The organism is Microtetraspora sp. AC03309 (assembly GCF_020826795.1).
Taxonomy (GTDB): domain Bacteria; phylum Actinomycetota; class Actinomycetes; order Streptosporangiales; family Streptosporangiaceae; genus Microtetraspora; species Microtetraspora glauca.
Window position 1 is genome coordinate 1 of the sequence record NZ_JADDIL010000063.1, and the last position, 56,271, is coordinate 56,271.

At 69.8% G+C, this 56,271-nt stretch carries 52 protein-coding genes and 1 tRNA gene; 34 read left to right on the forward strand and 19 right to left on the reverse strand.

From position 1 onward, the window contains the following. Window positions 1–302 precede the first annotated feature (302 nt). From IMZ11_RS30570 to IMZ11_RS30590, 5 genes are read left to right on the forward strand one after another with little or no spacing between them, the layout of a single operon-like run. The gene (locus tag IMZ11_RS30570) at window positions 303–452 is read left to right on the forward strand and encodes a hypothetical protein (RefSeq protein ID WP_228645898.1); all 150 of its coding nucleotides are present in this window, start codon (window positions 303–305) and stop codon (window positions 450–452) included. A 49-nt stretch (window positions 453–501) separates the two neighbouring features. Next, window positions 502–1,464: an MvdC/MvdD family ATP grasp protein gene (locus IMZ11_RS30575; protein ID WP_228645899.1), complete on the forward strand. Its 963-nt coding sequence runs from the start codon at window positions 502–504 to the stop codon at window positions 1,462–1,464. After that, complete coding sequence (locus IMZ11_RS30580) at window positions 1,464–2,513, forward strand: TIGR04500 family putative peptide maturation system protein (RefSeq protein WP_228645900.1); 1,050 nt, start codon at window positions 1,464–1,466, stop codon at window positions 2,511–2,513. The genes IMZ11_RS30575 and IMZ11_RS30580 overlap by 1 nt, the downstream gene beginning before the upstream one ends. After that, the gene (locus IMZ11_RS30585) at window positions 2,510–2,698 is read left to right on the forward strand and encodes a hypothetical protein (protein WP_061254000.1); all 189 of its coding nucleotides are present in this window, start codon (window positions 2,510–2,512) and stop codon (window positions 2,696–2,698) included. The genes IMZ11_RS30580 and IMZ11_RS30585 overlap by 4 nt, the downstream gene beginning before the upstream one ends. Continuing rightward, window positions 2,695–4,827 (forward strand): peptidase domain-containing ABC transporter, encoded by a 2,133-nt coding sequence (locus tag IMZ11_RS30590; RefSeq protein WP_228645901.1) that lies wholly within the window; start codon window positions 2,695–2,697, stop codon window positions 4,825–4,827. Before IMZ11_RS30585 ends, IMZ11_RS30590 begins: the two co-directional genes overlap by 4 nt. Window positions 4,828–4,915: 88 nt before the next feature. On the opposite strand, the gene IMZ11_RS46395 is transcribed toward IMZ11_RS30590, so the two are convergent. Then, window positions 4,916–5,830 (reverse strand): N-acetyltransferase, encoded by a 915-nt coding sequence (locus IMZ11_RS46395; RefSeq protein WP_228645902.1) that lies wholly within the window; start codon window positions 5,828–5,830, stop codon window positions 4,916–4,918. A gap of 181 nt (window positions 5,831–6,011) precedes the next feature. After that, on the reverse strand, window positions 6,012–6,767 hold the full coding sequence (locus IMZ11_RS30600) for a class I SAM-dependent methyltransferase (protein WP_228645903.1): 756 nt from the start codon (window positions 6,765–6,767) through the stop codon (window positions 6,012–6,014). 186 nt (window positions 6,768–6,953) lie between these two features. Between IMZ11_RS30600 and IMZ11_RS30605 the strand changes: the two genes are divergently transcribed. From IMZ11_RS30605 to IMZ11_RS30630, 6 genes are all read left to right on the forward strand, one after another. Continuing rightward, on the forward strand, window positions 6,954–7,685 hold the full coding sequence (locus IMZ11_RS30605) for a maleylpyruvate isomerase family mycothiol-dependent enzyme (RefSeq protein WP_228645904.1): 732 nt from the start codon (window positions 6,954–6,956) through the stop codon (window positions 7,683–7,685). A gap of 16 nt (window positions 7,686–7,701) precedes the next feature. Continuing rightward, a complete protein-coding gene (locus tag IMZ11_RS30610; RefSeq protein ID WP_228645905.1) occupies window positions 7,702–8,355 on the forward strand; it encodes a TetR/AcrR family transcriptional regulator in 654 nt (217 codons plus the stop codon). Window positions 8,356–8,773: 418 nt separating this feature from the next. Continuing rightward, window positions 8,774–9,406, forward strand: a complete 633-nt coding sequence (locus IMZ11_RS30615; protein WP_228645906.1) for a hypothetical protein — start codon at window positions 8,774–8,776, stop codon at window positions 9,404–9,406. A 160-nt stretch (window positions 9,407–9,566) separates the two neighbouring features. Then, on the forward strand, window positions 9,567–11,309 hold the full coding sequence (locus IMZ11_RS30620) for a pyruvate dehydrogenase (RefSeq protein WP_228645907.1): 1,743 nt from the start codon (window positions 9,567–9,569) through the stop codon (window positions 11,307–11,309). Between the two features lie 70 nt (window positions 11,310–11,379). Continuing rightward, a complete protein-coding gene (locus IMZ11_RS30625; RefSeq protein WP_228645908.1) occupies window positions 11,380–11,994 on the forward strand; it encodes a helix-turn-helix domain-containing protein in 615 nt (204 codons plus the stop codon). 1 nt (window position 11,995) lies between these two features. Beyond that, a complete protein-coding gene (locus IMZ11_RS30630) occupies window positions 11,996–12,748 on the forward strand; it encodes an SRPBCC domain-containing protein (protein WP_228645909.1) in 753 nt (250 codons plus the stop codon). A gap of 61 nt (window positions 12,749–12,809) precedes the next feature. Here IMZ11_RS30630 and IMZ11_RS30635 read toward each other — a convergent pair whose 3' ends face one another. The 4 genes from IMZ11_RS30635 to IMZ11_RS30650 form a co-directional block, all read right to left on the reverse strand. Continuing rightward, window positions 12,810–13,139, reverse strand: a complete 330-nt coding sequence (locus IMZ11_RS30635) for a DUF427 domain-containing protein (protein ID WP_228645910.1) — start codon at window positions 13,137–13,139, stop codon at window positions 12,810–12,812. 214 nt (window positions 13,140–13,353) lie between these two features. Next, on the reverse strand, window positions 13,354–14,067 hold the full coding sequence (locus IMZ11_RS30640; RefSeq protein WP_228645911.1) for a hypothetical protein: 714 nt from the start codon (window positions 14,065–14,067) through the stop codon (window positions 13,354–13,356). Window positions 14,068–14,105: 38 nt separating this feature from the next. Beyond that, entirely contained in the window at window positions 14,106–14,645 is a 540-nt protein-coding gene (locus tag IMZ11_RS30645; protein WP_228645912.1) for a hypothetical protein, read from the reverse strand. Continuing rightward, window positions 14,645–15,256, reverse strand: coding sequence for a TetR/AcrR family transcriptional regulator (locus IMZ11_RS30650; protein ID WP_228645913.1), 612 nt, complete (start codon window positions 15,254–15,256; stop codon window positions 14,645–14,647). Before IMZ11_RS30650 ends, IMZ11_RS30645 begins: the two co-directional genes overlap by 1 nt. Window positions 15,257–15,439: 183 nt before the next feature. Here IMZ11_RS30650 and IMZ11_RS30655 point away from each other — a divergent pair, with 183 nt between their 5' ends. The 12 genes from IMZ11_RS30655 to IMZ11_RS30705 all read left to right on the forward strand — a co-directional run bounded on the left by IMZ11_RS30655 (window position 15,440) and on the right by IMZ11_RS30705 (window position 28,824). Next, a complete protein-coding gene (locus IMZ11_RS30655; protein WP_228645914.1) occupies window positions 15,440–16,822 on the forward strand; it encodes a 4-hydroxyphenylacetate 3-hydroxylase N-terminal domain-containing protein in 1,383 nt (460 codons plus the stop codon). 12 nt (window positions 16,823–16,834) lie between these two features. Next, window positions 16,835–18,214 carry an acyl-CoA dehydrogenase family protein gene (locus IMZ11_RS30660; RefSeq protein ID WP_228645915.1) on the forward strand — a complete coding sequence of 460 codons (1,380 nt, stop codon included), beginning with the start codon at window positions 16,835–16,837 and terminating at the stop codon, window positions 18,212–18,214. Between the two features lie 10 nt (window positions 18,215–18,224). Next, window positions 18,225–19,334 (forward strand): homogentisate 1,2-dioxygenase, encoded by a 1,110-nt coding sequence (locus tag IMZ11_RS30665; protein WP_228645916.1) that lies wholly within the window; start codon window positions 18,225–18,227, stop codon window positions 19,332–19,334. Then, window positions 19,331–20,518 carry an alpha/beta hydrolase gene (locus tag IMZ11_RS30670; protein WP_228645917.1) on the forward strand — a complete coding sequence of 396 codons (1,188 nt, stop codon included), beginning with the start codon at window positions 19,331–19,333 and terminating at the stop codon, window positions 20,516–20,518. Before IMZ11_RS30665 ends, IMZ11_RS30670 begins: the two co-directional genes overlap by 4 nt. Further along, window positions 20,515–22,062, forward strand: coding sequence for a class I adenylate-forming enzyme family protein (locus IMZ11_RS30675; protein ID WP_228645918.1), 1,548 nt, complete (start codon window positions 20,515–20,517; stop codon window positions 22,060–22,062). The genes IMZ11_RS30670 and IMZ11_RS30675 overlap by 4 nt, the downstream gene beginning before the upstream one ends. After that, a complete protein-coding gene (locus tag IMZ11_RS30680; protein WP_228645919.1) occupies window positions 22,059–23,198 on the forward strand; it encodes an acyl-CoA dehydrogenase family protein in 1,140 nt (379 codons plus the stop codon). Before IMZ11_RS30675 ends, IMZ11_RS30680 begins: the two co-directional genes overlap by 4 nt. A gap of 124 nt (window positions 23,199–23,322) precedes the next feature. Then, complete coding sequence (locus IMZ11_RS45600; RefSeq protein WP_255707352.1) at window positions 23,323–23,448, forward strand: hypothetical protein; 126 nt, start codon at window positions 23,323–23,325, stop codon at window positions 23,446–23,448. A gap of 137 nt (window positions 23,449–23,585) precedes the next feature. Beyond that, complete coding sequence (locus IMZ11_RS30685; RefSeq protein ID WP_228645920.1) at window positions 23,586–25,112, forward strand: ABC transporter substrate-binding protein; 1,527 nt, start codon at window positions 23,586–23,588, stop codon at window positions 25,110–25,112. 81 nt (window positions 25,113–25,193) lie between these two features. Next, on the forward strand, window positions 25,194–26,153 hold the full coding sequence (locus tag IMZ11_RS30690) for an ABC transporter permease (RefSeq protein ID WP_061253977.1): 960 nt from the start codon (window positions 25,194–25,196) through the stop codon (window positions 26,151–26,153). Beyond that, entirely contained in the window at window positions 26,150–27,025 is an 876-nt protein-coding gene (locus tag IMZ11_RS30695) for an ABC transporter permease (RefSeq protein ID WP_228645921.1), read from the forward strand. Before IMZ11_RS30690 ends, IMZ11_RS30695 begins: the two co-directional genes overlap by 4 nt. Beyond that, window positions 27,018–28,037 (forward strand): ABC transporter ATP-binding protein, encoded by a 1,020-nt coding sequence (locus IMZ11_RS30700; protein ID WP_228645922.1) that lies wholly within the window; start codon window positions 27,018–27,020, stop codon window positions 28,035–28,037. Before IMZ11_RS30695 ends, IMZ11_RS30700 begins: the two co-directional genes overlap by 8 nt. Further along, window positions 28,009–28,824, forward strand: a complete 816-nt coding sequence (locus IMZ11_RS30705; protein WP_228645923.1) for an ABC transporter ATP-binding protein — start codon at window positions 28,009–28,011, stop codon at window positions 28,822–28,824. The genes IMZ11_RS30700 and IMZ11_RS30705 overlap by 29 nt, the downstream gene beginning before the upstream one ends. A gap of 91 nt (window positions 28,825–28,915) precedes the next feature. Here the strand turns inward: IMZ11_RS30705 and IMZ11_RS30710 are convergent, their stop codons facing one another. The 4 genes from IMZ11_RS30710 to thrS form a co-directional block, all read right to left on the reverse strand. After that, window positions 28,916–30,487, reverse strand: a complete 1,572-nt coding sequence (locus IMZ11_RS30710; protein WP_228645924.1) for a sulfatase — start codon at window positions 30,485–30,487, stop codon at window positions 28,916–28,918. A 160-nt stretch (window positions 30,488–30,647) separates the two neighbouring features. Next, window positions 30,648–31,265 carry a hypothetical protein gene (locus tag IMZ11_RS30715; RefSeq protein ID WP_228645925.1) on the reverse strand — a complete coding sequence of 206 codons (618 nt, stop codon included), beginning with the start codon at window positions 31,263–31,265 and terminating at the stop codon, window positions 30,648–30,650. Window positions 31,266–31,282: 17 nt separating this feature from the next. After that, window positions 31,283–32,050, reverse strand: a complete 768-nt coding sequence (locus IMZ11_RS30720) for a DUF4239 domain-containing protein (RefSeq protein ID WP_228645926.1) — start codon at window positions 32,048–32,050, stop codon at window positions 31,283–31,285. Between the two features lie 330 nt (window positions 32,051–32,380). Next, the gene (gene thrS, locus IMZ11_RS30725) at window positions 32,381–33,709 is read right to left on the reverse strand and encodes a threonine--tRNA ligase (RefSeq protein ID WP_308066874.1); all 1,329 of its coding nucleotides are present in this window, start codon (window positions 33,707–33,709) and stop codon (window positions 32,381–32,383) included. Window positions 33,710–33,985: 276 nt separating this feature from the next. On the opposite strand from thrS, the gene IMZ11_RS30730 reads away from it, so the two are divergent. After that, window positions 33,986–34,768, forward strand: a complete 783-nt coding sequence (locus IMZ11_RS30730) for a class II aldolase/adducin family protein (protein WP_228645928.1) — start codon at window positions 33,986–33,988, stop codon at window positions 34,766–34,768. Between the two features lie 296 nt (window positions 34,769–35,064). Here the strand turns inward: IMZ11_RS30730 and IMZ11_RS30735 are convergent, their stop codons facing one another. Both IMZ11_RS30735 and IMZ11_RS30740 read right to left on the reverse strand, forming a co-directional pair. Then, on the reverse strand, window positions 35,065–37,332 hold the full coding sequence (locus tag IMZ11_RS30735) for an HAD-IC family P-type ATPase (RefSeq protein WP_228645929.1): 2,268 nt from the start codon (window positions 37,330–37,332) through the stop codon (window positions 35,065–35,067). A 367-nt stretch (window positions 37,333–37,699) separates the two neighbouring features. Then, the gene (locus tag IMZ11_RS30740; protein WP_228645930.1) at window positions 37,700–38,107 is read right to left on the reverse strand and encodes a RidA family protein; all 408 of its coding nucleotides are present in this window, start codon (window positions 38,105–38,107) and stop codon (window positions 37,700–37,702) included. A gap of 142 nt (window positions 38,108–38,249) precedes the next feature. On the opposite strand from IMZ11_RS30740, the gene IMZ11_RS30745 reads away from it, so the two are divergent. Continuing rightward, window positions 38,250–38,630, forward strand: coding sequence for a helix-turn-helix domain-containing protein (locus tag IMZ11_RS30745; RefSeq protein WP_228645931.1), 381 nt, complete (start codon window positions 38,250–38,252; stop codon window positions 38,628–38,630). Between the two features lie 264 nt (window positions 38,631–38,894). Here the strand turns inward: IMZ11_RS30745 and IMZ11_RS30750 are convergent, their stop codons facing one another. After that, window positions 38,895–39,581, reverse strand: coding sequence for a helix-turn-helix domain-containing protein (locus tag IMZ11_RS30750; protein WP_228645932.1), 687 nt, complete (start codon window positions 39,579–39,581; stop codon window positions 38,895–38,897). Window positions 39,582–39,668: 87 nt separating this feature from the next. Between IMZ11_RS30750 and IMZ11_RS30755 the strand changes: the two genes are divergently transcribed. The 5 genes from IMZ11_RS30755 to IMZ11_RS30775 all read left to right on the forward strand — a co-directional run bounded on the left by IMZ11_RS30755 (window position 39,669) and on the right by IMZ11_RS30775 (window position 45,684). Further along, window positions 39,669–40,820: an acyl-CoA dehydrogenase family protein gene (locus tag IMZ11_RS30755; RefSeq protein WP_228645933.1), complete on the forward strand. Its 1,152-nt coding sequence runs from the start codon at window positions 39,669–39,671 to the stop codon at window positions 40,818–40,820. Between the two features lie 454 nt (window positions 40,821–41,274). Further along, the gene (locus IMZ11_RS30760; protein WP_228645934.1) at window positions 41,275–41,916 is read left to right on the forward strand and encodes a hypothetical protein; all 642 of its coding nucleotides are present in this window, start codon (window positions 41,275–41,277) and stop codon (window positions 41,914–41,916) included. 441 nt (window positions 41,917–42,357) lie between these two features. Further along, complete coding sequence (rox, locus tag IMZ11_RS30765; protein WP_228645947.1) at window positions 42,358–43,782, forward strand: rifampin monooxygenase; 1,425 nt, start codon at window positions 42,358–42,360, stop codon at window positions 43,780–43,782. 277 nt (window positions 43,783–44,059) lie between these two features. Continuing rightward, window positions 44,060–44,515, forward strand: coding sequence for a GbsR/MarR family transcriptional regulator (locus tag IMZ11_RS30770; RefSeq protein WP_228645935.1), 456 nt, complete (start codon window positions 44,060–44,062; stop codon window positions 44,513–44,515). Further along, complete coding sequence (locus IMZ11_RS30775) at window positions 44,512–45,684, forward strand: FAD-dependent monooxygenase (RefSeq protein ID WP_228645936.1); 1,173 nt, start codon at window positions 44,512–44,514, stop codon at window positions 45,682–45,684. Before IMZ11_RS30770 ends, IMZ11_RS30775 begins: the two co-directional genes overlap by 4 nt. Before the next feature lie 482 nt (window positions 45,685–46,166). On the opposite strand, the gene IMZ11_RS30780 is transcribed toward IMZ11_RS30775, so the two are convergent. Next, the gene (locus IMZ11_RS30780; protein ID WP_374463018.1) at window positions 46,167–46,916 is read right to left on the reverse strand and encodes a class I SAM-dependent methyltransferase; all 750 of its coding nucleotides are present in this window, start codon (window positions 46,914–46,916) and stop codon (window positions 46,167–46,169) included. A gap of 474 nt (window positions 46,917–47,390) precedes the next feature. Here IMZ11_RS30780 and IMZ11_RS30785 point away from each other — a divergent pair, with 474 nt between their 5' ends. Then, on the forward strand, window positions 47,391–48,074 hold the full coding sequence (locus IMZ11_RS30785; protein ID WP_228645937.1) for a DUF2125 domain-containing protein: 684 nt from the start codon (window positions 47,391–47,393) through the stop codon (window positions 48,072–48,074). 222 nt (window positions 48,075–48,296) lie between these two features. Here IMZ11_RS30785 and IMZ11_RS30790 read toward each other — a convergent pair. Both IMZ11_RS30790 and IMZ11_RS30795 read right to left on the reverse strand, forming a co-directional pair. After that, window positions 48,297–48,370, reverse strand: a tRNA-Pro gene (locus IMZ11_RS30790). 80 nt (window positions 48,371–48,450) lie between these two features. After that, the gene (locus IMZ11_RS30795; protein WP_228645938.1) at window positions 48,451–49,353 is read right to left on the reverse strand and encodes a metallophosphoesterase; all 903 of its coding nucleotides are present in this window, start codon (window positions 49,351–49,353) and stop codon (window positions 48,451–48,453) included. 81 nt (window positions 49,354–49,434) lie between these two features. Between IMZ11_RS30795 and IMZ11_RS30800 the strand changes: the two genes are divergently transcribed. Then, on the forward strand, window positions 49,435–49,890 hold the full coding sequence (locus tag IMZ11_RS30800) for a GatB/YqeY domain-containing protein (protein WP_061253936.1): 456 nt from the start codon (window positions 49,435–49,437) through the stop codon (window positions 49,888–49,890). Window positions 49,891–50,018: 128 nt separating this feature from the next. Here the strand turns inward: IMZ11_RS30800 and IMZ11_RS30805 are convergent, their stop codons facing one another. Continuing rightward, window positions 50,019–52,235 (reverse strand): transglycosylase domain-containing protein, encoded by a 2,217-nt coding sequence (locus tag IMZ11_RS30805; RefSeq protein WP_228645939.1) that lies wholly within the window; start codon window positions 52,233–52,235, stop codon window positions 50,019–50,021. A gap of 258 nt (window positions 52,236–52,493) precedes the next feature. Between IMZ11_RS30805 and IMZ11_RS30810 the strand changes: the two genes are divergently transcribed. Further along, window positions 52,494–52,790 (forward strand): WhiB family transcriptional regulator, encoded by a 297-nt coding sequence (locus IMZ11_RS30810; RefSeq protein ID WP_061253934.1) that lies wholly within the window; start codon window positions 52,494–52,496, stop codon window positions 52,788–52,790. Between the two features lie 32 nt (window positions 52,791–52,822). On the opposite strand, the gene IMZ11_RS30815 is transcribed toward IMZ11_RS30810, so the two are convergent. Continuing rightward, window positions 52,823–53,950 (reverse strand): ArsA family ATPase, encoded by a 1,128-nt coding sequence (locus IMZ11_RS30815; RefSeq protein WP_228645940.1) that lies wholly within the window; start codon window positions 53,948–53,950, stop codon window positions 52,823–52,825. Between the two features lie 67 nt (window positions 53,951–54,017). Next, window positions 54,018–55,034 carry an ArsA-related P-loop ATPase gene (locus IMZ11_RS30820; RefSeq protein WP_228645941.1) on the reverse strand — a complete coding sequence of 339 codons (1,017 nt, stop codon included), beginning with the start codon at window positions 55,032–55,034 and terminating at the stop codon, window positions 54,018–54,020. Between the two features lie 230 nt (window positions 55,035–55,264). On the opposite strand from IMZ11_RS30820, the gene IMZ11_RS30825 reads away from it, so the two are divergent. Further along, a complete protein-coding gene (locus tag IMZ11_RS30825) occupies window positions 55,265–56,209 on the forward strand; it encodes a slipin family protein (protein WP_228645942.1) in 945 nt (314 codons plus the stop codon). The last annotated feature ends 62 nt before the right edge of the window (window positions 56,210–56,271 follow it).

Sequence of the window (56,271 nt, forward strand, 5' to 3'; positions counted from 1 at the left end):
CATAAGGAGTCTGGCCCCGCGTCATCCGAGGCGAGGCCAGAACGCAAGATCTTCAGTGATCTTCTAGGCGGAGCCGTACGTGCATCCTGTGTCCGGCGAACCCGCATGAGCTGCGCTCATATATGTCGGGGTCGGACCGGAAACCAGGGAAGGAAACACCCGGAACCCCGATCCGCGTCCCCTGCCGGGATGACACAAGATCACCCGCGTGACGGATGCCCGGGCATCTGACGCTCGCCTAGCTTGCTCGGTGCAACGGGGCGCATGAGGTGTCCCGTACGGGAAGAAAGGCGGGGATACGTATGAGCAAGACGCGTACCACCCTCGACGACATCGCGGCCTTCGGTCCGGAGCTCGACGAGGGTCAGCTTCTTCAGGTGAGCGGCGGCGCCAAGAGCCAGGTCATCGAGATCCACGGCGGCCACTCGCACACCTCCGGCGACAGCAACTAGTTCGCCGCGGGGGCGCGACCGCGTCGCGCCCCCGCCCGGAGCCCCACCGATGATCCTCGTCCTGACCTCCGACGGAGACGAGCACGCCGACCGGGTCGTGAAGCCGCTCATGGCCGCGGGCGCGGACGTCGTCGTCTTCGATCCCGCCTCCTTCCCGACCGCCGCCACCCTCGAGATCGGCCACTCCGGCGACGGTTCGACCAGCCGCGTGTTCGGCCGCGCGGGTCGCCGCCTCGTCCTCGACGAGCTGACCGCGCTCTGGTACCGCCGGCCCCTCGACCCGGTCGCGCATCCGCGGGTCGCCGCCCGCGACTACGTGGAGGAGGAGTGCCGCGTCATGGCCGAGAGCCTGTGGGACAGCCTCGACTGCCTCACGGTTCCCGCCTCCCGGCCGGTCATCGACCGCGCGGCGCGCAAGCCGTACCAGCTCGAACTGGCCAGGCGGCTGGGCTTCGAGCTTCCCGCGACGCTGATCACGACCGACCCCGAGAGCTTCCTCGACTTCTACGACCGGCACGAGGGCCGTGTGATCACCAAGCCCGTGCACGGCAACCAGCTCGAAGCGGAGGGAGAGCGGTTCGGCCGGTTCGCGGCCCCCGTCACCCCTGCGGACGTCGCGTACGCGGACGCCCTGCGCTTCTGCCCGGTCATCGTCCAGGCGTACGTGCCCAAGCGGGTCGAGATACGCGTGACCGTGGTGGGCAGGAAGGTCTTCGCCGCGGAGATCCATTCCCAGGTGAGCAACCACACCCGGTACGACTGGCGGCACTACGACCCCGGCGCGACGCCCATCCGGGCGCACGACCTGCCGCCGGAGATCTCCCAGCGGTGCCTGGACCTGGTCGAGCGGCTCGGGCTGGCCTACGGCGCGATCGACCTGATCCTCACGCCGGACGGCCGCCACGTCTTCCTGGAGATCAACCCGAACGGCCAGTTCCTCTGGATCGAGGACGCGACCGGGCTGCCCATCGGCGCGGCGATCGGCGAGCTGCTCATGAGCGGAGTGACGTGATGACGGACGGGCGGATGCTCGCCGAGGCGATCGACATGCTCGGCGCCGGTACGGCCGAGCGTGACCTTGACGGGTTCAGGGCGCGGCACCCGGAGGCGCGGGTGCGGCTGGTCGCCCAGCGTGAGGAATATGACGGATCACTTCATCACGCCCTGCTCATCAAGGAACGCGACGGCGCCACGATCTCCCTCTCGTGGTGTCCCGACCGGGCGCTGCCCTGGCCGCTGCGCGGTGTGCACCGGGCCGGTGAGCATCTGCTGCTCCGGGTCAACGGGGTCGAGACCCCGGTGGCCAGGGCCATCGCCTGCCTGGACTTCATCTGGGACGAGTCGCGGCTGGCCGACCGCCTCATCGGCGACAGCCTCGTACGCGAGGTGCTGGAGGAGGAGCAGGAACCGCTGACCGACGCGGAGCTCCAGGAGGCGATGGACGCGTTCCGCCGGGCCCGCGGCCTGCTGACCGGCGGCGCGATCCGGGCGTGGATGGACCGCAACCGCATCTCCCACCACGAGCTGGAGGAGCTGGTCGTGCTTGAGGCGTCCGTGGCCAGGCTACGGTCGCGGGTGGCCGCCGGCCGGGTCGAGGACTGGTTCGCCGCGCACGGTCACGAGTTCGACGTCGCCCGCGTCGCGCGGGTGGAGTTCACCGACGGGCCGCGCGTGCTCGCCGCCGACGGGTTCCTCGACGCCGTGGAGCGGGCCTTCGCGGACGGTACGGCACGGCCGGGCGAGGTGTTCGCCACGCTGCGCAGAGGAGAGCTGGATCCGGAGACGGCCGGCCGGGTCTTCGGAGCCGCGCCGGGGACGGTCACCGGTCCGTTCGAGACGGAGCACGGTCACCTGGTGATCAAGGTGCTGGCGGTGGAGTCCGCCGTCCTCGACGGCGCCGTGCGCGACCTCGTCGAACGCCGGATCTTCGCCGAATGGATCGAGCGGCGCAGGAGCACGGCCAAGATCGAATGGTTCTGGGGAACCACGGAGCGGACCGGCGCGTCCGGCTCCTCCGGCGTCGCGGATCCGGCCGGTACGGCTGGGCGGGCCGGCACATGACGGGACTTCCGTACCGGGAGAAGGCGGTTCACCACCACATGGCCGCCCGGCGGCGCGTCGAGCGGCCGTACCGGATCTCCAGGAGGCTCCTGCTCGGCCTGTGGATCTACGTCGGGCTGCTCGCGATGTCGATGGCGGCCGTGGTGCTGATCGGCGTCCTTCCCTCGCTCGGAGCGGGGCGATGAGGCGCGGGCGGGTGCCCGTGATCAGGCAGGCCACGATGGCCGACTGCGGCGCGGCCTGCCTGGCGATGGTCCTCGGGCACCACGGACGCCGCACGACCGTGCGCGAGGTCGGCGAGCACGTCCAGGTGTCGCGGGACGGGCTGAACGCGTTGGCCATCGCGGAGGCCGCCAGGTCGTACGGCCTGCGCGCCAAGGCGTTCTCGCTCGCCCCCGAGCAGCTCGGCGCGGTGCCCGGACCGTTCATCGTGCACTGGGAGTTCAACCACTTCCTGGTCGTCGAGCGGTGGCGTCCGGACGTCGTCGAGGTCGTCGATCCCGCCTCCGGGCGGCGCAGGCTCACGCCGGAGGAGTTCGACGTCGGGTTCACCGGGGTCGTCCTGGCCTTCGAACCCGGCCCCGAGTTCGACGTCCAGGGCCCGCAGCGCCGCCCGTGGCGCCGGGACCTGGTCCGCGCCCTGCTGACCCGCCACCGCGGGCTGCTGCTCCAGGCGTTGTTCGCGTCCCTGCTGTTGCAGGGGGTCGCCCTCGTCCTTCCCCTGCTCTCCGGGCTCGTCGTCGACGAGGTACTCCCCGGAGGGAACCGCTATCTGCTGCGGATCCTCCTCGTGGGGCTCGGCTTCGTCGTGCTCACCCAGGCGATACTCACGTATCTCCGTACGGCCGTGCTGCTCACGTTGCGGGCGCGGGCGGACACCCAGTTCACGGCGGGGGTGGTCGGGCACCTGTTCACGCTGCCCTACCGGTTCTTCACCCTCAGGGGGACGAGCGACCTGGTCATGAGCACGCAGAGCGCGGCCAGCCTCCGGGCCATGCTGTCCGGCCAGGCGCTCTCCGCGCTGCTCGACGGTCCGATGGCCGCGGTCCTCATGACGCTGGTCCTGCTGGGCGATCCCGTGCTCGGGGGATGCCTGCTCGCCGTGGCGGTCGTCCAGGTCGCGCTGCTGCTGGCCACCCGGAGGCGGATCGCCGACCTGACCGGGCGCGAGATGACCGCCGCCGCCACGACCCAGGGCCGGCTCATCGAGTCCATCGGAGGCATCGAGACGATCAAGGCGTCCAGCGCCGAATGGCGTGCCATGGAGCGGTGGTCCGGGATGTTCACCGCCCAGATGAACGCCGACATGCGTCTCGGCCTGACCCGCGGGGTCCTGGACGCGGTCCTGTCGGGGATCAGGATCCTCGGTCCCGCGCTGCTGCTGCTCGTGGGCGCGTCACGGGTGCTCGACGGCGAGCTGACCCTGGGCACCATGCTCGCGCTCAACGCGCTGGCCATGTCCACCCTCACTCCGCTGACCTCGCTGCTGACCAGCCTCCAGGAGCTCCAGGAGGCCGGGGCGCACTTCGAGCGACTGGCCGACATCGTCGAGGCAGAGCCCGAGCGGAGAGGCAGGAAGCGGCCGCACCTGCGCGGCGAGGTGGTCCTCCGGGACGTCGGATTCCGCTTCGACCCGCGCTCCCCGTGGACGGTAAGGAACGTGTCGCTCGCGGTCGGGCCGGGGCAGAAGATCGCCCTCGTGGGCAGTTCCGGGTCGGGCAAGAGCACGCTGGGACGGATCCTGCTGGGCCTGTACCAGCCGGTCGAGGGCGACGTCTGGTACGACGGGACGCCCGCGTGGGACATCGACGCGCGCTGGTTGCGCAGCCGATTCGGCGTGGTCACCCAGGATCCGCACCTCTTCACCGGGACCATCAGGGACAACATCGGCCTGGCCGTTCCGGACGCCTCGCTGGAGCAGGTGGTGGCGGCGGCCAGGATGGCCTGCGTCCACGACGACATCATGGCCATGCCCATGGGCTACGAGACGATGCTCACCGAGGGCAGCGGTCTCTCCGGCGGCCAGCGGCAGCGGATCGCGCTCGCGCGGGCGCTCCTGCCCCAGCCCAGGGTCCTGCTGCTCGACGAGGCGACGAGCCATCTCGACACCGCCGCCGAGGCGGCGATCGAGCACAACCTCGCCTGGCTGACCCAGACCCGCATCGTGATCGCCCACCGGCTGAGCACGGTACGCGACGCCGACCAGATCCTCGTCGTCGAGGCGGGCCGGATCGTCGAACGGGGCACCCACGACGAGCTGATGCGGTACGGCGGCCGGTACGCCGCCCTGACCGAGCGGCAGTCCATCCGCTGACCAGGCCATCCGCTGACCAGGCCGTCCACTGACGAGGCCGTTCGCCGACCGGGTTCGTCGCCGGCAGGGCGTCGTCAGTAGGGCGTCGTTAGTAGGGCTTGCGGAAGCCGTACGTCTCATGCCGCCTGACGAAGCCCAGCGACGCGTACAGCCCGGCCGCGGGGAGGTTCTCGGCGTTGTGGTTCATGGTCACCGTGGTCATGCCCCGCTCCGCCATGCGTCGCATCGCGTACAGCATCGCCGCGCGGGCGAGGCCCATGCGCTGGAAGTCCCGGTGGGTGCCGACCGGCTCGAAGTGCCCGATCCGGTTGCGGTCGTCGGTCCAGTACACGGTGAACGCCGCGATCCTCCCGTCAGGGGACTCGACGACGATCTCGCGCGCGGGGTCGTAGCCGGGCTTCTCCATGACCGCCGACCGGTACAGCTCTCCCGTCCAGTCCTCGTCGAAGGAGTGGTTGCGGGCCACCGCGAGCTGCTCGGCGTCCTCCGGCCGGGCCTCGCGCAGGACGAATCCGCCGGGCGGCACCGGCTCGGGGAGGGGCCCGGCCAGATCGCGTTCGTTGACGTGGTCCCAGGTGCGGAAGCGGGCGAACCCGAGCCGGGTGAGCAGCTCGGCCCGGGTCGTGTCGCAGTCGAACAGGTCGGTCAGCACGAACGGCTCGTCGCGGCCCATGAGACGGCCCGTCGTCTCGTACGCGACGCGGAGCATCTCCAGCTCCGCAGGCGTACCGCGTAGTGACGGCGCGGTGAAGACGTCGAACGCCGAGCCGAAGCGCAGGTTGACGGCGATCCCGGCGATGGCGCCGCCGTGCTCCCAGACGTGGACGAGCTCTCCCACGGGACGCCGCCCGCGGAGGTTCTCGTAGATGCGGTGCGGCAGCTCGCCGATGTGGTCGTATCCGCACCGGCCGGCCACGGCGATCCACTCCGCGAAGGTCCGCTGGAGGAGAGGAAGGTCCGCGTCGGAGTAGGGACGCATGGTCAGTTCGGCCGCGATGGTCACCCGGTCATCCTGCCGCCCGGAGTGCCATCGTTCATCCCATTTTGCCGGCGTGGATCGGTGCGGGCCGGCGTGGATCGGCGTGGATCGGCGTGGATCGGTGCGGACCGGTCGGCTTGGGTGGCCAGACCGGGACGATCGTTCCTTCGCCGCGTCGTTCGTCGCAGAGTACGCGGGCCGGGGATCAGACGGGTGTGCGGGCCTCGATGAGGAACCGGGTGGCGTGCGCGACGAACGGGCCGTCGGCCTCGATCCGGTCGTGGAAGGCCCTGAGCTCGGCGCGGTAGCGGTCGACCGTGAACCCCGGGACGATCCAGATCACTTTCCTGAGGAAGTAGATCACCGCTCCGACGTCGTGGAACACCGTACGCAGGGACTCCAGCCGTAGGTCGAGCACCTCAAGGCCGGCCGACTCGGCCGCCGCCCGGGCGCGCTCGGGGTCGCGGGCGTAGCCGGGCGGCTGCGGGCCCATGAAGAACTCCGTCACCTCCGCGACGCTCCTCGGGCCGACCTCCTGGGAGAGGTATGTCCCTCCCGGCTGGAGCACGCGGGCGATCTCCTCCCATCCGGTGGACACCGGATGCCGGCTGATCACGAGATCGAAGGCGTCGTCGGCGAACGGGAGCCGCGAACCGTCGCCCGTGTCGACGACCACGACCCCGCGCGGGCGCAGCAGGCGGCTCGCCCGCGCGACGTTCGGCGGCCATGACTCCGTGGCGGCGGTCAGGGCGGGCAGCTGCGGCACGCTCGCGAGCACCTCGCCGCCACCGGTCTGGATGTCGAGCGCGGCCGTGGCGCGGGCCATGCGCTCGGCCACCAGTCGCGCGTAGCCCCACGACGGGCGCTCCTCCGTGGCGCGGCCGTCCAGCCAGGAGAAGTCCCAGCCGTCGACGGACGCGGATTCCGCCTCGGCGACCAGCTCGTCGAACGTCCTCGTCATGGTCCGAGGCTGTCAGTTCTCCTCCGGTCCGGTCCATGGATTTTCCGGCCTATGCGTACATGCAGCCTGTATGTATATTTCTCGGTATCCGGAAGGAAGATCGGGAGCCGGGCCCCGGCGCACGGGCGGCCCTCGTTCGCCTTCCCGCGCGGAGGCCGTCGCGGAGACGGCAGGAGAGGCGGCGACATGGAACTGACCCCGGCCCGGACGATCGACGGCCTCATCGCGGAGTACGCCGCGTTCGCGGACCTGGTCGGCGGGTTGTCCCTGGAGGAACTGGACCTGCCCACCCGGTGCGCGAACTGGGCGGTGCGCGACGTGGCCGCTCACGTCGTGGGCAACGCCGCCGACACGCTCGCGCTGACCGTCGGCAGCCGGAGCCCGGACGAGCAGGCCCGTGCCTTCCGCGACCACGATCACGCCGCCGAACTGCGCAGCGCCGCCGCCGACATCCGGCCGCTGCTCCACGCCTCCACCGACTACTGGAACCGCCCCAGCCTGGTTCCGGAACGGACGATCGGCAACGGCGTCCTGACCCTCTGGTACGACGCGTACCTGCACGCCGACGACATCCGTACGGCGCTGGGCCGGCCGAGCGAGCGCGGCCCGGGGCTGGCGGCGGCGGTGCGATGGGTCGTGGCCGAGCTCGGTGCCAAGGGGTGGGGCCCCGCGCGGATCGCCCTCGACGGCTCGGACGAGACCGGCGTCGTCGAGCCGGGTGGCGTCGAGTCGGGTGCCTTCGAGTCGGGTGCCTTCGAGCCCGGCGTCTTCGAGGCGGGTGTCTTCGAGATCGGCGGAGCCGGGGCGGCGGAGGAGCCGATCCTGCGCGCGGACGCCCTGCGGTTCGTGCTGGTGGCGACGGGACGGGCCGATCCGGCCGAGCTCGGCCTCGATGAGAGCGTGAACGTCCACCACTGATCCGTACGATTGGCCTATGGGCAACCGGAAGGTCGAACAGGGCGAAACGACACGGACCGCGCTCGTCGAGGCCGCCGCCGCCCTGTTCGCCGAGAAGGGGTACGCCGACACCTCCACCGGTGAGGTCGTCGCCCGGGCCAACGTCACGCGAGGAGCGCTCTACCACCACTTCGCGGACAAGGAGGAGATCTTTCGCGCCGTCCTGGAGACCGTCGAGGGCGACATCTTCGACCGCGTCAACGCCGCGACGGCCGCCTCCATCGAGGCCGGAGCCGGGGATCCGGCGAGCCTGCTGCGCGTCGGCACCGACACCTTCCTCGACGCCTGCCTCGAACGCCCGGTCCAGCGGATCCTGCTCCAGGAAAGCACGTCGGTGCTGGGCTGGAGCCATTGGCAGCGCCTCGACAACCCCCGATGCCCGCGCCGCCTCCTGGCCCATGGCCTCGCCCAGGCGGTCGACGCGGGCATGATCGCCGATCAGCCCGCCGAGCCGCTCACGCACCTGCTGTACGGCGCGCTCGTCCAGGCCGGCATGATCATCGCGGGGGCCGACGATCCCGTGGCGACCCGCGCCGCCATGGGCACCGCCGTCGAGCGCCTGCTCGACGCACTCTTCGCCGCGGGGACCGGACGCCCGGTCCGGGATCGGCATCGCTCCTTGGCCCTGTGATCCGTTCGGAACCACCGATCAGCCGACCCGCGGGCTGAACCGCTCGACGAACCGTGTCTCCGCGAGTAACCGGACAGCCCGGAAGCTCCGTTCGGTCGGGAACGGTGGATCGAGGTTGACCTCCGGCGCGTACGACAGCGGCGCCCGCCTGCGCTGACGTGACGGCCGGTTCCTCGTCTGAGATCAGCGTGCGGGGCGGGATGGGCCCGGCCGCTCCACCGTCTGATCGACGGGATCGACGGCTCGCCTCGCCCGGCGCCCTCTCCCGTACGGCACCGCAGGCGTGTGCCGTGGCGGACGCGTGCCTGCCGGGCCACTCATCAGAGCATAAGACTCGCTTGACACCATCGTTCTTAATAGAGAGCATTGCTCTCGAAACGGAGCAATGCGCCGAACGATGTCTCGATCGGAGAGAACCATGACCACTCCCAGCTCTTCCCGTGCCCGCCTTGGCGCCGGTTCGCTCGCGGCGGCCGGTGTCCTGTTCCTCCTGTATCCACTTGTGCGGCCGTACTCGGACGAGACGACGCTCGCGGGCGCCCGGGCGATGGCCTCCTCGGCGTGGATGGCGGCTCACCTGTTCGCCGTGGTGGGGTTCGTCCTGCTCACGCTGGGACTGCTGGCGCTGCACCGCGTCCTCGACCGGCCTCTCACGCTGCCCGCCGTCGTGGTCACGTGGATCGGCGTGGGGCTGACGTTGCCGTACTACGGGGCCGAGGTCTTCGGGCTGAACGTCATCGCGGGACGCGCGCTCCAGGAGCAGGACGCGTCGCTGCTGGCGCTCGCCGACGAGTTCCGGTTCGGCCCGGCGGCGGTCACGATGTTCGGGGGCGGACTTCTGCTGCTCGGTGTCGGCGTGGTCCTGGCGGCCGTCGCCATCTGGCGCTCCGGTGTGCTGGCGCGGTGGAGCGGCGTCCCGCTGGCCGCCGGATTCATCCTGTTCCTCCCGCAGTTCTTCGGCTCGCCCGCGATCCGTATCGCGCACGGTGGCCTGATCGCGATCGGCGGGCTCTGGGTGGCCGTGGAGATGTGGCGGGCACGTCGCGCCTGATCCGCCCTCCCGTCCGATCCGCCGCTTGCGCCAGGGCGGGCCCTTCCCGACGGGATCGGTTCCGGCCGGGCGACGAGTACTGCCTCGCGCGACGCGGGGCAGGAGTCGGTCAGGAAGAGCGGAAGAGAGCCGGCCCGACGCCGGTCGGGGGGAGCTTCGTATGGCCAGGCAGACCATCGCCGATCAGTTCGTCGACATCCTCGCCCAGGCGGGCGTCCGGCGGATCTACGGCGTCGTCGGGGACAGTCTCAACCCGATCACCGATGCCGTTCGCCGGGCCCCCGGCATCGACTGGATCCAGGTGCGGCACGAGGAGACCGCGGCCTTCGCCGCCGGCGCCGAGGCGCAGCTCACCGGCGACCTGGCGGCGTGCGCGGGCAGTTGCGGCCCGGGAAACCTGCATCTGATCAACGGCCTGTACGACGCGCACCGCAGCATGGCGCCGGTGGTCGCGCTCGCCGCGCAGATTCCCAGCAGCGAGATCGGCACCGCCTACTTCCAGGAGACCCACCCCGACCGGCTGTTCGCCGAATGCAGCCACTACTCGGAGCTGATCTCGCATCCTTCGCAGATGCCGCGGGTGCTGCAGACGGCGATCCAGCACGCGGTGGGCCGGTCGGGTGTCTCGGTGGTCAGCCTGCCCGGCGACATCGCGGCCCGTGAGGCGCCCCAGAAGGCGGCCGAACTGGCGCTGGTCACCCGCCGTCCCACGATCCGCCCGGCCGATGAGGAGATCGACGCGCTGGCCATGATGGTCGACGACGCCCGGCGGGTGACGCTGTTCTGCGGCAGCGGTACGGGGGGAGCGCACGACGAGGTCATGGCCTTCGCCGAACGGATCAAGGCGCCGGTGGGCCACGCGCTGCGCGGCAAGGAATGGATCCAGTACGACAATCCCTACGACGTGGGCATGACGGGGCTGCTCGGCTACGGCGCGGCGTACGACGCCATGCACGAGGCCGACCTGCTGATCCTGCTCGGCACGGACTTCCCGTACAACGCGTTCCTGCCGGAGGACGTGCGCATCGTCCAGGTCGACGTACGGCCCGAGCACCTGGGGCGGCGGTCCAAGCTGGACCTGGCGGTGTGGGGCGACGCCCGCGAGACGCTCCGCGCGCTGATCCCGCGGGTCGAGGAGAAGACCGACCGCAGATTCCTCGACCGGATGCTGAAGAAGCACTCCGACGCGCTCAACGGTGTCGTGGAGGCGTACACGCGCGACGTGGAGAAGCATGTCCCGATCCATCCGGAGTACGTCGCGTCGGTCCTCGACGAGGAGGCCGCCGACGACGCCGTCTTCACGGTGGACACCGGCATGTGCAACGTCTGGGCCGCCCGCTATCTCACCCCGAACGGCCGGCGGCGGGTGATCGGCTCCTTCAGCCACGGGTCGATGGCCAACGCGCTGCCCCAGGCGCTCGGCGCGCAGTTCGCCCACCGCGGCCGGCAGGTCGTCTCGTTGTCGGGTGACGGCGGTTTCTCCATGCTCATGGGCGACTTCCTGTCCCTGGTCCAGCACGACCTGCCGGTGAAGGTGGTGCTGTTCGACAACTCCTCGCTCGGCATGGTCGACCTGGAGATGATGGTCGCGGGCCTGCGGCCGTACGGCACGACCTACCCGCACACCGACTACGCCGCCATCGCCCGCGCGGCGGGGGCGTACGGCGTCCGGGTGGAGGATCCGAAACAGGTCAGGGACGCGCTGCGCGATGTGCTCCGCCATGACGGCCCGGCTCTCGTCGACGTCGTCACCGATCCGAACGCCCTCTCCCTCCCGCCGCGCATCACGGGGGAGCAACTCGCGGGGTTCGCGCTCTCGGCGGGGAAGCTGGTGCTGGACGGCGGGGTCGGCCGGATGGTCCAGATGGCCCGGTCCAACCTCCGCAACATCCCTCGCCCGTGACGACGCCTCGGAGCAGTCCGACAACTCACATGTTCTTGACAATAAAAATTGTCGGTGACATCGTTGGCGCATGTTCGAAGTTGCGGTGATCGAGGATCCGGCGGCGGCGGAGGTCTCACTGGACCCGGTGCGCGCCCGGCTGCTCGCCGAGCTGGCCGAGCCCGGATCGGCCACGATGCTGGCCGCCAAGATCGGCCTGCCGCGGCAGAAGGTGAACTATCACCTCAAGGCGTTGGAGAAGCACGGGCTGGTCGAGCTCGTGGAGGAGCGCAGGAAGGGCAACGTCACCGAGCGCGTGCTGCGCGCCACGGCGGCGTCGTACGTGATCTCACCGGCCGCGCTCGCCGACGTGCAGCCCGACCCCTCCCGCTCGCCCGACCGGTTGTCGGCACGCTGGCTGCTCGCCCTGGCCGCCCGGCTGGTGAGCGACGTCGGCGCCCTCCTCACCGGCGCGGCGCGGGCGCGCAAGCGGGTCGCCACGTTCGCCCTGGACGGCGAGGTGCGATTCGCCACGGCGGCAGACCGCGCCGCGTTCGCCGAGGAGCTCACGAACGCGGTCACCGCACTGGTATCCAAATATCACGACGAGACGGCCGAGGGCGGGCGCGATCACCGCGTGATCGTCGCCGTCCATCCGAGCGTCAGGCCCGTGATCACGACCGAGACAGAGACGAAGGAGTCCTGACGTGCCGCACGAGTTCGAGGTGCGCGAGGAGATCGCGCTGGATGCCACTCCGGAGCAGGTGTGGGAGGCCATCGCCACCGGTCCGGGAGTCGACTCCTGGTTCATGGGGCGGAACGAGATCGAGCCCCGGGAAGGCGGCAGGACGAGCCAGGAGATGATGGGCTTCACCAGCGAGGCCACGGTCACCGCCTGGGAGCCCGGCAAGAAGTACGCGCTCCGGACGGCGGAGAACCCCGACGGCACCTTCATGGCCTTCGAGTACCTCATCGAGGGCCGCGGCGGCGGCAGCACGGTGCTGCGCTTCGTCCACAACGGCTTCCTCGGCGACGACTGGGAAGCGGAGTACGACGCGCTCAAGGTGGGCGACCGCATGTACCTGCGGAAGCTGGCCGTCTACCTCAGGAACTTCGTCGGCCGGATCGCGGCGCACAACGTGTTCGCCGTCGGGCCGCAGGTCGCGGACGGAGATCGGGTCTGGTCGGCGTTCAAGGACGTGCTCGGCCTGACCGGGGCGCAGGTCGCCGACGGCGATCCGGTACGGCTCGCGGTGGAGGGCCTCCCGCCGGCCGACGGAGTCGTCGAGTTCGCCCGGCATCCCAACTTCCTGGGCGTGCGCACGGACGAAGGGATCCACATGTTCATCCACGGCCACCAGGACGCGGTCGTCGTGGAACACCACGACTTCTCGGGAAGCGTGGACGGAAAGGATCTCGACGCGGCCTGGCAGTCCTGGCTCGCCCGGACCTTCGCCTGATCCCGACCTGACGACCCGGCCCCGGACGGCTTGCCCGGCCGGGGTCGGGTCGGGTCCGTCCTCAGCCGGCGACCACCTCGACGTCGTAGAAGCAGAGGTGGTCCCGGATCTCGGCGACGTCGGGCTTCGGGTCCGGATACGCCCACACCAGGTCCTTCGCGTCCGGCCGCGACCAATAGGACGCCGTGCCCTTGAAGGGGCAGTACGTGTGGGTGTCGGACGGGGTCAGGAGATCGATGCGGACGTCCTCCCGGGGAAGGTAGTAGCGCACGGGCATGCCCGTCTCGCGAAGGAGGAGCGGGCGGCGGCTCTCCGCGAGGAGAACGCCGTCACGCTCGACGCGTACGTGCTCGGTACCCTGCTCGATGGTGATGCGGTGCCCCTCGGACACGATGCCTCCTGGTCGGCTCGGCGGCTGTCCTCTGGTCCAGCGATTCCACGCGAGGGCACATTCCTCATCGGGCCCCCGTGTGGCGACGATCATCCATGGTGCCCCGGCTTCTACGGGTACGTCTCCGGCTGCGCCGCGGTCTCCCTCGTCGTGTCCCTGTTCATCCCGTGCCTGACCCGGGCGTGAGGCGGTGAACGCGTAGTCCGGCCGCGCCTTACACGTACCACTCGCCGGGAAGGGCCTTGTAGACGTCTTCGAGGGCCTGGGAGGTCCGGGCGCGGGCCCACAACCATGCCTGGCCGTCGTCGCGCAGCAGCACGTCCGGGCCGAGGAACCAGCGGGTGCCCGGCTCGTCCTCGGGATAGGAGGGCATCGGAGCACGCGCGTAGAGCTCCTCGATCACGGCGACGGTCTCCGGATCGAGTTCCCGGTTGTCCGCGAGATCGTCGTCGGAGAAGAGGGACTCCGACATGACGATCTCCACGAAAGCCAGGGACAGCCGGTCGATCCACGGCGCCCAGCGTTCGGTCGTCTTGTCCAGCATGTCGGCCAGGTAGACCGTCGCCGGGTCTTCCCGGTCCAGCGTGTCCAGGGCGATGCCCCACTCCACGACGTACTGGTTCTCCACCCGATAGACCAGGGCCTGTCCGGTGTCGTCCACGTACAGCTTGTCCGGCGGGAGCAGGGTGTCCTGGTTGCCGGTCAGGTCGTCGCGACGGCCGAGCAACGCGTACGCCTCGCGGAGCGCGGCGGGAAGCCGGAGGCCGAGTCGCTCCTCCGCGGCGTCCAGTTCCGCCGCGTCGTAGCCGTCCTCGGGGGCCAGCGGAGCCAGCCATTCGGCGGCGAAACGCCGGATGAACGCCCACGCGTGGTCCCGGCCCTGGACGGCGACGGCGAGTTCCGCGGCGAGGTCGAATCCGTTCGGCACGGGAGGAACCTATCCGAACGGAGATCGAGTACGCGGAGTCACACGGAAGTGGGACGCAGCGCCGAGAGGAGGACGCGGAGCTCGGTGATCCGGAGCAGCCGGGCGGCGAGGGGATACAGCGCGCATCCCGCGGCCCCCGCGGCGAGCAGGATGACGAGGGAGCCGCTCCAGCCCGTTCCGATGGCGGGGACGAGGGCGTGGGTGACGGCGATCGCGGTGAAGCCGGCGCCCGCCGCGGCGATCGCCGTCCGCGTGTGGGTGGAGAGGAGCCGATGACCGTCGACCCGTCCGAGCCGCGACCTCAGGACGATCGCCGAAGTGAGAAGACCGACGGTGCCGGCGAGGGCGTACCCGGCGGCGAGAGCGACGAGCATGCCGGGACCGGGGACGATGGCCGCGGCCGCCCAGGCGCTGATCGCCGTGACGGCGGAGACCAGCACGCCGATCAACGCCGGGGTACGGGTGTCGGCGAGGGTGCGGCCGAACCCGGTGATCCGGGAGACGAGCGTGGCCAGGGCCATCGCCCGCCCCGCTTTCGCCAGCCTCGGCTGCTCCGCCGCGTTCCCCGGCTCGTTCATCAGGCGGGGGAGGGGGGGACGAAATAGATCGTGCGATACCAGAGCGCGCTGAGCGTCTCGATCGCGGTCTCGTCGTCGGGGGCGTTGACGTTCGCGTCGCCGCCCGCCGCCATCCACACCCAGCAGAAGGACTCGAGCATCGAGACGATCGCGGACGCCAGTGTGCCCGGATCGAGCTCGACGTGGTGTCCCGCCTTCTCCGCGTTCTTGATCCCCGCGAGGACCGTGCGAATGCCGGCCGCGCGGTTCTCCCGCCAGCGTTCGGCGAAGGCGGCGTCCGTCATGGACATCTGGAAGACGCCCACCATCTCAGCGAGGTACTTGCGGTAGGTGGTCCAGTAGGCCCTCACGGCACCGCGGATGCTCTCCAGCGGATCGTCGCTCTGGCTCTTGAAGGACGCCTCGAGGACCTCGATCGAGAACTGTTCGAGGAGCGCTTCGAGCAGCTCCTCCTTGTTCTCGTAGTAGTTGTAGAACGACCCGGGAGACTTCCCCGCGGCCTGCGCGATGTCGGAGATCTTCGCGTTGAAGTACCCCTTCTCCGCGAACACCTGCCGGGCGGCGTCCAAGAACGCGGCCTCGGTCCGCCGTCCTTTCGGCGTGGCTGGCATCGACGGCTTCCTCCGTCTCTTCTGCTGATGAACCCGTCTTCCGCTGCCCAATGACGAGGTCTGAGTGTAGGCGATCACGCGTGGCCGTCCGTCCCTTCTCGATCACCCATTGACTAAAACTGAATTTAACATCAGAATCGCGATCAGTTCCAGTCAGCAGCCGCGCGACCCGAGGGATGCACGATGGCGATGATGACCGGGGGCGAGTACCTCGCCTCGCTCGACGACGGAAGGCGGGTCTTCGCCGATGGTCAGGAGATCAAGGATCTTTCCGCCCATCCGCAGTTCGCCACGGCCCTCGACCTGATCGCCGCGGGATACGACGAGCACCACCGGCCGGGGGAGGACGCCTGCGGGCCCTACTTCGCGATCCCCCGGAGCCGCGACGAGCTGAAGCGGCTGCTGGAGGAGCTGCTGCACTGGGACATGGTGACGGTGACGACCTCGCAGGGCCTGCTCGCCCTGCTCACCGCGGCCGCGCGGATCCGGCCGAGCAGCGAGGAGTACGCCCGGCGGATCGAGGACTACTTCGAGTACTGCAAGGACAACGACCTCCGGTGCGTTCAGGCGATCACCGACGCCAAGGGGGACCGGATGCGTTCCCCCGGCGCCCAGGACGACCCGGACGTCTACACCCGCATCGTCGAGCGCCGCCCGGACGGCATCGTCGTCAGGGGAGCGAAGCTGCACATCTCCTCGGCGGCGGTGAGCCACGAACTGGTCGTGATGCCGACCAAGAAGATGAAGCCGGGCGAGGAGGACTGGGCGGTCGCGTGCGCCATCCCGGTGAACTCGCCGGGCGTACGGATCGTCAACACCAACTACGCGCCGCGCGAGCGTACGCCGGACTTCCCGCACAGCTCCCGGCACAACATGCCGGAGGGCTTCGTCATCCTCGACGACGTCTTCGTCCCCAACGAGCGGGTGTTCCTGGCCGGGGAGACCGAGCACTCGGCGACGTTCGCGCACTCACTCGGACTGTGGGAGCGCCTGGGCGGCACCGCGCACCTCGTGGAGATCGGTGACACGCTGGTCGGCCTCGCCCAACTGATCGCCGAGGCGAACGGCACCGAGCGGGTCTCGCACATCCGCGAGAAGATCGCAGAAATGATCATCTACGCGACGCTGGTGCGGGCCGGGCTCGAAGCCGCGATCGCGAACGCCGAGCCGAGCCCGGAGGGCTGGTACTTCCCGAGCGAGCTCTTCACCAACGCGGCCAAGCACTTCGGCGCCGCCGAGTTCAGCGCGATGGTCCGTCACCTGCACGACATCGGAGGCGGCTCCATCGTCACCGCGCCGTCGATCGCCGACCTGGAGCACGAGGAGATCGGCCCGGCGATCCGCAAGTACATGCGGACCAAGGAGGGCGTCGACGGCGAGTACCGCACACGCCTGTTCCACGCGATCCGCGACTACACCGCCGACGCCTTCGGCGGCTGGCAGCTGGTGACCATGCTCCAGTCCGGAGGCGGCCTCTACGCCCAGCGACTCGTCGCGCGCAAGCACTACCCGATGGACAAGGCCAAGGCACTCGGCCTCAAGGTGGCCGGGATCCCGGAGAACTGAGGAGACCGCGCCGTGAAGAACGAGCACGCTCCCGACGTCGCCGGCTTCCGCGACGAGGTCAGGGAGTTCCTGCGGTCCATCGCGGGGGAGTTCGGCGCCGGCGACGGCGACGCGCGAGCAGGTGACACGCGGTCCGGTGACGCGGGGGCCGGTGACACGCGGTCCGGTGACGCGGGGGCCGGTGACACGCGGGCAGGTGACACGCGGGCAGGTGACACGGGCGGCGGTGTCCCGGCCCGGGACGCGGAGCGCTCCGACCGCATCGCCGCCGTCGAGGAACTCGGCGAGGGACACGAGTCCGAGGTGCGCAGAGCCCGTGAGCTTCAGGCGCGGCTCTTCGACGCCGGCCTGGCCTGGCCGAGCGGTCCGCCCGACTGCGGCGGGCGCGGCCTGAGCCCGGAGCACGACCAGGTCCTCGACGACGTCCTCCAGGAGTTGGGATTCCCCTCCCGGGAGGTCCTCTTCGTCGGGCTGCACATCGTCGTACCGGCGATCGACAAGCACGGAACGCCGTCGCTGAGGCGGCGGACGCTGCCCGCGCTGTTCCGCGCGGACATCGTCGGATGCCAGCTCTTCTCCGAGCCCGGCGCCGGGTCCGACCTGGCGGGCGTCACCACGCGGGCCGTACGCGACGGCGACGACTGGATCATCACCGGCCAGAAGGTGTGGACCTCGATGGGCCACCTCGCCGACGTCGGCGAGGCCCTGGTCCGCACCGACCCCGACGCCCCCAAGCACGAGGGGCTGACCATGTTCCTCGTCGACATGCGCGCCCCCGGGGTGACCGTACGGCCGATCCGCCAGATGACCGGAGGAGCGGCGTTCAGCGAGGTCTTCCTCGACGGCGTCCGCGTGCCCGACGCGCACCGCGTCGGCGAGGTCGGGGCGGGGTGGCGGGTCGCGGCCACCAGCCTGGGCAGCGAGCGCGGCTCCATGAGCGGTGTGAACGGCCCGGTCAGCCCGTACGTGCTGGAGCGCCTGGCCACCCTGGTCTCGCGGGTGGACGCGGTCGCCGACCCCGTCCACCGGCAGCGGGTCGCCGCCGCCGTGAGCGCGGTGGTCGCGATGCGGGCCGCGGCCGACCTCCCGGACGGCTCGTGGAGCCACGGGCTGGCCCCCGTGTCGGGTTCCGTCATGAAGATGCTCATGACCAGGGCCGTCGACCAGATCGCGGCGCTCGCCGGCGAGGTCCTCGGCGAGCGCGCGTTCGCCGACCACGGCGAGTGGGACACGTACGCCTGGTCGGAGTTCGTCCTCGGGGCGCCCGCGCTCCACATCGCCGGCGGCACCGACGAGATCCAGCTCGACGTCATCGCGCAGCGCGGGCTGGGGCTTCCCCGCCCGCCCAAGCCCGTCACCCCCCGCACCCGCATCGAAGCGACAACGACGTAAGGACGGTGCCGTGGAATCCTTCATCCAGCTACGTAAGGGGCGCACGCCGCGGCGGATCCACCGCGATCTCGACGGTCTCAAGGACGACGAGATGGGCAGGTCGGGGTTCACCGGCCGCACCGCGCACCTCTACCGCAGGAACGACCCGACCGCCTACCGGGTCGAGGGCACACTGCGCTCCGTGGACGTCCGGACGGGAGAGCTGAGGCCCTCCGACCTCGACGACCCGGACGGCGAGCCGCTGCTCCTCTTCAGCAACCCGGACTGCCGCATCTCGCTGAGCCGCCGCCGCGTGGCCGCCCCCTTCCACGTGCGCAACGTCGACGGGGACGAGCTCTGGTTCGTGCACCGGGGCCACGGCCACGTCGAGACCGAGTTCGGCCGTCTGCCGTACCGGCCGGGCGACTACGTCTACCTGCCGAAGTCGACGACGTACCGGCAGGTTCCCGAGGACGACGCGCACCTGCTCGTCATCGAGGCGCGGGAGGAGTTCCGGGTGCCGGAGGCCGGGGTGCTCGGGCGGCACTTCCCCTACGACTCGTCGCTCGTCACGGTCCCCGAGGCGGAGGCGTTCGACGACGACGGGCGGGCCGAGTACGAGGTGCGGCTCCGGCACTCCGGCGGGCGTACGTCCCTCTTCTATCCCCATCACCCGCTCGACGTCGAAGGCTGGAAGGGAGACAACTTCCCCTTCACGTTCAACATCGACGACTACGACGTGATCACGTCGGAGACCGTCCACCTGCCGCCCACGGTCCACCTGTTCATGCAGGCCACCGGGGTGTACGTGATGCACTTCCTGCCCCGTCCCGTCGAGGCGGCCCCCGGTGCCGAGCGCATGCCGTGGTACCACCGCAACGTCGACTACGACGAGGTCGCCTTCTACCACGGTGGCAGCGTGTTCGGCGTCCAGATGCCGGAGGGCCTGATCTCCCACGCCCCGCAGGGCATCCACCACGGCGTGCCGGAACGGGCCCGCGAGCGGTCCAGGCGGCAGCACGACGTGGATCAGCGGGTCGAGTGGAAGGTCATCTCGATCGACACCCGGCAGCGCCTCGTCCCGAGCGAGGCGATCCTGTCCGCCGTCCAGGCCGAGGTCTCTCCCGAGGTGCAGATATGACCGTCGCCCCTCGTCACGAATACGACCGCATCCCCTATCTGGTGCTGTTCGAGGACCGGTCCGCCTACCGTGACACGTACGGGGGCAGCGGCGAGAACGTGGTGCTGGAGAGTTACCTGCTCAAACCGAGGGACGTGGCCTCCGACACCGTCATCGTCTTCATGCACCCCATCGGGGGCGGCGCGTACCTGCCGATGACGAACGCCCTGCCGAGGGCGGGACACCACGTCATCTACTGCAACAGCCGCTATCGCGGCATCGACAGCGCGCTGATCATGGAGAAGGTGGTCCAGGACCTCGGCGCCTGCGTACGCGACGCCCGTGAGCGGCTCGGCTACCGGAACGTGATCCTGGCGGGCTGGAGCGGAGGCGGCTCGCTGTCGCTGTACTACCAGCAGCAGGCGCAGGCGCCGACGGTCACCCACACCCCGGCGGGCGACCCGATGGACCTCGCCGCGCTCGACCTCCAGCCGGCCGACGGCGTCATGCTCCTCGCCGCGCACGTCAGCAGGCACGGCACACTCACCGAGTGGATGGACGCGTCCATCCTGGACGAGCGCGACCCCGCCAAGCGCGATCCGGAGCTGGACCTGTACGACCCGGCGAACCCCGACCGGCCGCCGTACAGCGCGGAGTTCCTCCAGCGGTACCGCGAGGCGCAGATCGCGCGCAACCGGCGGATCACCGCCTGGGTGAAGGAGTCCCTCGACGACCTGCGCGCGTCGGGACGGCCCCTGGAGGAGCGCGCCTTCGTCACCCACGGCACGATGGCCGACCCCCGCTGGCTCGATCCGGCCGTCGACCCGAACGACCGGGCTCCCGGAGTCTGCTACCTCGGCGATCCCCGCGTCGTGAACATGGGGCCGGTGGGCCTCGCGCGGTTCAGCACCCTGCGGAGCTGGTTGTCGCAGTGGAGCTACGACGACGCGAACGGCGACGGGGTGCGCTGCGCCGCCGACCTGCGCGTCCCCACGCTCGTCATCGGCAACTCGGCGGACGACGCGTGCACGCCCAGCCACACCCGGCGCCTGTACGACGCGGTCGGGCATCCGGACAGGACCCTGCACGTCGTTCAGGGTGCGAACCACTACTACACAGGAAAGGCGCAGGTTCCGCGCCTGGCCGAAGCGGTCGGCACGATCACGAACTGGATGGCGGAGAGGGGCTGGGCCGGATCGCTATGACCAGACAAGAGCAGTGGCCCGATCTCACGATCGACGCCGCCGTCCGCGCGCACGCGCGTACGCGCCCCGACGCGCCCGCGATCGTGGGCCCCGCGTCCTCCCTGACGTGGCGCGAGCTCGACGAGGCGGCCGACCGCGGCGCCGCGTTCCTGGCCGGGCACGGCGTGGGGCCGGGCTCCCGCGTCGGCTGGCTGGGACAGAACGACGTCGCCTTCCCCGCCGTCCTGCTCGCCGTCTGGCGCAGGCGCGCGTCCATGGTGGGGCTGAACTGGCGCCTCCCGACCGCGGGCCAGCGCGAGGCGGTGGCCTTCGTGGATCTCGCGCACCTGGTGTCCACCGCCGAGTTCGCCGAGCGCGGCCAGGAGGCGGCCCACGGTCTCACCACGCATTCGGCGGTGGACTCCACGCTGCCGCTGTGGCCGGACTCTCCCGCGGTGGAGCCCCTGGAACCGGGCTACGACGACGAGGCGATCGTCTACTTCACCTCGGGATCGACCGGCGTTCCGAAGGCGGTTCCGCTGACCCGGCTGGCCAACGAGCTGTCCGTCGCGAACCCGCAGGTCCACCGGTTCACGACCGAGTCGCGGCAGCTGATCGTCCCCCCGGTGTTCCATCTCGCCGGAGCGACCTGGGTGCAGTACGGCCTCCGCTTCGGCACCACGCAGGTGTACGTCGCGGGCGGCGCTCCGGCATCGCTGGTCGAGGAACTGGCCGGGCATCGCATCACGCACACGGTTCTCGTGCCGACCCTGATCCGGGCGATCGTCGACCACCTGAAGAAGCATCCGAGGCCGCTGCCCGACCTGCGGCATGTCGCCTACGGCGCGTCCCCGATCACGGTGAGCCTGCTCAGCGAGGCCATCGACGTGCTGGGATGCGAGCTCTGCCAGATCTACGGCATGACGGAGGCCGGAGCCCCGGTCACCTGCCTCCCGCCGGAGGACCACCGGCTCGATCCGGAGAACGCCGGTCGGCTGGCGTCGGCGGGGCGGCTCGTGGAGAACGTCGAGCTGAGCGTGCGCGACCTGGTGACCGGTGAGGAGGTGCCGGTCGGGACCCCCGGCGAGCTGCACTTCCGCACGCCGTTCATGATGCGCGGCTACATCGGAAGGGACGACGCCACCCGGAGCGTCCTGACCGGCGGCTGGCTCAACACGCGCGACGTCGGCCACCTCGACAGGGACGGCTACGTGCACGTCGAGGGCAGGTCGGACCACATGATCGTGACCGGTGGGGAGAACGTCCATCCGGCCGAGGTCGAGAACGTCATCGACCAGATGCCCGAGATCCTCGAATGCGCGGTGTACGGCGTGCCCGACGACGTGTGGGGGCGGGTGGTGTGCGCCGCCGTCGTCCCCCGCGGCGACGGCGTGACGGAGCAGGCCGTCATCGAGCACTGCAGGAGGTTCCTGCCCGGATACAAGGTGCCCAAGAGGATCAGGATCCTTCCCGAGCTGCCGAGGACGGCGACCGGGAAGATCGTGCGCGCGGCCCTTCTCGCCGGGGAGACCGGCACGGGAGCCGGTGGAGAGGCCGAGAGATGACCGACGACCTGCTGAGTCCCGACGAGGTCAGGGCCGCGCTCCGGGCGTACTTCGCCGACCGGCCGGGCCTGGACGAGACCCGGCTGATCCGTGACGGCGATCCGGCCGTCGCCGGCGCGGGGTTCGACCGGGAGCGCTGGCGCGTGCTCGCCGACGAGGTCGGCCTGCTCGCGATGGCGGCGCCGGAGGAGGCCGACGGTCTCGGCCTGGGCCTCGAACACCTGACCGCCGCGGCCGAGGAGGCGGGCGCGTCCCTCTATCCTGGGCCGTTCCGCGCCTCGGTGCTGCTGGCCTGGGCACTTCGCGCGGGCGGCGCCGCCACCTCCGGCGGCGACCTGATCGGCGATCCGGTCGGCCATGCGGGCGGGGTCCTGACCGGCACCGCGGTCGCGGGTGTGCCCCAGGCGTTCGCGTCGCACGATCCCGGGCTGCGCATGGACGCGGAAGGGCGCGTGTCCGGCGAGGTCCGGCACGTCACGCACGGCCCGGCCGCCGACGTGCTGCTCGCCGTCGCCCGCGCGCCGCACGGTGCCGCCGCCGTCCTGGTGCCGCTCGGCGGCGGGCGGGGATCCGTCACGCGCCGGGCGGCCGGATCCGTCGATCTCACCGCGACGCTCGGCGATCTCCACCTCGACGCGGTCCCGGCGCTGCCCCTGTCGCGGCCGGGAGACGTCGCGACCCTCGCGAGGATCGGCGACGTGGCCCGGCTCCTGCTCGCGGCCGAGCAGGTGGGCGGGGCACAGGGCTGCCTCGACCACGCGGTCGGGTACGCGAAGATCCGCAGCCAGTTCGGCCGGTTGATCGGCGTCAACCAGGCGATCCAGCACCGCTGCGCGGGGATGGCGGTCGACGTCGTCGCGGCGCGCGCGCTCGTCCTCGCCGCCGCGCGGGCGATCGACACGGAGGACGAGCGGGCCCACCTGCTCGTGCTCCTGGCCAAGGCCGAGGCGTCCCAGGTGTTCGGGGCCGCCGCCGAGGCGCTGATCCAGGTGCACGGCGGGATCGGCTTCACGTGGGAGCACGACGCCCACCTTTTCTATCGGCGGGCGAAGGCCACCGCCGTACTCGACGGGCAGCCGGTCCGGCTCAGGGACACCGCCGCGGCGAGCGGGTGTCTCTCGCTGCTCGCCGGCTGAGCTCCCGTACGACGACCACGTACGGCCGGGGCACACGCGCGGCCGGAGACAATCGACCTCGACGAGGTCAACGGGAAGCGGGCCGGACGCCGAGGAGTTCAAGGCGCATCTCGCCAAGGACGTGGTGTTCCCACGCCGTCTCGGACGGGCCGAGGAGTTCGCCTCCCTGGCCCTCGAACTCCTCCAGCACGGCTACATCAACGGCGAGGTGGTCCGCGTCGACGCGGGCGTGCGCCTCCCTCCCGAATAGCCCGAGGTCCGGCCATCTTCGGACCCTTGCCGTAGTTCAGATTCTGAGGATAAAGTCAGTTTCAGGAATCGAGTGTTCCACATCACACTTCTTCCGGAATGCGTGCGCGCCCCGGGAAGGATTCGAGGCCCCCCACTATGAAAAGACGACTCGCGGCGGTCACGGCCGTGCTGGGACTGGGACTGATTTCGGCCTGCGGCGGTTCTGACGATGGCGCGGGCGCCACGAAGGAAGCGCCCGGCGGAGCGTTCACGTTCGGCGCCGTCCTGGCCGACACGACCCTGGACCCCGACCTCATCCCCGTGCGGCAGATGGTGATCTACACCCAGCCGCTGTACGACTCGCTGACATACCTCGCCCCCGACCAGAGCGTCCAGCCGATGCTCGCCACCGAATGGAAGGCCGGCGAGGACGGCGACGGGCCCTACCTCGACGTCACGCTGCGCGAGGGGCTGACGTTCCCCGACGGCACCCCGTTCACCGCCACGACGGTCCTCGCCAACGTGAAGCGGTCGCAGACCCTCAAGCAGAGCACCAACGCCCCCGAACTCGCGGGGGTGACCGTCGAGGAGGCCGGTCCGGCGAAGGTGCGGTTCCGTAACCCGGCCGGCGTGGGGGACCTGCCGCGCACGCTCGCGGGCCCCTCCGGAATGATGATCTCCGACAAGGCCATCGACGGCGGCACGGACCTGATGAGGCAGTCGGCGGGCATCGGGCCGTACACCGTCAAGACCGTCCAGCCCAACCGCATCGTCTACACGAAGAACCCGGACTACTGGGACCCGCAGGCGGCGGCCAGTGACACGCTGGAGATCAACTACCTCACCGACGACGCGAAGCTCAACGCCATCCGTACGGGCGACCTGGACGTCACCGTCGTCCCCGAGCAGATGGTCACGGCCGCGGAGGCCGCGGGCTACAAGATCGAGCGCAGCCTCGGCACGGAGAACTTCTCCTTCTCCTTCAACACCGAGATGAAGCCGTTCGACGACGTGCGCGTCCGGGAGGCCGTCAACCTGGCCGTGGACCGCGAGGCGATCTGCAAGGGGCTCTTCCAGGGCCAGTGCGAGCCGACCGGGCAGTTCTTCGCGGCCGGCAGCGCCCAGTACGACCCCGCCTTCGGGCTCACGGCGGTGCCGTTCGACCTGGAGAAGGCCAAGAAGCTGATCCAGGACGCGGGCGCGACGGGCGCCAAGGCGGAGATCGTCACCGTCGCGGGCAACCAGATCATGGAGCAGCTCGCCTCGGTCCTGCAGCAGCAGATGAACACGATCGGTCTCCAGGTGTCGGTCAGCCCGGTTGCTCCGCCCCAGGTGGTCGGCAAGTTCACCGCGGAGAAGAGCGTCGCGGTGGCCGTCGGCGCCAGCGGCAACACCTTCGACCCCGCTACCACGGTTGCGCGGTACGTCCTGCCGACGGGCCTGTACAACCCGGGCGGCTTCCGCGACGCCGAGGTTGTACGGCTGGCCGCCGAGGCCGTACGGGAGACCGACCAGGACAAACGCACCGAGGTGTACCGGAAGCTCTCGACCGCGGTCATGAAGGACTTCATGTTCATGCCCATCCTGACCACGAAGACGAGCTACGCCACGTCGTCGACGGTCTCGGGATGGCGCAACCCCTGGGCGCCGGCCTTCCCCTCGTTCCGCGGCGTCAAGGGCTGACGCGGCGCAACCGGTCCGCGAAGCGGCCGGGACCGATCGGGTCCCCGAACGGTCCCGGCCAATCCCCCGAAGGCTTGGTCGATGCTCACTCTGATCCTGAGACAGGCCGCGCTGCGCGCCGTCGTCGCCGTACCGACGCTGATCGTGGTCACCTGCTGCACGTACGTCATGCTGTTCTCCATCGGGGACCCCGCGGCCGTCGTGGCCGGAGAGTCCGCCACGCCGGAACAGGTGGCGCAGGTCCGCCAGAGCCTGGGACTGGACCGATCCGTCGTCGCGCAGTACCTGGACTGGCTGGCCCACGCGGTGCGCGGCGACTTCGGGGAGTCGCTCCACCACCGGGGCGACGTCCTCGGTCTGGTCGGCCAGTACCTGCCGGCGACGCTGCTGCTGTCCTTCCTGGCGCTGGCGGTGGCGGTCCTGGCCTCCGTGCTCATGGGAAGCGCGGTCGGCGCGCGCCCCGGGGGGCTCGTGGACCGCGGCCTGGGAGCGGTCGCAGTGCTGGGCATCGCCGTTCCCAACTTCCTGGTCGGCTACGTGCTCATCCTGGTGTTCTCGCTGTGGTTCGGCTGGTTCCCGTCCGGCGGCTACCGGACTCCGGCCGAGGCGGGCCTGCTGACCACTTTCCGGTTCCTGGTGTTGCCGTCCGCGTCGCTCGCTCTCGGACTGATGTGCGTCCAGACGCGCACCTTCCGGGCGTCCCTGATCAAGGAGTACGAGGCCGACTACGTCAGGACCGCCCGGATGAAAGGTGTGTCGCCGAGCGGCGTCTTCTTCCGGCACGTGGCACGCAACGCCTCCGCGCCCTGGGTCACGGTCATCGGCCTGGAGATCGGGGTGCTCATCACCGGCGCGTTGCTGGTGGAGTCGGTGTTCTCGATCCCCGGCATCGGCACCCTGACCCTGGAGGCCGTCCAGGGGCAGGACTTCCCCGTGGTGCAGGCGTTGGTCACCTTGTTCGCCCTGGTCATCCTGGCGGTCAACCTGGTCACCGATCTCATCGCGCTCTGGCTCAATCCCGCGTCGAGGGGGCTGTCATGACCGAGGTGCTGGAAACCGAGCCGGTCCGGGCGGCCGGGCCCGCGGAACCGGCGGCGGGCGCCGGTCGGCGCGTCCGCCTCGGATGGCCGGGAACGCTCGCCCTCGGGTTCGTGCTGACCTGCCTGCTCATCGCGCTGCTCGTGCCGTTCCTCCCGCTCGCGGAACCCAACGAGCAGGACCTGGGCGACACCCTAGCCAGGTACTCCGCCGACCACCTGCTCGGGACCGACCAGCTCGGACGCGACCTGCTCGCCCGGCTGCTCTGGGCGATCCGCACCTCGCTGTTCGCGGGGCTGACGGCGATCGTCGTCGCCACGCTGATCGGGCTTCCCACGGGGATGCTCGCCGGATACCGCCGCGGCTGGTTCGACACGGTCAGCGCCCGGATCGCGGACGTGGTCCTCACCGTCCCCGCGCTCGTGCTCCTGCTCACCGTCCACACCGCGCTCCGTACCGGCATCACGGGGCAGATGGTGACACTCGGGGTGATCTTCGCCCCCCGGATCTACCGCGTCATGCGGGCCGAGACCATCAGGGTGGCGACCATGCCGTACCTGCTGGCCGGCCGGATGTCGGGGTGCTCGCATGCGCGGATCCTGTGGCGGTACCTGCTTCCCGGGATCCGCGCCCAGGTCCGCGTCCAGGTCAGCTACCTGCTCGGGCTCTCCCTGCTGATCGAGGCCGGCATCAGCTTCCTCGGAGTCGGCGTCGAGTCACCGGACGCGAGCCTCGGCACCATGCTCTCCGGAGCGGCGGCCATGCTGGCCTCCGACGCCAGGGTCGTGCTGATCCCCGCGGCGGTGCTGTCCCTGTCGATCCTCAGCCTGAACGTGATCGGTGACATCGAGAGCGAGGGGGAGCGCCGTGGCTAGCGAGCCGGGGGAGACCGTGCTCACGGTCGACAACGTGACCGTGGAGCTGGATCGCCCGCACGAGAGCACGCCGCTGGTCACCGACGTCTCCTTCGCCGTCCGGCGGGGCGAGATGGTGGGGATGGTCGGCGAGTCCGGCTCCGGGAAGAGCCTGACCGCGTCGGCGGTGGCGGGCCTGCTGCCCCGCGGTGTACGGCTGGCGCGTGGCGCCGTCGAGATCGACGGCCGGGCGGCCGGTACGGACGCGACCGCGCGTACCCGGCACGACGGCGTGGCGATGGTCTTCCAGAACCCCATGACCAGCCTGAACCCCTCGATGCGGGTGGGAGACCAGGTGGCCGAGGCGATCAGGCTCCGGCGGCCGGGGACCTCCCGCCGCGACGCGCGCAAGGAGGCGGTGGAGGTCCTCGAACGCGTCGAGATCACCCGTCCCGCGGAGCGCGCCCGCCAGTATCCGTTCGAGTTCTCCGGCGGCATGCGGCAACGCGTCATGATCGCCATATCGATCGCGCACCGCCCGTCCGTCCTCGTCGCGGACGAGCCGACCACGGCGCTGGACGTGACCGTGCAACGAGGGGTGATGGACCTCCTCGACCGGCTCCGCGCCGACATGGGGCTCGCCGTGCTCCTCGTGTCCCACGATCTCGCCCTCGTGGGCGAACGGTGCGACCGGCTGCTCGTGATGTACGCCGGAGAGCTGGTGGAGCAGGGCGAGACGGAGAACGTGCTGCGACGCCCGCTGCACCCCTATGTCCGCGCACTCCAGCGGTGCACCCCGGAACACGCCATCGCGGCCGGCGGCCTGTACTCCCTTCCCGGGCGGGTTCCGCAGGCGGGCGAGGTGCGCACGGGATGCAGGTTCGCGGCCCGGTGCGAGCTTCGCACGGCGGAGTGCGACGAGACGCACCCCACCCTGGACGCCTACGTGCCCGGCCATCTCGTACGGTGCGTCCACGTCGGCCGTCCGGAACAGGATCACCACCATGAGCGTCGAGCGGAAGGCGGAGTCTGACGTGCTCGTCGAGGTCGAGTCGGTCACCAAGACCTACCGCACGGGGAACGGGCTGCGCCGGGGCGCGCCGACCGTCGCGGTCAACGGCGTCAGCCTGCGGATCGCCCAGGGCGAATGGGTGGGCGTCGTCGGCGAGTCCGGCTCGGGAAAGTCGACCCTGGCCGGCATCGTCTGCGGCGTCGTCCGGCCCGACTCCGGGTCCGTACGCGTCGCGGGCCAGGAGATGTACGCGCGTCGCGGGATGGACCGGACCATCTGGAAGACGGTCCAGATGGTCTTCCAGGATCCGTACACCTCGCTCAACCCGGCGATGACCATCACGGAGATCGTGGCCGAGCCGCTGCGTCTCTGGCACGGCGTGGACAGGCGCGCGGCCGACCGGCAGGCGATGGCGTTGCTGGACCAGGTCGGCCTGTCGTCCGCGGTGGCCGGGCGCAGGCCGGGTGGCCTGTCCGGCGGGCAGCGGCAGCGCGCCTCCATCGCCCGCGCGCTGGCCGTGTCCCCGTCGCTGATCGTGCTCGACGAGTCGGTGTCGGCCCTGGACGTCTCCGTGCAGGCGCAGATCCTGCAGCTCCTGCTCGACCTCAAGCGGGAGCGCGACCTCGCCTACCTGCTGATCAGCCATGACATCAGCGTCATCCGGCTCGTCTGCGACCGGATCCTCGTCATGAACAGGGGCGAGGTGGTCGACGAGCACTCGGCCGCGAGCCTGACCGAGGAGACGGCCGACCACCCCTACACCCGCCGCCTCCTCTCGGCCGCGCCGAGGATGACCGCGTCCGGGTGACCGGGTCCGGGTGACCGGGTCCCGTCGCGTGCGTGCGGCGGGACCCGTACGGCGTGGCCATCCCGCCGTCGTCAGCGTTACCCCATCGCCGTCATCCCATCGCCACGGGGCGCAGCCGCGGCTCGCGGGCGGGGGCGAGATGCGCGCGGAGATCGGCCACGAGCGCGGCGCGCACGTCGGCCACGGCGGGTTCGTCCCACCGGTTGACCCACTGGTGCGGATCCTCCTCCAGGTCGTACAGCTCACCTTCGCCGCCGTCGTAGACGATCTCGCGCTCCGGCGGGCTCATGGCGAAGCTCGCGTACCGGTCGGCCTTCGGCATCCCGTACTCGCGGTCCGTGGGCTCGTAGACGGTGCAGATCCAGCCGTCCTTCACGATCGTCCTCAGCCGGTAGCCCGTGTCGAGCTGGCTGTCCCACTCGATGATCGCCCGTTCCCGGCCCGAGCCCTTCGCGGTGGGGAGCGGAGCGCCCTGCATCCATTCGGGTACGGGAACGCCCGCGATCCGGCAGAACGTGGGGGCCAGGTCGACCTGCTCCACGGGCTCGGGCACCACCGCCGGGGGCACCTCCGCAGACCTGGCCGGCCGCCAGATCGTCGGCAGCCGCAGCAGCGCGTCGACGTGGTAGGGCCCCTTGAACAGCAGCCCGAGGTCCCCCTGGAACTCGCCGTGGTCCGTCGTGACGATGACGTCGGTGGCGTCACCCCATCCGCGTTCCTCGATCCTGTCCAGCACGCGCCCGAACGCCTCGTCGAGCATCTCGTTCTTGGCGTGGACCAGCGCGTTGATCTCGCGGATCTGGTCGTGGCTCAGCGCGGCGGGGACGAAGTCGCCGGGGGCGCCGTCGACGTTGGGGACCGAGCCGTCGTACCACGCGAGCCAGTGCGCCGGCCGGTCGGCCAGGATCTCGCGGATCCGCTCGTCGGAGCCGGGGTGTCCCGCCGGGAGGTCCAGGTCACGCCAGTCGACGCGGGCGCTCTCGGAGGCGGGCAGGTCCCAGGGATGGTGCGGGTCCGGGAAGCTCATCCAGCAGAACCAGTCGTCGTCCTCGTCGAGGGAGTCGAGCCACGCGATCACCCGGTCGGCGACCCAGTCGGTGTGGTAGTGCTCGCGCGGGATCGGGTTGGGCGCGACGCCCGGAGCCCCGGTGTCCCCTCCCGGCGCGGTGGAGAACGTGCGGAGGAACCCGCCGTCCTCGCCCTGGTGGTTCTCCCGCAGCCAGTTGGCGTAATGCGAGGCGCCGAAGGTGCCGTGCCCGGCGAACTCCACGTGCTCGAACCCTCGGTAGGGGCCGTGCTCCCCGGCCAGCGCGAGCCGGTTCTGCTCGTACAGCCCCGCCGGGTCGGCGATCGGCTCGAAGTGGACCTTGCCGATGAGGGCGGTGCGATAGCCCGCGTCAGTCAGCACCTGGGCGACGCTCGGCGCGTCCGGCGGCAGCGGGACGCCGTTGGCGATCACGCCGTGCGTCCGGGGGTACTGCCCGGTGAGCATGCTCGACCGTGCCGGGCTGCACACCGCGTTCGCGCAGTAGGCCCGCTCGTACCGGACGCCCTCCGCGGCCAGGCCGTCCGTCACCGGTGTTCTGGCGATCGTCCCACCGTTGCACCCGTAGGCGTCGTAGCGCTGCTGGTCGGTGGTGATGAAGAGAATCTTGCGCCCCATGCTGCCGTCCTCCGGTCTCGCGTCGACGCCGGTGCTCGCGATGCGCGCTCCCGTGGCCGCCGGGAGGGCGAAATTGATACTAACGTCAGAATCAGAAAGGCGCTATGGCGTCGGCTGCCGCTCATGCCGGCGGCCGACTCCAGTCCGCGGCGCGCCGCGCCTACCGTCCGGCGAAGGCCACACCCGCCGCCGCCGCGATCACCGTCGTGATGACGACCATGACGAGGATCGTGGCGAGTGGATTCCTGCGCTTGACGGGGTGCTTCGCCGCGCGGCGCACCCGCGTCCGGGGAGCGGTCGTCGCCGGGGAAGGTGAGGGCCGCGGTTCCACGACGCGGCGCGCCGGCGGGCTCGGCCTCTCCGGACGCGGTGTGACCTGCCGAACCGGCGGTGTCGGAGCCGGCGTCGGTGCCGGTGTCGGTGTCGGTGTCGGTGTCGGAGGGGGTGTCTGCTCGACGACCGGTTCCGGCGGAGGCACCGGTTGGGGCGGCGAGCATTCTGGACGGCAGTCGCAGGGAGGAATCCCTATGCCGATCCCCAGTCCCAGGCTGACCACCGTGTCCAGCTCGACACAGACCGATATCTCCAGGCCGGCCGCCGGGCCGTCGTCGCCGGAGTCGCCCGAGTCGTCCGTACGGAGTGGTGCGCGCGCGGCCACGGCCCGCGCGGCGGACGAGGTGGCCGCGTCGGCCGACGCGGGGGCGGCGTCCAGCGGTCCCGCGACCACGGAACCGATGAGCACCGCACCCGCGAGCAGTCCGGCCCACGGCGCCGGCACGCGTCGAACTCCCCTGCTCATCGGCCCAGAGGGATCTGCTGGATCTCCTGCAATGCCGCCGTGAGCGCGTCCGGCTTGACCGCCAGCCCGCCGCTGAACACGTGCGAGATGTCCCACGCCTGGTAGACGCCGACCCCGAGCAGCGCCGCCATCACCATCAGGGGCAGGATCGTCATGCCACGGGGCCGGGCGCCCGCGAGGAACGGAAAGACGATGACCACGACACCGGTCAGGATCGTCAGGGCCAGGACTCCGGAGGGAGGCGTGGCCTTGGCGTCCGCCGCCCTCTGATGGCGGGCGGCCGACAGGTCGGCGACCGCGTCCAGTACCGCGCCGCGGGCGTTCTCCGCCTCGTCTCCGGTCAGGCTCATGCTCGTCACCTGGACGCGGAGCTGGTTGAGCCGCGCCGAACCTTCGGAGCTGAGTCGCCCCTGCGCCATGAGCGGCCATTCCTTGTCGAGCACGAAGCCGAGGTAGCCGCGCAACTGCGCCTGCACCTCCGACGAGGCCGGAGCGGGCAGCGCCGTGGACGCCCAGTAGGTCTCCACGGCCGCCTCACCCTCGGCGTAGGTGTTCTCACGGGCGGCGTCGGTCGTCGTCCACGGCACGATGATCGCGATCGCGAACACCAGCAGGAACAACGCCGACAGCATCGCTCCCGCGTGGCCCGTGGAGGGGCCGCCGGGATCACGGTCGTCCGTGCCCCGGTCGAGTTTCCTGAAGAGGAAGGCGGCCAAGGCCACCGTGCCGATCGCCGAGGCGATGGCGAGTACGCAGACCAGCATGACGATCCCCCATTGCGGTTTTGTGGCAGAGAGCCCCGACACTTTGCCGGTCGCGAGCCGTCACATAACTATCACAATGAGTGATGTTTAGGATGTCGCCGGGGGCGCACCGGCGGGAGGTGACTCCAGGAAAACGTCCGACCTCGCCCGCCGCTCTCGATCCATGGCTGCGAGAGGCCCTGCCGACGTGGGCCTCAGGAGATCACGGCACGCACGGCACTGCCGTCTCGTGACAGGAGAAGGCCGGTTCCGAAGATCGGAGCCGGCCTCCCAGCCGGTACGTCCAGGTCGAGGTGCGCCGGGTGGCAGCAGGGTGTGGCCTCGTCGTCGTCATGAGGCGGCGCCGTCCCACAGGACAGTGCTGTGGGCGTCGACGAGCGCGCCGATACGGGTAAGGACGTCGCCCGCGGGCCGCGGGTCGAGGCGGCGCCCGTCACGCAGGCGCAGGGCGACGTGGTCGTCGGCGGCCTCCTTGGCGCCGATGACGGCGTGGTAGGGCACAAGGCGGGCATCCCGGACGCGGGCCCCCAGGCTGCCGCGTTCCGGCCCGGCGATCTCAGCCCGCAGCCCGAGGTCGACGCATCGCCGGGCGAGCGCCGCGGCGTTCGGCAGCTCGGCTTCGGAGACCGGGAGGATCATCAGCTGGGTGGGGGAGAGCCAGGCGGGGAACGCGCCGCCGTGCTGCTCGATGAGGTGGGCGACGGCCCGTTCCACGCTGCCGATGACGCTGCGATGGATCATGACCGGCCGGTGTTTCGCGCCGTCCGCGCCGATGTAGTGCAGGTCGAACTGCTCGGGCTGATGGAAGTCGACCTGGACGGTGGACAGGGTGGACTCCCGGCCGGCACTGTCGGAGATCTGGACGTCGATCTTGGGTCCGTAGAACGCGGCCTCCCCCTCGGCCGCCTCGTAGGGCAGGCCGGAGCGGTCGAGGACATCGATCAGCAGGGCGGTGGATCGCCGCCACATCTCGGGAGCGGCGACGTACTTCCCGCCAGGGCCCGGGAGGGAGAGCCGGTAGCGGCGCGGGCTGACGCCGAGCGCCTCGTATGCCCGGCCGATCATCTCCAGGGCGGCCCGCGCCTCCTCGGCGACCTGGTCCAGAGTGCAGAAGATGTGCGCGTCGTTCAGCTGGATGGCCCGGACGCGGGTCAGCCCGCCGAGCACACCCGAGAGTTCGGAGCGGTACATGGCCCCCAGTTCGGCCATCCGCAGGGGCAGCTCACGGTAGCTGTGCGAGCGGGAGCGATAGATCACCGCGTGGTGGGGACACAGGCTCGGCCGCAGGACGACCTGCTCACCGCCGAGGTCCATCGGAGGGAACATGTCGTCGCTGTAATGCGACCAGTGCCCCGAGATCTCGTACAGCTCCCGCTTGCCGAGCACCGGCGAGTACACGTGCCGGTAGCCCGCCCGCCGTTCGGCGGCGCGGATGTACTCCTCCAGGGTGTGCCGTACAACCGCGCCGTCGGGCAGCCAGTACGGCAGGCCCGAGCCGATCAGCGGGTCGGTGTCGAACAGGCCCAGCTCGCGGCCGAGCTTGCGGTGGTCATGCATGGCGGTCTCCTCGCGTACGTCGGGCGAGCGACCGAAAGACGAAGCCCCGGGGCACTCGCCCCGGGGCTTCGGACTAAGACTGTTGTCAGCGCGCCGGGACACTCTCCGGCGTCGTCGTCATGGCAGCGCGCTTCATGCCGGAAACCGTAGCAGAGCGTCGCGACGTCCAGGCGATCTATTCGGCGCGAACCGTATTCGCGTCCGCCGAACATTGATAAACGTTGATATAGGGGAGTTCGGGCGGCACGCTGGACCGGTGGCCTTTCGATGATCGGTGCCCAGCCGATCGTGCGCCCGCGTGGTGAGCCGGCCACCGTACCGGCGAGCTCGTACCGCCTGGCTGCTCGCCGAAGTCGACCCCTCAGCGCTGGAGGCACGATGGACCTGGAGCCGATCCCCACCGACGAGCTGATCTTCCGGCTGCCGGAGAAGTTCGACAGCGTCGAGGCCGAGCGCCGGCACCGCCAGGAGCGCCTGGTCGCCGCGCTGCGCCTGTTCGGCAGGTTCGGCTTCGAGGAGGGGGTGGCCGGACACATCACCGCCCGCGACCCCGAGCATCCGGACCACTTCTGGGTCAACCCGTTCGGCATGAGCTTCAAGCACATCAAGGTCAGCGACCTCATCCTGGTCAACCACCAGGGCCAGGTCGTACACGGCAGGTACCACGTCAACCAGGCCGCCTTCGCCATCCACGCGATGGTCCACCAGGCCCGCCCCGACGCGGTCGCCGCCGCGCACTCGCACTCGGTGTACGGCAAGGCGCTGTCCTCGCTCGGCACGCTGCTGGAGCCGCTGACCCAGGACGCCTGCGCCTTCTACGAGGACCACGGCCTGTTCGACGACTACACCGGCGTGGTGGTGGAGATCGAGGAGGGTCGGCGCATCGCTCAGGCGCTCGGCTCGCACAAGGCCGTCATCCTGCGCAACCACGGGCTGCTGACGGTGGGCGACTCCGTGGACGCCGCCGCCTGGTGGTTCATCACGATGGAGCGCTCGTGCCAGGCCCAGCTGCTGGCCAAGGCGGCGGGGCCGACCGTGCCGATCGACCATGAGCAGGCCAAGCTCACCCACGGCCAGATCGGCAACGACCTGGTCGGCTGGATCAGCTTCCAGCCCCTCTACGAGCAGATCGTCCGCTCCGACACCGACATGTTCGAGTGATCTCCCGGATGCCCATGATCTGAGGGGTCTCGGCCGTCACCGGAGATGGGGGAACCGCCACACGGGTAATCCGGTCGGGCTCGGAGCCTCGACGCGCACCTGCGGGAGTCAGTCGCGGGGACCGCGGTGGCCGAGGCGGCCACGGGTGACGGCGAGAAGCACGACGGACGCGAGACCGTAGCCGAGCGCGCCCGCGGTGAGCATCGTCAGGCCGTCGGCGTCGGGGAAGATCTCCGGCCACTACCGGAATCGCCGTCGCGCCGCACCGTGCTGAGGAACAGGTCACCGCCTACTGATCATCGGCGTGGTCCCAAGGGCGGGGTGAGTTTGACGGCGAGGCTGATGACCGCGGCCCCGACGGCGGCGATGCCCACGGCGATCAGGGTGTCATAGAGGTCGCCGGGGTCGAAGGCGAAGAAGTCCTGGACGAACGGGAGGGTGAGCGCGAGCACGAAGAGCCCGGCCATGGCCGCGACCAGCCCGATCCGCCAGGCCGTCACGGGGCGTACGACCAGCACGAGCACCCACCAGGTGACCAGGAACAGGGTGATGACGGCGGAGGTGCGGTCCTGCTCCAGGGTGGAGGCGGGGATGTGCGCGACCCAGAAGGACAGGAGCACCGCGGCCGCGCACGCGACTCCCGCGGGTACGGCGAAGCGCAGCACCCGGGGCACGAACCCCGGCTCGGCTCGCTGAAGGGTGGGCGCCAGCGCGAGGAAGAAGGCGGGGACACCGATGGTGAGCGCGTTGACCAGGGTGGAATGCAGCGGCGTGAAGGGGAAGGCCAGCCCGATCAAGCCGGTGAGCAACGACAGTGTGATGGCGTAGAAGGTCTTGGTGAGGAACAGGTTGGAGACGCGCTCGATGTTGGCCAGCACCCTGCGTCCTTCGCCCACCAGGTAGGGGAGAGTGGCGAAGCGGTTCTCCAGGAGGACCACCTGAGCGACCGCCTTGGTGGCGGGGCTGCCCGCGCCCATCGCGATGCCGAGGTCGGCGTCCTTGAGCGCGAGCACGTCGTTGACGCCGTCGCCGGTCATCGCCACCACGTGGCCGCGCGACTGGAGCGCGCCGACGAACATCCGCTTCTGATGGGGGGTGACCCGTCCGAAGACGGTGTTGGCGTCGAGGATCTCGGCGATCTTGTCCGGGTCGTCCTCAGGGAGGGTGCGTGAGTCGACGGCCTTGTCACCCCCGGGGATGCCGAGGGCGGTGGCGATGGCGGAGACGGCCTGCGGGTTGTCGCCGGAGATGACCTTGACGGTGACGCCCTGCTTGGCGAAGTACGCCAGGGTTTCCTGGGCGTCGGGGCGCAGGCGCTGCGTGAGCGTGACGAGCGCGACGGCCTCCCCGCCCTGCCCGCTCTGCCCGTCGAGGCCGGGGGTGCGACAGAGCGCGAGCACGCGGGCACCGGTGGAGGCGAGGGCGCTCGCCTCGGCATACGCGGGGCTGCCGGGGTCGATGAGGACGTCCGGAGCGCCGAGGATCCACGCCCCGTGGTCGTCGAAGTCCGCGCCGCTCCACTTGCGGGCGGAGGAGAACGGCACCCGGTGTCTGGCCGTCCAGCCGGGCGGTGCGGAGGGGTAGCGGGCCTGGATGGCCTGAGCCGTGGGGTTGGGGCGGGGGTCGGCGTTGGCGAGGGCGGCGAGAGCGTCCTCGACCGGCTCGCCGTCGCGCAGCGGCAGCACGTCGCCGAGGTCCATCCCGCCGGCGGTGAGGGTACCGGTCTTGTCCAGGCACAGGACGTCCACCCTGGCCAGGCCCTCGATCGCGGGGAGCTCCTGCACCAGACAGTTGCGACGGCCCAGGCGTACGACGCCGACCGCGAAGGCGATGCTGGTCATCAGCACCAGCCCCTCGGGGATCATGGTGACGATGCCGGCCACGGCGCCGGTGATGGCGATGCCGAAGTCCGCGTGGTGGCCGACCTGGCTGTAGATCAGCAGCGCGCCGATGGGGACGACCAGCCAGGTGATGTACTTGATGAAGCGGGCGACGCCTTCGCGCAGCTCGGAGCGGGCCAGCGCGAACGTGCTCGCGGCGGCGGTCAGACGCGCGGCGTAGGCGTCCGCGCCGACCTTGGTGGCGGTGAACGCGCCCGAGCCGGCGACGACGAAGCTGCCCGACAGCACCTGGTCGCCCGGCTCCTTGTGAATGGGATCGGCCTCGCCGTTCAGCAGCGACTCGTCGACCTCCAGCCCCTCGGAGGCGACGACCTCGCCGTCGACGAGCAGCCGGTCACCGGGCCCGACGAGGATGAGATCACCGAGTACGACGTCGCGCGGCGCGATCTCCCGCTCCGAGCCGTCCCTGCGCACCCTGACGGGAGCCTCGTTGACCACGGCAAGGCGGTCGAGGGTGCGTTTGGCGCGTAGTTCCTGCACAATGCCGATCAACGAGTTGGCCACGATGACCAGCCCGAACAGCCCGTCCTTCCACTCGCCGAAGATCATGATGAGCAGCCACAGGATGGCGATCACCAGGTTGAACAGGGTGAGGACGTTGGCCCTGACGATCGCGCCGAAGGATCTGCTCGACCTGCGCGGTACGTCGTTGCGTTTCGCCACGGCCACTTGCGCTGACGTGAGCCCGTCCACTCAATTCCCCCAAAGCCCCTTGAATCCGGTGGATCTTCCGGCTAAGAGACTGCCAGTTCTCGGGTAGTCGGTTCCACAGGTTGCGGCACGCCGTACAGGGTGGCAGACCCGCGCCGGACGCGCTCAGGAGGTGACGCTTCCGCGAACGCCTCCCCGGAACGGCATCAGGCAGCGGACTCACCTGCCGGCCTTCGTCGTGGTCACGTGCACCTCGGCCGGAGCGCATGATCAGACGAAGGCCGCCTCGAATTCCAGCGAATGCCCAGGTGGGCGAACCGTTCGAGACACCGTTCGAGGCTCGAGGTTCACGAACACGCTCAGGGCGAAGAGCACCTGTTCAGTCGATGATCGCGGTGGCTTCGACCTCGACCAGATGGTCGGGTACGTCCAGAGCCGCGACGCCCAGCAGCGTGCCCGGCGGTACCGGGGTGACCCCCAACTTCGTGGCCGCCCGAGCGACCCCCTCCAGGAACAGGGGCAGCTTGTCGGGGGTCCAGTCGACGACGTAGACGGTCAGTTTCGCCACGTCGTCGAAGGAACCACCGACTTCGGCCAGGGCGGTGCCGATGTTCAGGTAGCACTGCTCGACCTGAGCGGCGAGGTCACCTTCGCCGACCGTGATCCCATCGGCATCCCAGGCGACCTGCCCGGCGATGAAGACCAGCTTCGATCCAGACGCGATCGACACCTGCCGGTAGGCGTCGATTTCCGGCAATCCGCTGGGGTTCACCAGGGTGATGGCCATATTGCCTGCCTTCTTGTCATGAGAGCCCGTGGGCTCGCTTCCACCGAACCTCGACGCATGTGCTCTCTTGCGGTTACTCAGGAACCGTAGGAGAGTGGCCGCTGACATGGAAGAACGCACTTTTCAGTGACTGGGGAACCTCATGGTGACCAAGCAGTTCAAGGGCTCGGCCAACGAAGCGGACCTGACGCGCGCGGACTCTTTGGCGCGGGAGATCTTCTCGGACGTCGCCAACAAGTGGGCGTTTCTGATCATCGAGTCCCTCGGTGAAGGCACCCTGCGCTTCAGCGAGTTGCGGAACGAGATCGAGGGCATCAGCCACAAGATGCTCACCCAGAATCTGCGCATGCTGGAGCGCAACGGCCTGGTCGAGCGGAGCGTGCACCCCACCGTGCCGCCGCGGGTCGAGTACACCCTCACCAGACCGGGCCGAGCCCTACGAGCGACCGTCGATGGAATGTGCGCCTGGACCCAGGAATACCTCGGTGACATCGAGGCCTCGCGCCGCCGCTTCGACGCCTGACAGGTGAGGCACTCGCACGCGAAGCCATCGGCCGGGCATCGCTCGTGCCTGATTCCGTCTGGTTCGGGGCAGGTGCCTCGCCCGGTCGCGATGGATTCGCCGGTGAGGCGGTGGGCCATGAGGTCGATCAGGGCGATGTGGATCGTGGCCGCGGAGTTGGACAGGTCGCCGGTTCCGTGTCGCGCGGTGCGTGCTTGGGACTGTGCGCGGCCCGGCCGGGCCCGTCCCTCGGGGGTTGGAGCGCCACTTCCTTCCCCGTGTCGATCAGCTCACGCGGTGCGGCCGGGGGACCTGGGCGAATGTGGACAGCCTGAACCATTGGGGCAGGGCGCGACGTAGCGCCTGCGGGCCGTGTACCTCGACAGCCCCGGAGCGGAGGGCGTCGGACCAGGTGAGATCGCCACGCCAGATCTCGGTCATCCGTCGCAGCCCCACGATCACCTTCACCGTCAGCGGATAGCCGGGATCGTCGTCGCATACGTCGGCCTCGCCGCGGGTGATGACCAGCCACCAGTCGCGGCTCTGCGCTGCCACATCGGTGAAGCTGAACTGCACCACCGTGCGCTGTTCAGGGATGACGTCGTAGTCGACGTTGCGGTGCATGTCCCACAGCAGCAATTGCGGGTCGAGGTCCTCGTCGCCCAGCTCGGGGATCCAGCGGATGCCCCAGGCGCCCAGTGCTTCGACCACCGGCTGCAGCTCATGCCCGGCAGGGGTGAGCAGGTACCGCACCCGGTTGCCGTCGGGGCGGCGCTCCAGGATGCCGGCGCGTTCCAGCCGGTTCAGTCGCCTGGACAGCAGGGAGGGTGACATCCTCGGCACCCCGCGGCGCAGCTCGTTGAAGTACCGGCTTCCGGTGACCAGCTCCCGGATGATGAGCAGCGTCCAGCGCTCGTCGAGCAGCTCCATCGCCTTCGCGACAGGGCAGAATTGACCGTACGAGGATCCCACGCCGATCAGGGTAACCCCGAGACGAAATCACTAGGTGGTACATATTTCGTACTAGAGGCGGGCGGCCGGCGTCCTTACCGTCGGGCCATGACTCTTACAACGAACCCGACCGAGCATGACGCCGACGTCGTCGCGCTGGCCGCCAAGGTCGGCCTGATGTGCGCGCCGAGCGAGGCGGAACACGACCTGGACGCCACCTTCGTCGCCGAGGCCTACCAGGCGATGCGGGATCACGGTTACCTACGGCTGGCCGTACCCACGGAGTTCGGCGGCCTGGGTGCCGAACTGCGTCAAGTCGTGCTGGCCGAGGGCGAGCTCGCCCGCCATGCGGGGTCGGCCGCGCTGGCCGCGGCCATGCACCTCTATATGACCCTGGTCCAGTGCTGGCGACACCGTCGAGGCGCGCCGGACGCCGAGGGCGCGCTGCGCCGAGTCGCCACGGACGGGCTGATCATGGCTACCAGCGGCGGATCGGACTGGGTGTGCCCCACGACGACGGCCGTCGAGGTCGACGGCGGGTTCCGGTTCACCGGACGGAAGACGTTCTGCTCGCAGGCGCCGGTCGCCACCGTCATCTCCACCTCGGCCGTGCTCGGGGAACCTGGACCTGACGCCGAGGTCCTGCACGCCGGGGTACCGCTGTCCAGCCCCGGCGTGTCGCTGGTCGAGACCTGGGACACCCTCGGGATGCGTGGCACTGCCAGCCATGACCTGGTGTTCAGCGACGTGTTCGTCCCGGCCGACAAGATCCTCGGTCGACGGCCGTACGGGAAGCTCGCGGGGCCGCTGCTGGTCGCCGCCATTCACTTCGCGCCCGTCGTGAGCGCGGTCTATCTGGGCATCGCTCAGGGGGCGTACGACGAGGCGCTCCGCGTCCTCTGCGCGCGTCCCGGAGATCCTGCTCCGGCGACGGTACGTCAACTGGGGGAGATGGCCGCCCGCCTGCGGGTGGCCTGGTGGGCGCTGCTCGCCGCTGTCGAGGAAGTCGGCGACGACCCTCCGGCGGACGAGCCGACGTTGATCACGCTGATGGTGGCCAAGCGGCACGCCGTGTGTGAGGCGAAGGCCATCGTCGACCTCGCCCTCGATGTCGTGGGAGGCGCGGCCTTCTTCCGGACCTCCCCGTTGGAGCGGGCATATCGGGACGTACGCGGAGGCCCGTTCCACCCCATCACCCCCGAGGCGACCTTGGCTCTGGCCGGAACCGCCGCGCTGGTCACCGCGGAGCGCAGACCGTGATCGGTGTCCTTCACACCGAGACCTGCCGCCGAGCGCACGCCCCCGTGCCCGCCCCGCCCGTGCCTCATCTCGGCGACGTGCCCTGCCTGGCTCCGGGCGGCCCCACCCCGACAAACCGTGACCAGGAACGCCGGTGACATCACGACACTGACCTGGACCCGGGCCATGGTGGCCGCCCGGGGGTCGGGCTCGACGATCAAGGTGCTCGGGAGATACAGCCCCGCACCTCAGCTCGTGAGCAGGAGCGTGCCTCGCCTCGCGTCCGCACACCTGACCCGACAGCGGATAGAGCCGAAGGTGAAGACAAGACGACCGAACCATGCCGGGTTGCGGGCACGGCCGGTTGTGCAAGGGCTCTGCCGCACCATCCGGATCAGAAGGCGGATAATCCCGCATGACCCGTTTTGATCTTCTAAGGTTCGACGAGGCGGGCGAAACCGGTGGACGGGGCGAGATGAGTGCGGACGACCGAATCGAACAGGCCAGGCTGCTGTACGAACGAGCGATCTTCGGGGGCGACACCGACGCTGTGACGGCGGCCGAGCGGGAGCTGGATGCGGTGGAGGCGGACCTCGCCCTCGCCCGGGGCCGTGTCGTGCACGCCCGGTGCATGGAGAGCGGGCATGAGGACCCTCACGAGTTGGGTCTGTTCGAGCGCGCGGCCGAGCTCTATCGGAGACTCGGAAACGTACGCGGTGAGGCCGAGGCCCTGTTCTGGATCGGGGCCTTCCACCAGGTCGTACGCAGTGACGACGTCGCCGCGGTTCCCGTGCTCGAACAGTCCCACCAGAAGGCGGTGCGCATCGGCGACTTGATGACCGCGTCCTACGCGCTCCGGCACCTGGGCATCGCCGACCAAAAGGCCGGCCATCTGAAGTCGGCGCGCGAACGCCTGGAGGAATCGACACGGCTCCGCCGGGAGGTCGGGTTCCTTCCCGGCGTCGCCGCGAACCTGGTCGGACTGGCCTACGTGACCGCTGGGGAAGGCCGTCGCGACGAGGCGCTGGGACTTCTTGACGAGGCCGGCTCGATCGCCGAGGCAGCGGGGGCTTACGGCATCCTGCGCCAGGTCCGGGAGGCGCAGGCCCAGCTGTAAGTGGCTGACTTTTCCCAGGTCACCTGGAGCCAGGCCGATGGCTGCGGTGGCGATGAGGACGGGTCCCAGCCGGGCCGCCACGCCGGATTCGCCCTGCAACCGCACGGGCCCGTACGGAGCCGTGATCACATGGCTGAGAAAGGGTTGGACGGAGTGATGCTCGGGCTTGTAGCTTGCAGTTGATCGTGACACCGCCCGAGGAGGTGAGACCCATGAACGCTGTATCGACGTGGGTGCTCCCCCTTCCCGTCACGGCCGGCGATTGACGTAGGTGTCGCCGGGAGCGCCTCACCAACAAGGCACTCCCGAAAGGCAACACCTATGCACTCTCCGCGGTTCACCGCCGAGCCGTCGTCGAACGATACGGTCGAGCGCGACTTCACCGTGAGCGACGTCCCCGAACGCTGGTCGCCGGCCTCCGACGCCGATCGCGCGCCCCTCATGTTCGACGTGATCATTGCCGGGTGCGGGCCGACCGGTGCGATGCTGGCCGCCGAACTGCGGCTGCACAATGTGCGGGTACTCGTTCTGGAGAAGGAAACCGAGCCCGTGTCGTTCGTCCGCATCGTCGGTCTGCATATTCGCAGTCTCGAAGTGATGGCAATGCGCGGACTGCTGGATCGTATTCTCCGACACGGAAGACAGCGTCCGGCCGGCGGTTTCTTCGCCGCCATCACCAAACCCGCGCCCGAGGGCCTGGATTCCGCGCACACCTATCTGCTGGGCATCCCGCAGCCTGTCATCAATCGCCTGCTCGATGAACATGCGATCGAACTGGGTGCGCAGGTCCGGCACGGTTGTGCGGTGGCCGCTTTCGAGCAGGACGACGAGGGCGTGACCGTCGAGCTGGCCGACGGGGAACAACTGCGTTCGCGCTACCTCGTCGGCTGTGACGGCGCGCGCAGTACGGTACGCAAGCTGCTCGGCATCGGTTTCCCCGGCGAGCCCTCGCGGACCGAGACGCTGATGGGCGAGATGGAAGTGAGTGCGCCACAGGAGGAGATCGCCGCCAAGGTGACCGAAATCGGCGAGACCGACAAGCGATTCTGGCTCCGGCCCTTTGGCGAAGGGATCTACAGCGTCGTCGTCCCCGCCGCAGGGGTCAGCGATCGCGCGGAACCGCCCACCCTTGAGGATTTCAAACAACAGCTGCGCACCATCGCCGGAACCGATTTCGGTGTGCACTCCCCGCGCTGGTTGTCCCGCTTCGGGGACGCCACCCGGCTGGCCGCACGTTATCGGGTCGGGCGGGTGCTGCTGGCCGGCGACGCGGCACACATCCATCCACCCATCGGCGGACAGGGCCTCAACCTGGGTGTTCAGGACGCGTTCAACCTCGGCTGGAAACTGGCCGCGCAGATCCGCGGCTGGGCGCCGGAAACACTGCTGGACACCTACCAGGCCGAACGTCATCCGGTCGCCGAGGACGTGCTGGACAACACCCGCGCCCAGATGGAACTGCTGTCCACCGAACCGGGCCCGCAGGCCGTGCGCAGGCTGTTCACCGAACTGATGGACCTCGACGAGGTGAACCGCCATCTGATCGAGAAGATCACCGCGATCGGCATCCGCTACGACTTCGGCGCAGGCCCCGACCTGCTCGGCCGCCGCCTGCGCGACATCGAAGTGGAACAGGGCCACCTCTACGATCTGCTGCATCGCGGCCACGGCCTGCTGCTGGACCGCACCGAACGCCTGACCGTCGGCGGCTGGTCAGACCGGGTCGACTACCTCGCAGATCCCACTGCGGTACTGGATGTTCCGTGCGTCCTGCTACGCCCCGACGGCCACGTCGCCTGGATCGGCGACGATCAGCAGGACCTGGACGACCACCTCTCCCGCTGGTTCGGCCCGGAACTCCTATAGCTGCGGCGAGCCGCCACTCAGGTGATCGGCGCTTCTCCGGTGGGCTGCTCGGACAAGAGGTCGGCCGGCGCTGTCCGTACGGCGGCCCGGCTCACCCCATGGGCGCGTGCGAGGGTGGCGATCGAGGTTCCCTGGTCCTGGAACGCCTCCCGCACTTCCTTGCGGCGGGCGCCGTCCAGGGCGGGCGGCCGGCCGCGGTAGCGCCCTTCCGGCTCACCATCTTGTCGGATACGCGGATTTTAGCTCATACTGAAACTCGCGAAAGGAGGGGATTCGTATGGCCGATGACGAACAACTGCTGGAATGGGCCGAGCAGGTCGCCATGTACCTGGCACGCGACGGCGTGCCGCCGATCGCCGGGCGGATCCTGGGCTGGCTGATGGTCTGCGATCCGCCGGAGCAGTCGGCCGGCCAGATCAGCGCCGCCATCGGCGCCAGCCGCGCGTCGTTGACCATGAACCTGCGGTTGCTGACCGGCATGGGCTTCCTCACATGGAGGACCCGGCCGGGCGATCGCACCATGTACTACCGGATGGCCGACGACGCCTGGCAGGCGGTGGTGCGGCAGCAGGTGGCGGGCATCGCCTCTTTCCTCGACATCACCCGCCATGGCCTCGATCTGCTCGGGCCCGACGCCGAACGGGCCGCACGCGTCCGTCAAGCGCACGCCACCTTCGCGTGGATGGCCAAGGTGTTCGAACAGGCCCCACCGCTGGACAAGGAGGATCCATGACCGGCCACGCGATCGTGATCGGGGGCGGCATCGGCGGTCTGGCCGCCGCCGTCGCCCTGCGCCGCATTGGCTGGCAGGTGGACGTGCTGGAGCGCGTGCACACCTTCGGCGAGGTGGGTGCCGGCCTGTCGCAATCGCCCAACGCGATGCGCGCCCTGGCCGAACTCGGCCTGGCCGAACAGGCCCAAGCGGCGAGCATGCCGACCTGGGCCACCCACGCCATGCGCCTGCCCTCAGGTCGCCACCTGCTGCGCGCCCCCACCGGCCAGAACCCGCCGCTGCGCGCCTTCCGACGCGCCGCCCTGCACAGGCTGCTCCGACAGGCGCTGCCCGAGGACGTGGTGCACACCGGCGTCGAGGTCACCGGCCTGGCCCAGGCCTCCGAGAAGGTGACCGTCACCCACACCGCCGGCCGGCAGGACGCCGACCTGGTCGTCGGCGCCGACGGCATCCACAGCCTCACCCGTCGCCTGCTGTGGCCGCAGGCCCCCGCCCCGCGCTTCCTCGGCTACACCGCCTGGCTCGGTCTGGCCGACACTTCCATCCCAGTGGGCGGCAGCATGACCCTGGGCCGCGGCAGCTACTTCCTCATCCACCCCGTCGCACCGCGCCAGGTCTACTGGGCGCTGGGCACTGCCGCCGACCGGCCCGGCGTCCGCTTCGACGACGAATTGGAGGAAGTGCGGCGGCGAGTCTCCGGCTGGCACGACCCGATCCCCACCCTCCTGGAGGCCACGCCGCCCGAACAGGTCCGCCACCTCGACATCCACGACCTACCCGATCTACCTGCCTACACCAGCGGCCGGATCGCCCTGCTCGGCGACGCCGCCCACGCCATGAGCCCTGATCGCGGCCAAGGCGCCGGGCAATCGATCGAAGACGCCGTCGTCCTGGCCGCCGCCCTCGCCGACAACGCACCCGTACGCGCGGCGCTGGACGCCTACGATGCTCAGCGTCGCCCCCGAACCCAGGCCATCGCCCGCAACGCCCGCCAGGCCGGTCTTCAAGTGATCAATGCCGGGCCGATCATCCATGCCCTGACCGTTCTCGCCCTCCGGCTCACTCCCTCAACGCTGTGGGCGCGCCTCGCGCCCCGCACGCTCGGTCCCCTGTGGGACTGGACACCCCCGATCCTGCCGGCAACGCCTGACGCACTCCCACATAGCTGACCCGCCCGAGCTACCCCGAAGGCCGAGTCACCCGAACCCCGGAAGTCATCACCAACCAGCGTGAACGCCAAGATCCTTGTGACGGTGATCACGCGGCCAGTTTCCGCCGTTAAGAAGTGGCCCGACCAAGTGGTCAACGCCGTCTTCACGTGTCCGTCCGCCAGCGTTGTGCACAGAAACCCACACCCAACGGGATCAGACGGCGTTGACGCCGACCGAGAGCCACGAACAGGGAAGGTACGGCGAGCGACCATGACCGGCTGCGTGCGGGAGCGCAGCGGTCGGCGCCGATCCGAAGGACGCCGAAGGAGCCGCGAAGCGGTTGGGGCCGGTGGCGGAGCGGCGGGCGGCTGCGTGTGCAGGGGCGGCGGGTTTCATCTGGGCAGGGTGCTTCTACGGGGCGGCCCGAGCCGCCGACGTCCGGGACCGGCCGGAGAGCCGCACGCCCAGGCCTCCGCAGGTCACCTCCTTGATCGTGGAGGCTAAACGGCTTCCAGGACGAAGAACAGGAAGCACAGGAAGGCCGAATCGGCTTCTTTGAGGACGTCGGGGAACAGTTCGTGCGCGCCTGACGCCGGATGCGGTTCGCTGATGACGGAGATCCGGAAGCCGGCCGCGCTGAAGGCGTCGGTCATCGCGTGCAGCGGCCGGTGCCAATACGTCAGCACGGCGCTCTGGCCGCTGAAGGTGTAATCCTCGGAGTGCTCACGGGTCGCGAAGTAGCTGGCATCGGGATAGACCAACTTGTAGACGAAGGGGTGATTGACTGCCACGATGAGTCGGCCGCCGGGAGCCAGCACGCGCCGCAGATCGGCGAGTGGTGCCTTCCAGTCCTCCAGGTAGTGCAGGACCAGGCACACGATGGCATCGTCGAACGCGCCATCAGGGAACGGCAGAGGATCATCGCCCAGACCAGCCTGACGCAGGGCCGCGCCCTCGCCGAGCCGCTGCCGGGCCAGGTCCAGCATCTTGGCGCTGGGGTCGACGCCGGTCACGATGGCGCCCTGCTCGCGCAGCGCCGCGAGCAGAGGACCGGCACCGCAGCCGACATCGAGGATCCGCCGCCCGGCCACGTCACCGGCCAGGTCCAGGATCGCGGGCCGCGTGTAGTAGCCGTTGATGAGGTTGGCCTCGGTTTCGGCCGCGTACGCCTCGGCGAAGCTGTCGTAGTCGTTGGGCACGGCCTGGTCGGCGGGCCCGGCGGAGTTCTCGATCGCGGGAGACATGCCCATCATGGCAGTCACCTTCGACAGGGCGGCCACCCTTCAGAGGCTTCGCTGGTAGATCGGAAGGCAGGGAGTGGGTGACCAACTGGGTGACAACCGCCCGAACACCGCCGTTCTGCCGATATATCAGCACCACGTAACTCCGTGGCAACCGAACTCCGAGAGTTTCCTCGGCCCGCCGAACCATGTCCTCGGTCAGAGGTGGTCCGATCCATGGAGAGGAACCTTCTCCGTTTGCACGTCTGAGCCCGTGCACATGACCGTCAGTTGTGGCCCTGGCGGCGAGGGTTACCGTGGCCACGCGGTCGGGAGGAGGGTGTTGTCCCCCTGCTGCCGCGGGAGGCGCAGAGTCATCCTTGTGTGATGTGAACCATCGTCGAGCGGACAGAGTGCCGCCGCTGCCCCTCTCTACGAGCATCTCCCGGCCAGGCAGGCAGAACAAGACTGGTTCTTGGGTCTGTACGTTGCCAGGCTGTAACCGTGAACGCTACAGGTAGTGAGGTCTGGGATCCGTTCGGCACTTTGCGCAGCGCCCTATGGATCGGAGGTGGCCAATGGGCCGGCAAATCCACCGTCGCCAGGCTGCTGGCCACCCGGTACGGGCTGACCGCGTACCACTACGACTATCACGACGCGCGTGCACACAATGACCGTCGGATCGCACGCCGAGTGCGACTTGGCGAGCCCACCGCAGACCCCGACCCGGACAGCGTCTGGGTGAACACCAGCCCTCAAGAGATGGCCGACGAGACCCTGGCCGGCTTCCCCACGCGGTTCGAGTGGGCTTTGGACGACCTGCGCGCCCTGGTGTCGGGGCGACCCATCATCGCCGAAGGTTGGGGACTGCGTCCGGAACTGGTCGCCCCCATCATCGACTCACCCCGTCGAATGATCGTGATGGTGCCGAGCGAGGAATTCCGTGAGCGTCAGCTCCGCGAACTGCCCCGTGCCGCCGTCGTCGCTCGCGCGGTCAGCGACCCCGATCGAGCACAGCGCAGCCGACTCGCCCGAGACCGCCTCGTCGCCGACGAGGCCGCCCGCTCCGCTCGTCGCCTGGGCATACGAGTACTTGAGGTTGATGGGCTCGACGATGCGGAGGCCGTGGCAGACATCGTGGCCGACCACTTCAGCTGCTATCTGCCGCTGCCGATCTACAGGCCCTGACCACACGGCTGATCGTTGCACTCGTGCTGAGCTCCACGGACGCCACCGATGACCCATCTCAGAGTTGCTCAACATCGTTGTCGGCCGCCCAGGCCCGGACCTGGGGATGCTTGTGCGGCGAGTGGCCGTAGGGAGAGGCCATAGTTACGCAGGTAGTCACTCAGACAAAGCAGAAGGCCAGTCCCGATGATCGGAACTGGCCTTTGAGCTGGTCTTGCTGGGTCGGGGTGGCGGGATTTGAACCCACGGCCTCTTCGTCCCGAACGAAGCGCGCTGCCAAGCTGCGCTACACCCCGGTGCGCAGAGCTTGTTCGCCCTGCGCCTCGCAAAGTCTAGCGGACTTTGGTCGTGCTTGTGTCATCCCCGGACCGGATGATCACGATGAGGTCCGCCGGGGAACGAGCGTGAGAAGCGTCGCCTCCGGAGGGCAGGAGAACCGCACCGGTGCGTACGGCGAGGTGCCGAGGCCGGCCGACACATGCAGCCAGGAGCTTTCGTGCCTGCTCAGCCCTTTGACGCGAGCCCGGTCGATGCCGCAGTTCGTCACCAGCGCCCCGTAGAAGGGGATGCACAGCTGGCCGCCGTGCGTGTGACCGGCGAGCAGGAGCTGGTACCCGTCGGCGGCGAAGCGCGACATGTTCCGCGGCTCGGGCGAGTGCATGACGCCCAGCCGCAGATCGGCGTCGGAGGGGGCGGGACCGGCGATCACGTCGTACCGGTCGCGGTCGATGTGCGAGTCGTGGATGCCGCCGACGTGGATGTCCAGGTCGCCGACCTTCAGGCGGGCCGTCGTGTTGTTCATGTCGAGCCAGCCCGCCGCGGTCATCGCGGAGCCGAGCTCGTCCCAGGGCAGGTTCGGGATGTGCTGCCGCGCGTCGTTCTTGGACGTACGCCAGAGGTACCTGGCCGGGTTCTTGGGGCGTGGCGCGTACAGGTCGTTCGACCCGTACACGAACATGCCGGGCCGGTCGAGCAGGGGTTCGACCGCGTGCATGTAGGCCGGGATCGCGTCCGGGTGGGCCAGCGTGTCACCCGTGTTCACCACCAGGTCGGGCTGGAGGGACGCGAGAGAACGCACCCAGTTGATCAACCTGGAGCGTCCCGGGGTGAGATGCAGGTCGGAGATCTGCAGGATCCGGATCGGCCGTTGCCCGGGATCGAGAACGGGCACGTCGAAGCGCCGCAGGCGGAACCAGTTCCGTTCCACGATGGAGGCGTAACCGAGACCGGCCACGCCGAGACCGAGCAGGGACAAGGGAACCGCCACAGCTTTCCTCACACAGCCATCATGCCCGACCCGGGCGGCGGCTCAGGGATAACGAGGCGAGATCCGGCCCGCCGAGACGGCAAGATGGACCCTATGAGTGCGTTGAAGGACAAGCTGAAGGCCGATCTCTCGGCTTCGATGAAGGCCCGTGACGAGGTACGCCTCCGGACCATCCGGATGGCCCTGGCCGCCGTCAACGTCGAGGAGGTGGCGGGCAAGGAGGCCCGCGAGCTTTCCGACGAGGAGATCGTCAAGGTGCTGACCCGGGAGGCGAAGAAGCGCCGTGAGGCGTCCGAGGCCTTCGCGAACGCCGGACGCGCCGAGCAGGCGCAGGCCGAGCTGGACGAGCAGGCCGTCCTTGAGGAGTACCTCCCCGCGCAGCTTTCCGACGACGAGCTGAACCGTCTCGTGGACGAGGCGATCGCGGAGAGCGGTGCCGAGGGTCCCAAGGCGATGGGCCAGGTCATGAAGGTTCTCAACCCGAAGGTCGCGGGCCGCGCCGAAGGCGGCCGTGTCGCCCAGGCCGTACGCGCCCGGCTGGCCGGCTGAGCCGGGCCGCGGACGCGCACGAGCCCGCTGACCCGGGCCGCGGACGCGCGGGCGACAGGTCAGGGCAGCGGACGGTCGTGGGCCGGCGGGGGTACCCGCCGGCCCACGACCGTCGCCGTGAGGCGACCTCAGTCGATGATGATGGGACCGCCGCCGCCGTCGTCGTTTCCGTGACCGCGGCCGTTGCCTCGGCCGTGGTCTCCGCCGTCGCCCCCGCGGTCACCGCCCCGATCATCGCGAGCGGGACGCTTGGGGGCGCACTGCTGGGTGCAGCCGCCGAACCTCGACATGTCGGGCGCGACGAACGACGTGGCAGAGACGCCCTTGAGCGCCCCCAGCATCGTGTCCTTCCAGATCGGGCCCGGGATGGTGGCGCCGAACACCGAGCCGTAGGTACGCCCGCCCATGACCTGGCCGCCCAGCGGGTAACGCACCGGGCCGCGAGGGTCGCCGAGGCTGACCGCGCCGGCGAGATCCGGCGTGAACCCGGCGAACCACACGGTCCGTGACTGGTCGCCGGTACCGGTCTTGCCCGCGGCGTCCCTGCCGATTCCGCCGACGCCGCGCATGGTGCCCTTGGTGAACACGCCTTCGAGGATGTTGGTGGCCGCGTCCGCGATCTCCTCTTCCACGGCCTGCTTGCACTCAGGCTTGAAGGCGGTGACCTTGCCGAACCGGTCGACGATCTCCGTGATCGCCATCGGGGCGCAGTACTTGCCGCGTGCGCCGAGGGTCGCGTACGCGGACGCCACGGTCACCGGGTCCATCTCGTTGAAGCCGAGGGTGAAGGTCTGGAACTCGCGCAGTTTCTGGCCGTCGGCCCGCTTGATGCCGAAGTCCTTGGCGGTCTTGACGACGTCGCAGAGCCCCACCTTCCGCTCCAGCGTCATGAAGAAGGTGTTCACCGAGCCCCAGGTGCCGGTCTCCAGCGTCCTGAACCCGCCGGCGCCGCCCTCGGAGTTGCCCTGGGCGGTGGTGGGGTCACCGACGTTCTCACCCTTGCAGTTCTTGAAGTCGGAGTACCCGTTGGCCTGGAAAGTGGCGCCCGTGTTGAAGCCGTCACCGAACTTCATGCCCTCCTTGAGGGCGGTCACCAGGGTGAACATCTTGAACGTCGAGCCGGCCTGGAAGCCGGTGCCGCCGCCGTGCAGGGCATCCGCGACGACGTTGAACGACATCTCGTTCTTCTTGTGGTTGGTCCCGAACTTCCGGCTCGCCGCCATCGCGCGGATCGCGCCGGTGCCCGGCTCGACGAGTGCCTCGGACGCGACGGGCTTGTCGCCCGTGTGGACGTATTTCTTGATCGCCTTCTCGGCGGCCTTCTGCATGTCGCGGTTCAGGGTGGTCTTGATGGTCAGACCGCCCCGGTTGAGGAACTCCCGCCGGGTCTTCTCGGACTTGCCGAACTGCTCGTCGTGCAGGATCTCGTTCTGGACGTACAGGCAGAAGTAGGGGAACTCGCTCTCCTCGCAGCCACCGGGGATGGGCTTGTCCTTGTAGCCGAGCTTCTTGGTCTTGGCCTTCGCGGCCTCCTCCAGCGTGATGATCTTCAGCTCGGCCATCCGGTCCAGCACGGTGTTGCGCCGGGTGATCAGCCGGTCCCGGTACGCCTTGCCCAGGTTCGGGTCGGTGTTGTTCGGGTTCTGTACGGCTCCCGCCAGAGTGGCGGCCTGGACGAGATCGAGCTCGGAGGCGTGCTTGCCGAAGAATCGCTTGGACGCCGCCTCGATGCCGTAAGATCCCGCCCCGAAATACGCGATGTTGAGATATCGGTTGAGAATCTCGTCCTTCGAGTACTTCTTCTCGATGGCCATGGCGTACCGGATCTCGTTGAGTTTGCGCGAGAGGGTCGGTGCGATGGCCGCGGCCTTATCCTCTTCGGTCTCGGCCTTGTTGAAGATGACCTGCTTGACGTATTGCTGAGTGATCGAGGAGCCGCCCTGGGTGACGCCCCCCGTGGTGAGGTTCTTGATGAGAGCGCGGCTCGTGCCCTCAAGGTCGAGTGCTCCGTGCTCATAGAAACGGAAGTCCTCGATCGCGACAATGGCCTTCCGCATGATCGGAGAGATCTTGTCGAGCGGGACGGACTCCCGGTTCTGGAAGTAGAACTGCGCGATCTGCTTGCCGCCCGCGTCGAGCAGCGTGGTCTTCTCGGGAAGCGGAGGCTCGTCGAGGTCCTCCGGAGCGATGTTCAGCTCTTCCTTGACGGACTTCACCGTGATGCCCGCACCGCCGACCGCCGGTAGCGCGATGGCCGCCGCCAGCACCCCCGCCGCTCCCGCGGCGGCGATCAGCCGCAGGACGGTTCCAAGCGCCGTTGCCTGAGCTTTGCCTTGAGCTTGCACGTAACCAAGGGTACGTCGAGCGGAGTACTCGATCGCTACCGGAGGTCCCTACTTTACACTGCGCCGTCTCGGGGAGGACTAGTCATTCCCGGCCACATGGCCTGACATGACCATCTGGGAAATTGGTCCGCCCGGGTCTGTCGGTCCGATCGACTTGTTGCGTACGTTCTCCTCTGCGGCAATGCAACTAGGAGGCTCGACGCCCGCGCCCGTCGGCCGAAATGACGACTGACCACCTTAAGGGGAGTGGGGTCGAACATGTGGATCACGGATTGGACCTCCCGTGCCGCCTGTCGAGGTGCGGATCCTGACGCTCTCTTCGTGCAGGGCGCCGCGCAGAACCGGGCGAAGCTGATCTGCCGGGGATGCCCGGTCCGTACCGAGTGCCTCGCCGATGCGCTGGACAACCGCATCGAGTTCGGGGTGTGGGGCGGTATGACCGAGCGGGAACGCCGTGCGCTGCTGAGGCGCCGGCCCGATGTGAACTCCTGGCGCGACTTGCTGGAGTCGGCCAAGGAAGAGTACGAGCGAACCAACGAGCTCATCGCCGGATGAGCCGGGGATTCACCCCCTCCCTCCTCCACAGGTCATGACGCGAGGAGATCTCCGATCTCGCGCAGCCCGTCCAGATCGTGCACGTCCTCGGCCATCGCGGGGACGTGGGCGATCGGCACGGTCGGATGCGCCGACATGAAGTGTTCCTGCTCGCGCTGCTCGCGGGCGGCGAGCTGCATCCGTCCCGCGTGCAGTCGCAGTACGGCGGAGGCCAGCTCGTGCTCGCCGCGGGACTCCAGGTCCTCCGCCGCCGCGGTGCTCCGGGCGGCGGACAGGGCGGGCGCCGGCGAGCGGTGCAGCCGGTTGATGACCAGCCCGGCCAGGGGCATGCGCTCCTCGGCCAGCCGCTCGACGAAGTACGAGGCTTCGCGGATGGCGTCGCGTTCCGGCGTGGCGACCACGACGAAGGCCGTTCCCGGCGCCTGCAGCAGCTTGTACGTCTGCTCGGCTCGCTGCCTGAAGCCTCCGAATACCGCGTCGAGGGCCGAGACGAACATCTGGATGTCCTTCAGCACCTGAGCGCCCAGCACCTTGGTCAGCGCGCCGGCGACGATGCCGAAACCCGCGTTGAGCAGCTTGAACGCGCTCCTGCCCCCGGCCTTTGCGGGGGCCATCAGGATGCGGATGAGCCGCCCGTCGAGGAACCGCCCCAGGCGTTCCGGCGCGTCGAGGAAGTCGAGCGCCGACCGGGACGGCGGCGTGTCGACGATGATCAGGTCCCAGTCGCCGGACCGGCGGAGTTGGCCCAGCTTCTCCATCGCCATGTACTCCTGCGTGCCGGAGAAGCTCGACGACAGCGACTCATAAAAGGGATTTGTCAGGATCTGGCGGGCGCGCTCGGGGTCCGCGTGCGCTTCGATGATCTCATCGAAGGTCCGCTTCATGTCGAGCATCATCGCGTGCAGCTCGCCCTGGGAGCCGACACCCTTGACCCGGCGCGGGACGTTGTCCAGCTCGGTGAGCCCCATGGCCTGGGCCAGCCGCTTCGCCGGGTCCACGGTGAGCACGACGACCGAACGGCCGCGCTCCGCGGCCCGCAGCCCCAGGGCCGCCGCCGTGGTGGTCTTGCCGACGCCGCCGGAGCCGCAGCACACGATGATGCGCGTGTTCTCGTCGTCCAGGATCGCGTCGATGTCCAGAACGGGCGCGGTCTTGGTCACAGCTCTGCCTTTCGACGTCCGGACGTCCGGAGGCGACCCGCGGCTGCCGGGGCCGTAGGGGATCGGGTCATGCCGCGCCCTGCGCGCGGATGGCCTCGGCGAGTTCGTACAGCCCGGCCAGGTCGGTGCCGTCGGCGAGGAGCGGCAGCTCATAACGCGGCGTCCCCGCCTTCGCCAGGGACGCCCGCTCCCGCTTCTCCAGCCGGGTCCTGTGGGCGTGCTCGGTGACCTCTTCGGCGAGGGCCTGGGCGATCGCCGACGCGTCCGCCGACGCCTCCGCCGACTCGCCGACGAGGCCGGCGGCCTTCAGCCCGAGCGCGAGCTCCGCGTGGTCGAAGCGTTTCTTGAGTGCCGCGTCCAGCACGTCCTTCGGCAGGCCGGTCGGCCGGACCATGTTGATGAAGATACCGCCGACGGGCAGCTCGGCGCCGTGCAGTTCGGCGACACCGTCCAGCGTCTCCTGGACCGGCATCTCCTCCAGGAGCGAGACGAAATGGACCGCCGTCTCAGGAGAGGCGACGACCCCGCGCACCAGGTCGGCGTGGTTCTTGACGGGGCCGACCCGGGCCAGCCCGGCGACCTCCTGGGTGACGTTGAGGAAGCGGGTGATCCGACCGGTCGGCGGCGCGTCCATCACGATCGCGTCGTAGACCCGCCTGCCCGACCTGTCACGGCGGCGTACGGCCTCGCTGGTCTTGCCGGTGACGAGGACGTCGCGCAGGCCGGGAGCGATGGTGGTGGCGAAGTCGACCACGCCCATCCGGGTGAGCGCCTTGCCCATGCGCTTGAGGCCGTAGAACATCTCGAGGTACTCGAGCATGGCCTCTTCCGGGTCGATCGCCAGGGCGTACACGTCGCCACCGCCGGGGGCCACGGCGATCTTCCGCTCCTCGTACGGCAGCGGTGGCAGGTCGAAGACCTGGGCGATGCCCTGCCTGCCCTCGACCTCGACGAGCAGCACCTTGCGGCCGCCCGCCGCGAGTGCGAGGGCCAGCGCGGCGGCCACGGTGGTCTTCCCCGTGCCGCCCTTGCCGGTGACGACGTGCAGCCGCACGCCGTCCCAATCGGTGTCCCGAGCGCTCACGGCTCCTCCTCGCCAGGGGGCGTCGGAATGGCGTCGGCGACGCTGCCACGCCGGATCGTTCGCTCGCTCCGCTCGCTCACGGTTTGAAGGCTACCCAAAGGTCACATGTCGATTTCGCGGAGGCCGTCCGTTGGGGACCCTTGCGGTACGGCTCGCGCACGGATTGGCTTGGGGCAGGCGTCATCGCTTTCGCATAACGGGGTGGAAAGGGGTTACCGATCGTGGAGTCGGTGCTGTTCGCGTTGGTCCTGATGTTAGCGATCTTCGTGTTGATCGTGCTGGCCCGCAGCATCAGGGTCGTTCAGCAGTTCGAGACGGGCATCGTCTTCCGTCTCGGGCGCATCCAGTCGAACGTCCGGGGGCCCGGCCTTCATCTGGTCGCTCCGATGATCGACCGGATGCAGAAGGTCAACATGCAGATCGTCACGATGGGCGTCCCCGCACAGGAGGGGATCACGCGTGACAACGTCTCGGTACGCGTCGACGCCGTCGTGTACTTCCGGGTCATCGACCCGATCAAGGCCGTCGTCAACGTGCAGAACTATCTCTTCGCGGTGTCGCAGGTCGCCCAGACCTCGCTGCGCTCGGTCATCGGCCAGTCGGAGCTGGACCAGCTCCTCTCCGACCGCGACGCGCTCAACGCCAAGCTGAAGAACGTCATCGACGAGCCCACCGAGGGGCCGTGGGGCATCAGGATCGAGCGGGTCGAGATCAAGGACGTGGCGCTTCCCGAGGGCATGAAGCGCTCGATGTCCCGCCAGGCCGAGGCCGAGCGTGAGCGGCGTGCCCGCATCATCACGGCGGACGGCGAGTTCCAGGCGTCCAAGCGCCTGGCCGCGGCGGCCAAGGAGATGTCGTCCGACCCGGCCGCGCTGCAGCTTCGCCTGCTGCAGACCGTGGTGGAGGTCGCGGCGGAGAAGAACAGCACCCTGGTGATGCCGCTGCCCGTCGAGATGTTGCGCTTCTTCGACCGGATGGCCCCGGTGGCGGCGCAGGCCGCGGCGGCGAAGGAGGAGAAAGAGGAGCCCGAGCCGGTGGACGAGGCGATCGACGAGTCGCCCGCGATCGAGTCTCAGGTGTCCGTTCCCGGGCTCTCCGGCCTTCCGGCTGCCGCCGACGGAGCCGATCACGCTCCCACCGTGCAGAACCCCGTCTGGAACCCGGAGACCCCCTGAGGGCCGAGTGTGCCTCCCACCGGGGACGTCTGCTCGGACGCGCGGCGTGATCCGTCGATAAC

Excerpts from the sequence above, each read along its gene's own strand:
- IMZ11_RS30570 (WP_228645898.1), top strand. The coding sequence starts at position 303 with ATGAGCAAGACGCGTACCACCCTCGACGACATCGCGGCCTTCGGTCCG.
- IMZ11_RS30575 (WP_228645899.1), top strand. The coding sequence starts at position 502 with ATGATCCTCGTCCTGACCTCCGACGGAGACGAGCACGCCGACCGGGTC.
- IMZ11_RS30580 (WP_228645900.1), top strand. The coding sequence starts at position 1,464 with ATGACGGACGGGCGGATGCTCGCCGAGGCGATCGACATGCTCGGCGCC.
- IMZ11_RS30585 (WP_061254000.1), top strand. The coding sequence starts at position 2,510 with ATGACGGGACTTCCGTACCGGGAGAAGGCGGTTCACCACCACATGGCC.
- IMZ11_RS30590 (WP_228645901.1), top strand. The coding sequence starts at position 2,695 with ATGAGGCGCGGGCGGGTGCCCGTGATCAGGCAGGCCACGATGGCCGAC.
- IMZ11_RS30600 (WP_228645903.1), bottom strand. The coding sequence starts at position 6,767 with ATGACGAGGACGTTCGACGAGCTGGTCGCCGAGGCGGAATCCGCGTCC.
- IMZ11_RS30605 (WP_228645904.1), top strand. The coding sequence starts at position 6,954 with ATGGAACTGACCCCGGCCCGGACGATCGACGGCCTCATCGCGGAGTAC.
- IMZ11_RS30610 (WP_228645905.1), top strand. The coding sequence starts at position 7,702 with ATGGGCAACCGGAAGGTCGAACAGGGCGAAACGACACGGACCGCGCTC.
- IMZ11_RS30615 (WP_228645906.1), top strand. The coding sequence starts at position 8,774 with ATGACCACTCCCAGCTCTTCCCGTGCCCGCCTTGGCGCCGGTTCGCTC.
- IMZ11_RS30620 (WP_228645907.1), top strand. The coding sequence starts at position 9,567 with ATGGCCAGGCAGACCATCGCCGATCAGTTCGTCGACATCCTCGCCCAG.
- IMZ11_RS30625 (WP_228645908.1), top strand. The coding sequence starts at position 11,380 with ATGTTCGAAGTTGCGGTGATCGAGGATCCGGCGGCGGCGGAGGTCTCA.
- IMZ11_RS30645 (WP_228645912.1), bottom strand. The coding sequence starts at position 14,645 with ATGAACGAGCCGGGGAACGCGGCGGAGCAGCCGAGGCTGGCGAAAGCG.
- IMZ11_RS30650 (WP_228645913.1), bottom strand. The coding sequence starts at position 15,256 with ATGCCAGCCACGCCGAAAGGACGGCGGACCGAGGCCGCGTTCTTGGAC.
- IMZ11_RS30655 (WP_228645914.1), top strand. The coding sequence starts at position 15,440 with ATGGCGATGATGACCGGGGGCGAGTACCTCGCCTCGCTCGACGACGGA.
- IMZ11_RS30670 (WP_228645917.1), top strand. The coding sequence starts at position 19,331 with ATGACCGTCGCCCCTCGTCACGAATACGACCGCATCCCCTATCTGGTG.
- IMZ11_RS30675 (WP_228645918.1), top strand. The coding sequence starts at position 20,515 with ATGACCAGACAAGAGCAGTGGCCCGATCTCACGATCGACGCCGCCGTC.
- IMZ11_RS30680 (WP_228645919.1), top strand. The coding sequence starts at position 22,059 with ATGACCGACGACCTGCTGAGTCCCGACGAGGTCAGGGCCGCGCTCCGG.
- IMZ11_RS30685 (WP_228645920.1), top strand. The coding sequence starts at position 23,586 with ATGAAAAGACGACTCGCGGCGGTCACGGCCGTGCTGGGACTGGGACTG.
- IMZ11_RS30690 (WP_061253977.1), top strand. The coding sequence starts at position 25,194 with ATGCTCACTCTGATCCTGAGACAGGCCGCGCTGCGCGCCGTCGTCGCC.
- IMZ11_RS30695 (WP_228645921.1), top strand. The coding sequence starts at position 26,150 with ATGACCGAGGTGCTGGAAACCGAGCCGGTCCGGGCGGCCGGGCCCGCG.
- IMZ11_RS30705 (WP_228645923.1), top strand. The coding sequence starts at position 28,009 with ATGAGCGTCGAGCGGAAGGCGGAGTCTGACGTGCTCGTCGAGGTCGAG.
- IMZ11_RS30710 (WP_228645924.1), bottom strand. The coding sequence starts at position 30,487 with ATGGGGCGCAAGATTCTCTTCATCACCACCGACCAGCAGCGCTACGAC.
- IMZ11_RS30720 (WP_228645926.1), bottom strand. The coding sequence starts at position 32,050 with ATGCTGGTCTGCGTACTCGCCATCGCCTCGGCGATCGGCACGGTGGCC.
- IMZ11_RS30730 (WP_228645928.1), top strand. The coding sequence starts at position 33,986 with ATGGACCTGGAGCCGATCCCCACCGACGAGCTGATCTTCCGGCTGCCG.
- IMZ11_RS30740 (WP_228645930.1), bottom strand. The coding sequence starts at position 38,107 with ATGGCCATCACCCTGGTGAACCCCAGCGGATTGCCGGAAATCGACGCC.
- IMZ11_RS30745 (WP_228645931.1), top strand. The coding sequence starts at position 38,250 with ATGGTGACCAAGCAGTTCAAGGGCTCGGCCAACGAAGCGGACCTGACG.
- IMZ11_RS30755 (WP_228645933.1), top strand. The coding sequence starts at position 39,669 with ATGACTCTTACAACGAACCCGACCGAGCATGACGCCGACGTCGTCGCG.
- IMZ11_RS30760 (WP_228645934.1), top strand. The coding sequence starts at position 41,275 with ATGAGTGCGGACGACCGAATCGAACAGGCCAGGCTGCTGTACGAACGA.
- rox (WP_228645947.1), top strand. The coding sequence starts at position 42,358 with ATGTTCGACGTGATCATTGCCGGGTGCGGGCCGACCGGTGCGATGCTG.
- IMZ11_RS30770 (WP_228645935.1), top strand. The coding sequence starts at position 44,060 with ATGGCCGATGACGAACAACTGCTGGAATGGGCCGAGCAGGTCGCCATG.
- IMZ11_RS30775 (WP_228645936.1), top strand. The coding sequence starts at position 44,512 with ATGACCGGCCACGCGATCGTGATCGGGGGCGGCATCGGCGGTCTGGCC.
- IMZ11_RS30780 (WP_374463018.1), bottom strand. The coding sequence starts at position 46,916 with ATGGGCATGTCTCCCGCGATCGAGAACTCCGCCGGGCCCGCCGACCAG.
- IMZ11_RS30800 (WP_061253936.1), top strand. The coding sequence starts at position 49,435 with ATGAGTGCGTTGAAGGACAAGCTGAAGGCCGATCTCTCGGCTTCGATG.
- IMZ11_RS30810 (WP_061253934.1), top strand. The coding sequence starts at position 52,494 with ATGTGGATCACGGATTGGACCTCCCGTGCCGCCTGTCGAGGTGCGGAT.